The sequence below is a fragment of the Marasmitruncus massiliensis genome (genome assembly GCF_900186535.1).
GTDB classification, from domain to species: Bacteria; Bacillota; Clostridia; order Oscillospirales; family Ruminococcaceae; genus Anaerotruncus; species Anaerotruncus massiliensis_A.
The window spans coordinates 403,701-461,371 of the sequence record NZ_FYDE01000004.1; the positions used below are offsets into that span (position 1 = coordinate 403,701).

At 47.1% G+C, this 57,671-nt stretch carries 54 protein-coding genes (2 of these 54 cut by a window edge); 47 read left to right on the forward strand and 7 right to left on the reverse strand.

Features of this window, described 5'->3' with window-relative positions; genetic code table 11:
• On the forward strand, nt 1-233 hold the 3' portion of the coding sequence (gene fliW, locus C1A10_RS05855) for a flagellar assembly protein FliW (protein ID WP_101909360.1). Its footprint begins 196 nt before the window's first position; the window shows 233 of its 429 coding nt (coding positions 197-429); its start codon lies off the left edge, out of view; the stop codon is at nt 231-233.
• Nucleotide 234: 1 nt separating this feature from the next.
• Complete coding sequence (gene csrA / locus C1A10_RS05860) at nt 235-459, forward strand: carbon storage regulator CsrA (RefSeq protein WP_101909361.1); 225 nt, start codon at nt 235-237, stop codon at nt 457-459.
• Nucleotides 460-471: 12 nt separating this feature from the next.
• Here csrA and C1A10_RS05865 read toward each other — a convergent pair whose 3' ends face one another.
• Complete coding sequence (locus tag C1A10_RS05865) at nt 472-1,134, reverse strand: hypothetical protein (protein WP_101909362.1); 663 nt, start codon at nt 1,132-1,134, stop codon at nt 472-474.
• Between the two features lie 121 nt (nt 1,135-1,255).
• Here C1A10_RS05865 and C1A10_RS05870 point away from each other — a divergent pair, with 121 nt between their 5' ends.
• The 35 genes from C1A10_RS05870 (at nt 1,256) to C1A10_RS06040 (ending at nt 37,228) form a co-directional block, all read left to right on the forward strand.
• On the forward strand, nt 1,256-1,741 hold the full coding sequence (locus tag C1A10_RS05870; RefSeq protein WP_101909363.1) for a hypothetical protein: 486 nt from the start codon (nt 1,256-1,258) through the stop codon (nt 1,739-1,741).
• Between the two features lie 113 nt (nt 1,742-1,854).
• Nucleotides 1,855-4,737: a flagellar filament capping protein FliD gene (gene fliD, locus C1A10_RS05875; protein ID WP_101909364.1), complete on the forward strand. Its 2,883-nt coding sequence runs from the start codon at nt 1,855-1,857 to the stop codon at nt 4,735-4,737.
• Nucleotides 4,738-4,758: 21 nt separating this feature from the next.
• Nucleotides 4,759-5,133: a flagellar export chaperone FliS gene (gene fliS, locus C1A10_RS05880; protein WP_101909365.1), complete on the forward strand. Its 375-nt coding sequence runs from the start codon at nt 4,759-4,761 to the stop codon at nt 5,131-5,133.
• 136 nt (nt 5,134-5,269) lie between these two features.
• The gene (locus tag C1A10_RS05885; RefSeq protein WP_101909366.1) at nt 5,270-9,670 is read left to right on the forward strand and encodes a cadherin-like beta sandwich domain-containing protein; all 4,401 of its coding nucleotides are present in this window, start codon (nt 5,270-5,272) and stop codon (nt 9,668-9,670) included.
• Nucleotides 9,667-10,572, forward strand: coding sequence for a class B sortase (locus C1A10_RS05890; protein WP_101909367.1), 906 nt, complete (start codon nt 9,667-9,669; stop codon nt 10,570-10,572). The genes C1A10_RS05885 and C1A10_RS05890 overlap by 4 nt, the downstream gene beginning before the upstream one ends.
• Before the next feature lie 46 nt (nt 10,573-10,618).
• Entirely contained in the window at nt 10,619-10,981 is a 363-nt protein-coding gene (gene flgB / locus C1A10_RS05895) for a flagellar basal body rod protein FlgB (RefSeq protein ID WP_101909368.1), read from the forward strand.
• A 62-nt stretch (nt 10,982-11,043) separates the two neighbouring features.
• A complete protein-coding gene (gene flgC, locus C1A10_RS05900) occupies nt 11,044-11,478 on the forward strand; it encodes a flagellar basal body rod protein FlgC (protein WP_101909369.1) in 435 nt (144 codons plus the stop codon).
• Nucleotides 11,479-11,917: 439 nt separating this feature from the next.
• The gene (gene fliE, locus C1A10_RS05905) at nt 11,918-12,223 is read left to right on the forward strand and encodes a flagellar hook-basal body complex protein FliE (protein WP_101909370.1); all 306 of its coding nucleotides are present in this window, start codon (nt 11,918-11,920) and stop codon (nt 12,221-12,223) included.
• 37 nt (nt 12,224-12,260) lie between these two features.
• Nucleotides 12,261-13,838 carry a flagellar basal-body MS-ring/collar protein FliF gene (gene fliF / locus C1A10_RS05910; protein WP_101909371.1) on the forward strand — a complete coding sequence of 526 codons (1,578 nt, stop codon included), beginning with the start codon at nt 12,261-12,263 and terminating at the stop codon, nt 13,836-13,838.
• A gap of 2 nt (nt 13,839-13,840) precedes the next feature.
• Complete coding sequence (gene fliG, locus C1A10_RS05915) at nt 13,841-14,851, forward strand: flagellar motor switch protein FliG (protein ID WP_101909372.1); 1,011 nt, start codon at nt 13,841-13,843, stop codon at nt 14,849-14,851.
• Between the two features lies 1 nt (nt 14,852).
• Nucleotides 14,853-15,569, forward strand: coding sequence for a FliH/SctL family protein (locus C1A10_RS05920; RefSeq protein WP_242968877.1), 717 nt, complete (start codon nt 14,853-14,855; stop codon nt 15,567-15,569).
• A gap of 15 nt (nt 15,570-15,584) precedes the next feature.
• Nucleotides 15,585-16,907: a flagellar protein export ATPase FliI gene (gene fliI / locus C1A10_RS05925; protein ID WP_101909374.1), complete on the forward strand. Its 1,323-nt coding sequence runs from the start codon at nt 15,585-15,587 to the stop codon at nt 16,905-16,907.
• 11 nt (nt 16,908-16,918) lie between these two features.
• A complete protein-coding gene (locus C1A10_RS05930) occupies nt 16,919-17,383 on the forward strand; it encodes a flagellar export protein FliJ (RefSeq protein ID WP_101909375.1) in 465 nt (154 codons plus the stop codon).
• A 77-nt stretch (nt 17,384-17,460) separates the two neighbouring features.
• Nucleotides 17,461-18,591 (forward strand): flagellar hook-length control protein FliK, encoded by a 1,131-nt coding sequence (locus tag C1A10_RS05935; RefSeq protein WP_101909376.1) that lies wholly within the window; start codon nt 17,461-17,463, stop codon nt 18,589-18,591.
• 18 nt (nt 18,592-18,609) lie between these two features.
• Complete coding sequence (locus C1A10_RS05940; RefSeq protein ID WP_101909377.1) at nt 18,610-19,293, forward strand: flagellar hook assembly protein FlgD; 684 nt, start codon at nt 18,610-18,612, stop codon at nt 19,291-19,293.
• Nucleotides 19,290-19,691 (forward strand): TIGR02530 family flagellar biosynthesis protein, encoded by a 402-nt coding sequence (locus C1A10_RS05945; RefSeq protein ID WP_101909378.1) that lies wholly within the window; start codon nt 19,290-19,292, stop codon nt 19,689-19,691. Before C1A10_RS05940 ends, C1A10_RS05945 begins: the two co-directional genes overlap by 4 nt.
• A gap of 79 nt (nt 19,692-19,770) precedes the next feature.
• Nucleotides 19,771-21,432 (forward strand): flagellar hook protein FlgE, encoded by a 1,662-nt coding sequence (locus C1A10_RS05950; protein ID WP_101909379.1) that lies wholly within the window; start codon nt 19,771-19,773, stop codon nt 21,430-21,432.
• A gap of 115 nt (nt 21,433-21,547) precedes the next feature.
• Nucleotides 21,548-21,751, forward strand: coding sequence for a flagellar FlbD family protein (locus tag C1A10_RS05955; protein WP_101909380.1), 204 nt, complete (start codon nt 21,548-21,550; stop codon nt 21,749-21,751).
• Between the two features lie 46 nt (nt 21,752-21,797).
• Entirely contained in the window at nt 21,798-22,664 is an 867-nt protein-coding gene (locus C1A10_RS05960) for a motility protein A (RefSeq protein ID WP_101909381.1), read from the forward strand.
• Nucleotides 22,665-22,690: 26 nt separating this feature from the next.
• Nucleotides 22,691-23,692, forward strand: a complete 1,002-nt coding sequence (locus tag C1A10_RS05965; protein WP_101909382.1) for an OmpA/MotB family protein — start codon at nt 22,691-22,693, stop codon at nt 23,690-23,692.
• A 50-nt stretch (nt 23,693-23,742) separates the two neighbouring features.
• On the forward strand, nt 23,743-24,726 hold the full coding sequence (gene fliM / locus C1A10_RS05970; protein ID WP_101909383.1) for a flagellar motor switch protein FliM: 984 nt from the start codon (nt 23,743-23,745) through the stop codon (nt 24,724-24,726).
• A 15-nt stretch (nt 24,727-24,741) separates the two neighbouring features.
• Nucleotides 24,742-26,079, forward strand: a complete 1,338-nt coding sequence (gene fliN / locus C1A10_RS05975) for a flagellar motor switch protein FliN (protein ID WP_242968845.1) — start codon at nt 24,742-24,744, stop codon at nt 26,077-26,079.
• 43 nt (nt 26,080-26,122) lie between these two features.
• Nucleotides 26,123-26,485 (forward strand): response regulator, encoded by a 363-nt coding sequence (locus C1A10_RS05980; RefSeq protein ID WP_101909384.1) that lies wholly within the window; start codon nt 26,123-26,125, stop codon nt 26,483-26,485.
• A gap of 30 nt (nt 26,486-26,515) precedes the next feature.
• Entirely contained in the window at nt 26,516-26,896 is a 381-nt protein-coding gene (gene fliO / locus C1A10_RS05985) for a flagellar biosynthetic protein FliO (RefSeq protein ID WP_101909385.1), read from the forward strand.
• Nucleotides 26,893-27,720: a flagellar type III secretion system pore protein FliP gene (fliP, locus tag C1A10_RS05990; RefSeq protein WP_101909386.1), complete on the forward strand. Its 828-nt coding sequence runs from the start codon at nt 26,893-26,895 to the stop codon at nt 27,718-27,720. Before fliO ends, fliP begins: the two co-directional genes overlap by 4 nt.
• A 42-nt stretch (nt 27,721-27,762) precedes the next feature.
• Nucleotides 27,763-28,026 carry a flagellar biosynthesis protein FliQ gene (fliQ, locus tag C1A10_RS05995; RefSeq protein ID WP_101909387.1) on the forward strand — a complete coding sequence of 88 codons (264 nt, stop codon included), beginning with the start codon at nt 27,763-27,765 and terminating at the stop codon, nt 28,024-28,026.
• 6 nt (nt 28,027-28,032) lie between these two features.
• Nucleotides 28,033-28,806 (forward strand): flagellar biosynthetic protein FliR, encoded by a 774-nt coding sequence (locus tag C1A10_RS06000; RefSeq protein WP_101909388.1) that lies wholly within the window; start codon nt 28,033-28,035, stop codon nt 28,804-28,806.
• A gap of 37 nt (nt 28,807-28,843) precedes the next feature.
• Nucleotides 28,844-29,908: a flagellar biosynthesis protein FlhB gene (flhB, locus tag C1A10_RS06005; protein WP_101909389.1), complete on the forward strand. Its 1,065-nt coding sequence runs from the start codon at nt 28,844-28,846 to the stop codon at nt 29,906-29,908.
• Nucleotides 29,905-31,950, forward strand: coding sequence for a flagellar biosynthesis protein FlhA (flhA, locus tag C1A10_RS06010; RefSeq protein WP_101909390.1), 2,046 nt, complete (start codon nt 29,905-29,907; stop codon nt 31,948-31,950). The genes flhB and flhA overlap by 4 nt, the downstream gene beginning before the upstream one ends.
• Nucleotides 31,951-31,974: 24 nt before the next feature.
• Complete coding sequence (locus C1A10_RS06015; RefSeq protein WP_101909391.1) at nt 31,975-32,763, forward strand: sigma-70 family RNA polymerase sigma factor; 789 nt, start codon at nt 31,975-31,977, stop codon at nt 32,761-32,763.
• Nucleotides 32,764-32,769: 6 nt separating this feature from the next.
• Nucleotides 32,770-33,522: a flagellar hook-basal body protein gene (locus C1A10_RS06020; protein WP_101909392.1), complete on the forward strand. Its 753-nt coding sequence runs from the start codon at nt 32,770-32,772 to the stop codon at nt 33,520-33,522.
• Nucleotides 33,523-33,543: 21 nt separating this feature from the next.
• Nucleotides 33,544-34,287, forward strand: coding sequence for a flagellar hook-basal body protein (locus tag C1A10_RS06025; RefSeq protein ID WP_101909393.1), 744 nt, complete (start codon nt 33,544-33,546; stop codon nt 34,285-34,287).
• Between the two features lie 18 nt (nt 34,288-34,305).
• A complete protein-coding gene (locus C1A10_RS06030) occupies nt 34,306-34,929 on the forward strand; it encodes a chemotaxis protein CheC (protein ID WP_101909394.1) in 624 nt (207 codons plus the stop codon).
• Nucleotides 34,926-35,408, forward strand: a complete 483-nt coding sequence (locus C1A10_RS06035) for a chemotaxis protein CheD (RefSeq protein WP_101909395.1) — start codon at nt 34,926-34,928, stop codon at nt 35,406-35,408. Before C1A10_RS06030 ends, C1A10_RS06035 begins: the two co-directional genes overlap by 4 nt.
• A gap of 83 nt (nt 35,409-35,491) precedes the next feature.
• Nucleotides 35,492-37,228: a DUF342 domain-containing protein gene (locus C1A10_RS06040; protein ID WP_101909396.1), complete on the forward strand. Its 1,737-nt coding sequence runs from the start codon at nt 35,492-35,494 to the stop codon at nt 37,226-37,228.
• A 100-nt stretch (nt 37,229-37,328) separates the two neighbouring features.
• On the opposite strand, the gene C1A10_RS06045 is transcribed toward C1A10_RS06040, so the two are convergent.
• From C1A10_RS06045 to C1A10_RS06060, 4 genes are read right to left on the reverse strand one after another with little or no spacing between them, the layout of a single operon-like run.
• A complete protein-coding gene (locus C1A10_RS06045) occupies nt 37,329-38,366 on the reverse strand; it encodes a protein-glutamate methylesterase/protein-glutamine glutaminase (protein ID WP_101909397.1) in 1,038 nt (345 codons plus the stop codon).
• A complete protein-coding gene (locus C1A10_RS06050; protein WP_101909398.1) occupies nt 38,363-39,208 on the reverse strand; it encodes a CheR family methyltransferase in 846 nt (281 codons plus the stop codon). The genes C1A10_RS06045 and C1A10_RS06050 overlap by 4 nt, the downstream gene beginning before the upstream one ends.
• Before the next feature lie 13 nt (nt 39,209-39,221).
• Entirely contained in the window at nt 39,222-39,698 is a 477-nt protein-coding gene (locus tag C1A10_RS06055; protein ID WP_101909769.1) for a chemotaxis protein CheW, read from the reverse strand.
• A gap of 5 nt (nt 39,699-39,703) precedes the next feature.
• The gene (locus C1A10_RS06060) at nt 39,704-41,794 is read right to left on the reverse strand and encodes a chemotaxis protein CheA (RefSeq protein WP_101909399.1); all 2,091 of its coding nucleotides are present in this window, start codon (nt 41,792-41,794) and stop codon (nt 39,704-39,706) included.
• Nucleotides 41,795-41,975: 181 nt separating this feature from the next.
• Between C1A10_RS06060 and C1A10_RS06065 the strand changes: the two genes are divergently transcribed.
• The 5 genes from C1A10_RS06065 (at nt 41,976) to C1A10_RS06085 (ending at nt 47,992) form a co-directional block, all read left to right on the forward strand.
• Nucleotides 41,976-43,388 (forward strand): antitoxin, encoded by a 1,413-nt coding sequence (locus tag C1A10_RS06065; protein WP_101909400.1) that lies wholly within the window; start codon nt 41,976-41,978, stop codon nt 43,386-43,388.
• Nucleotides 43,375-43,782 carry an EscU/YscU/HrcU family type III secretion system export apparatus switch protein gene (locus tag C1A10_RS06070; protein WP_101909401.1) on the forward strand — a complete coding sequence of 136 codons (408 nt, stop codon included), beginning with the start codon at nt 43,375-43,377 and terminating at the stop codon, nt 43,780-43,782. Before C1A10_RS06065 ends, C1A10_RS06070 begins: the two co-directional genes overlap by 14 nt.
• An 87-nt stretch (nt 43,783-43,869) precedes the next feature.
• Nucleotides 43,870-44,556, forward strand: coding sequence for a flagellar brake protein (locus C1A10_RS06075; protein ID WP_180951017.1), 687 nt, complete (start codon nt 43,870-43,872; stop codon nt 44,554-44,556).
• Nucleotides 44,557-44,570: 14 nt separating this feature from the next.
• Nucleotides 44,571-46,703: a cell division FtsA domain-containing protein gene (locus C1A10_RS06080; protein WP_101909403.1), complete on the forward strand. Its 2,133-nt coding sequence runs from the start codon at nt 44,571-44,573 to the stop codon at nt 46,701-46,703.
• 17 nt (nt 46,704-46,720) lie between these two features.
• Nucleotides 46,721-47,992, forward strand: a complete 1,272-nt coding sequence (locus C1A10_RS06085) for an EAL and HDOD domain-containing protein (protein WP_101909404.1) — start codon at nt 46,721-46,723, stop codon at nt 47,990-47,992.
• Between the two features lie 52 nt (nt 47,993-48,044).
• Here the strand turns inward: C1A10_RS06085 and C1A10_RS06090 are convergent, their stop codons facing one another.
• Nucleotides 48,045-48,527: a MotA/TolQ/ExbB proton channel family protein gene (locus tag C1A10_RS06090; RefSeq protein ID WP_101909405.1), complete on the reverse strand. Its 483-nt coding sequence runs from the start codon at nt 48,525-48,527 to the stop codon at nt 48,045-48,047.
• A gap of 244 nt (nt 48,528-48,771) precedes the next feature.
• Between C1A10_RS06090 and C1A10_RS06095 the strand changes: the two genes are divergently transcribed.
• A complete protein-coding gene (locus tag C1A10_RS06095; protein WP_101909406.1) occupies nt 48,772-50,793 on the forward strand; it encodes a methyl-accepting chemotaxis protein in 2,022 nt (673 codons plus the stop codon).
• A gap of 43 nt (nt 50,794-50,836) precedes the next feature.
• Here C1A10_RS06095 and C1A10_RS06100 read toward each other — a convergent pair whose 3' ends face one another.
• A complete protein-coding gene (locus tag C1A10_RS06100) occupies nt 50,837-51,754 on the reverse strand; it encodes a chemotaxis protein (RefSeq protein ID WP_101909407.1) in 918 nt (305 codons plus the stop codon).
• Between the two features lie 325 nt (nt 51,755-52,079).
• On the opposite strand from C1A10_RS06100, the gene C1A10_RS06105 reads away from it, so the two are divergent.
• The 4 genes from C1A10_RS06105 to C1A10_RS06120 all read left to right on the forward strand — a co-directional run.
• Entirely contained in the window at nt 52,080-52,613 is a 534-nt protein-coding gene (locus C1A10_RS06105) for a chemotaxis protein CheW (protein ID WP_101909408.1), read from the forward strand.
• The gene (locus C1A10_RS06110) at nt 52,610-54,367 is read left to right on the forward strand and encodes a methyl-accepting chemotaxis protein (protein WP_101909409.1); all 1,758 of its coding nucleotides are present in this window, start codon (nt 52,610-52,612) and stop codon (nt 54,365-54,367) included. Before C1A10_RS06105 ends, C1A10_RS06110 begins: the two co-directional genes overlap by 4 nt.
• A 166-nt stretch (nt 54,368-54,533) precedes the next feature.
• Nucleotides 54,534-56,243: a putative bifunctional diguanylate cyclase/phosphodiesterase gene (locus tag C1A10_RS06115; RefSeq protein ID WP_101909410.1), complete on the forward strand. Its 1,710-nt coding sequence runs from the start codon at nt 54,534-54,536 to the stop codon at nt 56,241-56,243.
• A gap of 104 nt (nt 56,244-56,347) precedes the next feature.
• Nucleotides 56,348-57,671, forward strand: partial view of a thioredoxin domain-containing protein gene (locus tag C1A10_RS06120; RefSeq protein ID WP_101909770.1) — the 5' portion only. 725 nt of this gene lie beyond the right edge of the window; 1,324 of the gene's 2,049 nt are visible here — the first part of the coding sequence; it begins with the start codon at nt 56,348-56,350; its stop codon lies off the right edge, out of view.

Here is a 57,671-nt window from a genome sequence, read left to right on the forward strand (position 1 = left end):
TAGACCCGGGATATAAACCTGACCTGCCTCCATCTGTTGAAAATCAGCTGGGCAAAGGCGGCTTTATGCTGTGGCTTGTAACAGTGATCGCTGCGGAATTTCTGAACTCCACTGTAAACATGAAAAGCCCTATCGTCGTGAACCCTGCTACGAAAAGGGCTATGCAGCTGATTCTGGAGGAGGATCTTCCCATACGCGGCCCGCTGTTGAAAAACAGAAGGGAGAGTCGCTGAAATGCTGATATTATCCAGAAAGTGCGGAGAGTCCCTTCTCATAAATGGACAGATCGAAGTGAAAATCACAGAAATTTCCGGCGATAAGGTGAAAATCGGAATAGACGCACCGAAAGATTTTGTAATACTCAGAAAGGAACTTTGCCAGACCGTGGAAAGCAATAAAGAGGCAGCCAGCGGAACGGTTACCCCTGATATGCTGAAATTTATCTCAGAGTTAAAATAAAGGAAGACAGAATCAAATTCTATCTTCCTCGGCGTCTTCTTCATCAACCTCAATGATCGGAAATATTTGGTTTAACTTTTCCAAATATTCAGACAAATTTGTATTTGACGACTCGGACAGGGATAAGATCTTGCATCGGTATCCGGCTTTCTCCTCCCCGAAATCGATTGTCTGAAAGACTTCAACCAGTACCTTTTTCAGATGGACGGGATCTTCCGTACTGATGAAAAGCTGAGTACCGACTGCAAATTTTTCATTGGAAGTAAATTTAATGGTGGTCATCGAGATGGAGTAAATCTCCGCGTCAAATTTTATCAGCTTGCCGATGGGAAGATGAAATGTCTCAGCCTGCGACAGAACCGGACTCAGCTTTGCATGAATAGAGGTCTCCACCGACAAGGCAAGTTCCGCTTCCGCCAAAAGTTTGTCGTTCACATTGACGATTCGCAGCAGCTTCGGGGAAGACAGATAGACCTGCCCCGTAAAACAATGCGTTTCCTGGTCCTCTATCACACGCACAATATGAGCAGTGGTTCCAAATTTCATCAGAGGAACAAATCCGCTGCGAAACTCTACGGCACGGTCCTGATGCAGAATACAGGCGTATCCTTCTTCCAGAACGGCTCCGTCTTCTGTTTTTAAAAGTGCTTTGAAATACCGCCTTTGACGGCTCATTGAAGATATCCCCCTTTAGACTATTCCGGTCACAGCAATTCGTTAGAAAAATAGAACAATATATTATTATGATTATAATATATATTCGGCAATTTGCAAATAAATTTAAGGAGAATGTGTCATGGACACGATCACTGAATTGTGTGAAATGCTTGCAAAAAAGAAAGACATTTTTCTGCAATATGAGAAGGATACGCAGGCTTTGCTTTCCTGTGAAGTTGACGACATTGAAACGTATATGAAAAGCCGGGAAAGGCTGTCCGGAGAGGTGGACCATATCGATGCGGCTTTGGACAGGCTTGCGGCAGATAACGCAGAAAACCAGACGGCTATCCGTCAGGCCTTGAAAAACCATTGCGGCCGCAATCAGATTCCCGCTGAGCTTTGGCCGGTTTTTGATTCTGCCCAACAGATTTTTGCAGTTGTTCATCGTATCCGGCAGATAGAATCACGGGCGGAAGAACGGATCAAATTTGAACAGGGAATCCTGTTGGAAAAGATCAAAAAACTGAATCGCAGCACCACTGCACAGGCGTCCAAATTTTATGGCACCGCGGGTATCTCGTCACAGACCAGTTTTTTCCCCCTTTCCTATAAAAAAGCGTAGATAAATTGTAAATTTTATAAAGATGCAGTTGAATTTGGCTGTTTTTGGACGATAACATAATTAGACGTAAATGATGCGGCTCAAATTTTTGAAGCCGGGCAGGAGGTTGTTTTATGAATACAGTGAGTTCATCCAATAGCTACAGCACCAGTGCTGCAACCAGTAAGGGCATGTCCGGTCTTGTATCGAACATGGATACAGAGAGCATGGTCGAGAGCCTGCTGTCCGGCACACAAACTAAAATTGATAAGCAGAATCAACTGAAACAGACGACTACCTGGAAACAGGAGTTTTACAGGCAGATCATTACAGATATCAATACATTCCAAAGCACCTTTTTTAATTCTTCATCCAGCACCAATCTGATGTCCGCAAGCTTTTTCAATGCCATGTCCGCAGTTACCAAATCCGAGGCGGTTTCTGTAACGGCGACATCCAGTGCGGCGGCCGGCAAAACTGAGATTCAGGTAGGCCAGCTGGCAACGGCTACGAAATTGCAGTCCGGGGGAACAGTAAGCGGTACGTTGACCAGTGCGCTCGATTTGTCCGCGCTGGACCGGACGGTTGTTTTCACAGTGGCTTCAGAAGATGATGGCACTCATGAATATTCTATTGATCTCAGCAAATGCAGTACAACGCAGGAGTTGGCGGATCAGATCAAAGAAGAATTAAAGGATATGGGCAGCGGTATTTCCGCGTCTGTTGATGAGAAAACCGGGAAGCTTGTGATCAGCGGTGAGGGTGTCAGCGTTTCCAGCAAGTCTTCGCGCCTTGGCATGCAGATGCTCGGTGTCTCCGCCGGTTCCAAAACAACCGATGGCAAACTGACCACGACCGCCGACCCGGATGCCGACGCTACTATCACGGTCGCACTCGACGGCGTGTCCCATGTGATTACGCTGGACGACATAGATAAAATGGAAGCTGATCTTCTTAAAGACGATCCGGATAGAACTTTTGACAATAATGAAGAAATTTTAACTGGATATTTGCAGAAACAGTTGGATTTTGAGTTTGGTGCGAATGCGATCAAAGTTGGGCTAAGCGGCAAGAATATGACATTGAGCACTCCCACGGCTGGCCGTCAGATTACTGTTGGCGGTAATAAAATTACATACCAGTTGTTCGGAATTCAGGAAGGCCAGTCGAATAAAATTGCTTTGGGCCAGCAGCTCCAGAACGTAGGGTTCTCAACAGCGCTTCAGGGCAGTTCTTATACATTCACGATCAATGGAGAGCGTTTTGAGATTGACAATACAATGACAGTCAATCAGGTCATTAATAAAATCAACAGTAGCAAGGCGAATGTTCGCATTACCTACAGCGAGCTGGAGGATAAATTTACCATCCAATCCGCTTCCACGGGCTCGGGATATAACATTACGATGACACAGGAACAGGGCAATCTGCTGAATGTGATGTTCGGCGATGTTGTTATTGACGGTGATGCCGTCAAGACCGGCACAACTGTTTTGAGCAATGCGCTTACCACAAATACGGTTGCGAACAGTTTAACGGCAGAGGTAAAAGCGCAAGTGGATGCCGTCACCACTTTTACAAGTGGAACTTTTAAGCTGACGGTGGACGGAACAGCTTACAGTATTTCAGTACCTGCTAAGTCCAGTGGCACGTATGATCGTGAAGAATTATTTACGCTGATTAATCAGGGGCTTGCTGATCGTTTTGGCTATGCTCAAAGCGGCGAGCAAAATATTGCACTGGCGTCGGACGGTACTGGTTATAAACTCGAAGTGAATAACGGCTCCAATGTGTCCTTCGCGAAAACCGATGATATTTATACGGGTGACGACATTGATCCGTCAAAAGTTGCTGATGCCGCGAAGACGAATTTACAACTGGCATTTGGCTTTGAGAATACCGATAATGTTGCGAAAAGCATTGAAGACCCAGCAATATCAGATTTGCTTACAAAAATACATCTAGCGGGTCTATCAACGTCTTTTGATGCGGATACAGGAAAAATTTCTATTACAGGAACTGGAACCTTTACTGGTATTGATGACGACGCTGAACTCATGAAAAAGCTGTTCGGTACAACTACGCTCCAGTTGGGATATGATGACCCAGAAACTCCCAATGTGGCTGCTGTAGCCGGTCAAAATGCGATTGTAACCATTAACGGCGTTGATACTGAGCGCAGTTCCAACACTTTTACTTCCGGAGGATTGTCAATCACACTTTTGGAAACAACGGGTTCTTATCAAAAGAATAGCGATGGAAGCTTTGAACTGGATGAAAATGGTAATAAAATCTTTACAGGGGAAACAGCAACGGCCACCACTACCAAGGATACCGACAAGATTTATGAAGGGCTGAAATCATTTGTCGAAGCCTATAACAAGCTGATCGGAGATTTGAATTCCAGAATAGATGAGGAAGCAACCTACCGCGATTATGCTCCGCTTACTTCTGCTCAGAAAAAGGATATGTCCGAATCGGAGATCAAACTGTGGGAAGAAAAGTCGAAAACCGGCCTTCTGCGCAATGATACAAATATCAGCTCTTTTCTGAGCAGCATGCGCTCAGCGCTATACACGAAACCGGATGGCAGTGATTTTGCGCTCTATCAGATCGGCATCGAAACCAGCAGCGAGTGGGAAGATAAAGGAAAACTGGTGATTGACGAGTCCAAACTGAAGAGCATGATCGAGACCAACTCGCAGGATATTCAGGATCTGTTTGCGAATGCGACGGATGGCCTTGCCATAAAGCTCAATTCTGCTATCAAAGCAACCGCCAATACAAATTCTTCTACTCCGGGAACGCTTGTCGGTCTTGCCGGTGTTGTGGGAAAAGCAACGGAAATCACCAATACGCTCACGAAACAGCTTCGCTCGATCAATTCTAAAATTGAAGAGTTGCAGGATAAATACGAAACTGAAAAAAACAGGTATTGGAAGATGTTTGACAGCATGGAATCAGCGTTGTCCAGCTTAAATTCCCAGTCTTCCTGGCTGGCTCAGCAATTCTCGTAATGTAAAAATGAGGTGACCCTGATGGCAAATAGCCCCTATGAGCAGTATCAGAAACAGTCGGTTATGACGATGACACAAGGCGAAATGCTGACGAAACTGTATGAAGAAATTATTAAACAGTTGAGCGGGGCGGTCCTGTTCATTGATTCGAAGGATTTTTCCAAAGCGAATCAGGCGCTGCAGAAGGCTCAGAAAATATTCAATCATTTAAAAGCCACGCTGGATCACAAGTACCGTATCTCCCAGAACCTGGATTCCTTGTATGATTTTTTCATACAGCAGATCATACTGGCCAATATCAGAAAAGAGGTCAAGCCAGTTCAGGATATCATCCCAATGGTTGAGGAATTGAGGGACACCTTTGTTCAGGCTGACCGAATCGCCAGAAAGCAATAGTTTTTTACAAAAAAGTCCTATTTTGGGACTTTTTTATTTTTTTACTTTCGTTTATTTTCTTTTAGCCGATACGTTTTATAGTGATGATCTATTACGTTGAAAAAAAATTACAGATAAATTATGGAAGTGTGATTGGATGAGAAAAAAACGCTTTTCTGCCTTTTGTCTTGCTTGCTTGATGCTGCTGAACAGCGGCGCAGGCCTTTTCGATACAGTGGTGAAAGCCGCGGATAATAATCGAGTGACTTTGTCGTTTGTAAACAGCAATTTGGGAGAAAGTGCGACAGCAGAAATTATCAGAGGAAATTCCATCGGCATCAATATAGTAAAGCCCAGCAATGTGCTTCAGGAGTCAGGCGCGAAGGCATGGACCATTGTTCGCAGTGATAGTACGGAAATAAAAGATGGAGACGTTACTATTACCGGAACCACCCCTACCAGCCAAAGGGTAACTGTTAACGACGGCATGACAATTAATGGCGATGTCACATTGACGATTAAAGGAAATTATTATTCGCAGCCGTCGAGTGGAACCTGTGTTGAAACGGCTGGAGGCGAACCGTCCCCGATTTATTCCGATTTTGCTTTAGATCCGCCATTGTCGGTATTTCAGTACAGTACAGCGACCCTGACATGCACCAGTTCTGAAAGTGATGGAATACCGCCGAGTTTTTCGTTTTTGGTCGGAGATTCAGACCCTCAAAACGCTTTTTCGGAGTTTGCGGAAAATGTTAGCGTTTCTGTTGCTGCAAGAAAAAACACTTCCGAAAACCTAATCGTCCATCTCAGCAATGGGAAAAATGCAAGTCTGGATATTACCCTCAAGCCCAAACAGCCGCATAAGATCAAAGATGAGTTTGGCAATGTGATTAAAACGGATTATTATGTACAGGCGGGAACTAAATTTTTACTGTCCCTTGCCGGTCCGCAGTCGAATGAATTGATGCTGAGAGTACTTACTCCGGATAAAGCGTGCCAAGAGATTGCAACAGAAATTGCCCAGCAAAAAGGAGAACCGGAGGGCGGAGGGTCGATCTCTGAGCTGTCCTACATCCGTTTAGCAGCAGATAACTCGCTCAATTTCATTGACACTCCGTTTGAACTTCAGCCTCAGGTTAACCGGTATGGCGCCGACTTTAAGATAGATTGGGTATGGACGCCGACCATTTCGGATGATGCGAGCGTGATATCAATTCCCACAAGCGTGAATCCTAAAAACTGGCTTTTGGTTGGGCTGAACCGGAAATATGAAGATGCGGAAGGAAAGCTGCAAGCTACTGTTACTTATGGCAGTGTAACAAACCCGTCGGCCGCTTTGCCTATTAAGATTCATGGTACGGGACAACCCGCATCGGTTTCCCGTGTTAGTCAATGGGTCAAGGGAAGCCCGGAGGATGTGGGCGACCTGTTTGCCGATCCTGTTATGCCCTCTCAAGTCGCAATGGATGTTTATGATGGCCATATCAATGGGATTCAGCCGCCGACAGATCCGTATAAATATCAGATACAATTAAATATGGGCAAAGACAACGCTGCATCCCAGTATGCGATTGTCTCGCTAGCAAGCGGTAATGCACAAGCAGTTTCCATGCAGACAATAGACAGCGGCAATAAGCTGAATGATTATTCCTTTGGGGCGCAGATCGCAAATCCTAACATAAACAGTTCGAATGAAGGCACAATGGGCTTGATCTTTACCGCTCGGCCTACTGGCGAAGAAAGGCAGATTCTATCGCTGAAAGTCACTTTTTATGTGAAAGGGAACAACAACAAACTGGTCGAGGCCTCCTCCAAATCATTTCAGCTGATCATCAACGACAGTTCCCCCAGCGATGATGCCACGCTGAAATCGCTCACGCTGAAAGGGAAGCTGAAGGATACTTTGTTTTTTGCGTGGAAAGATATCGATTATGGATTTGCCTCCGACAAAACGGTTTATGATATCAGCCTGACAAATGACTATGAAAGTATTACATTAAACCCCACCAGAAACGACCCGAACGCTGACAAGAATATCCAGATCAAGGTGACCACAGCTGGCGGTACGCCCGATTACCAATCGGTTACAAGCGGTTCAACCAGTGCGGAAATACCGCTTGCGGAAAATGTACCGGTTAAGGTGGAAGTTACGGTAACGGCGGAAAACCTGATTACCAAAACCTACACGCTCAATATCATGCGGATGCCTCCAAGTGCGGATTCCACGCTGAAATCGTTGACGCTTTATGACGAAAGCGATAAAGAGCTGTTTAACGGCATCCAAAAGAATGTGTTTGAGTACGATGTGGAAATTCCCTTCAAGGTGCAGAAAGCGCGCGTAGCCTATGTGCCGAATCATGAAAAGGCGACAGCGGAGTTTTTGCCTGCGCTCGTTGACAATGGGCTTTTTACGAAAACGGAATGGCTTGATATCGCCACAGAAACGAAAAAAAGCGACAGCGGGCGGGAAATGACACTTACGGTTACGATGACGCCGGAAAACAAGAATGAAAGCGATAAATCAATCTATACGCTGAACATTACACGGACACCGCCGAGTGATGTCAATACGCTTTCGGAACTGACGGTGATGGACAGCAATAATAAAACGCTTCCCTATACCCCTGCGTTTCATGCAAACATGGACGAAGAAGATTATTATGAGTTGAAAATTCCTTATTCGACTGGTAAAATAAGGGTACAGGCAAAACCGACCGACAGCGGTGCAACAATGATCCTGAAAGGGAAAGGGATAGGCGGCCTGCTGGGCGGAGACGAGCAGACGCTGGGGGCCAATACACCGTCCAAACCTTTCGAAGTTTCGCCGTATGACGAATCCATCCCGGATGATTATTTCAACCTGGTGCTGGAGGTCTGGCCGGAAAGCGTGCCTGTGGGCAGTGTGGCGGAGGACAGCCCCGAATATCAGAATAAGGTTCTGAAATATCCCATCCATGTCTACAGGGATCCGCCGAGTAAGGATGCAACCCTGAAATCTCTGGTGATTGCGGATCAGGACGGGAAAGAAATTGCTTATGATTTTGACCCGGAAGTCACCAAATACACCGTTGAGGTTCCGTATGAAGTACAAAAGGTGAAGTTTACCCCGACTGCGGCCTATGATTATGTGAGTAAAATCATGATCAATAACCGCAAAGTGAATAACGGGGAAACCTCTTCGCTGTTTACACTGAATTCGGATACCACGACGAACACGGAGTTTAGCATTACGGTCACTCCGGAAGACGCTGAGGCAACGCAGAAAGTCTATACGGTGATTATTAAGCGGCTGCCGCCCAGTTCGGATGCGCGGTTAATTAAACTGGAAGCCGGAAACGCGACAGATTTCCAACCGGTATTCATGCCCAGCAAGACCGCCTATACTGCAAAGGTGGCAGCCGGTGCGGAAGGCGTAACGATTACGGCAACTGCTAACGATCCCAACGCAAAAATTAAGATTGACGGCAAATCGGTAGAAAGCGGGAAAGCTTCCGAACTGATCCGTATCCTGGAAGAAACACAAAAGGTATCCATCGTCGTAACTGCTCAGGATGGCAAGACGCAGATGACCTATACGATTACGTTTACCAATGAGAACTACATAGAGAAAAACAGCAACGCGGATCTGAAGCGTCTTGAAGTGCAGTATGGTGAGATGCGCCCGGAAAAATTCAAGCCGTCTGTGACGGACTATGAGGTCTCAGTGGATGAAGAGACCTATTCCGTTGAACTGCTCCCCAAGACGGATGATAAATACGCAACGATGAAAGTTTATTCCGGCACCAAGGAGATCGGTGACTATGACGGAAATTACGCTTCCGCGATTCAGGACGGGGAAAATGAATTTACGATTGAAGTGACCTCCTCCGACGGGACCAAAAAGAAAGACTATGTCGTCACGGTATACCGCGGCGATGAAGACAAGATGGGTACGCTGACGCCGATTACGACGGACGATATTGACTTTGAAATGGAAGACGACTTGATTTTGGTCGATATCTCCAAATACTCCAGGGTAGGCAGAGACGTATTCGAAAAGCTCAAGGAATATCCGGAAAAGACGATTATTTTCCAGGGAAATGATTACTCGCTGCAATTCAACAGCAAAGATCTGGATGAAGTGATTCCGCATGTGGATTATTTTGACTTTGGTATGAGTTTTGATTCGCCGCTTCAGGATGAAATCATGGATGAAATTGATTCCCATGGCGATAACGAAAAGGCACGGGTTGTTTTGATCTACTTTAAATATCACGGCGACCTGCCTGCTCCGGCGACTTTGACCATGAATCTGGGCAGACGGTACAGTGACGAGAAGATGTACTGGTATTATTACAATGAGGACTACCAGCGCATGGATTACTACGGCTCTTTTACGACAAATTCGCGGGGCGCGTTTTCAGTGACGCTGGACCATATGTCGACCTACGCGGCTTCTGACCGGAAGCTTTCCGGTGCAGAAAATAGGACGCAGGGGCAGACCGACGTCAACCTCTCCTCGAAGTCGCAGCAGGAAAAGATCAATCCGAACACAGGCGGGAGGCAGTATGGCTTATGAAAAAATTGATTGCGGCCGTGCTGGTTCTTGCCGCGGCGGCAGGCGGGCTGCTGTATTATGCGCTGCACAATGCTTTACTGAAAACCCCGGGGGAGGCGTCCCAGGTGAATGCACAGCCGGAAAGCTCGCAGTCGGACGCCGCTCAGCCGGGCGGCCAGACGAGTTCGGGCCAGATGCAGGACCAGCAGGGGCAGACTGAAAAAGCGAAGCCGTCTGTGGGAGTCATGAAGCCACTCAAGACCCCCGCAGATGTGATGGACGCAATCGGGTACGAGATCACTCAAAACCCGGATACGGTCGGATGGCTGTATATCCCGGACACCACGATCAATAACAGTGTGGTGCAGTCACACAACAACACGGTTTACCTCCGCCAGACGGAACGGAAAAAGCCGGATATTTACGGCTGCTATTATGCGGACTATACCTGCAATTTCGGACCAAGGGAAAAACTTTCCGCCAATACAGTCATTTACGGGCACAGCGATTTAAAGGATGACCCGGACGGGCTGCGCTTTTCCCAGTTGTTTAAATTTACGGATGAGACCTTTGCGAAAAAGCATCCGGTCATCTATTTTTCCACACCGGAAGAGTACATGGTTTGGCAGATTTTTGCGGTTTATTATACCGACACAGGCCTTGATTATATCAGTACCGATTTGGACGGACCTTCGCGCGCGGCGCTCGCACAGCAGGCAAAAGACCGCTCCATCTACCAATACGATGTTGCAGCCGGGGAATCCGACCAATTTCTTACCCTCTCCACCTGCAGCATCAAATATGGCGCCCAGGAAAAAGACCAGCGTTTTGTTGTTATGGCAAAACTGCTTCCGGCCGGAGAAATACCGCAAACAGTTTCTTTGACTGTCAATCAAAACCCGGTTCAGCCAAAATTTGGATGAGCCGGGCATCAGACTATCTATACAAAAATAAACGGGAGGAATCACAATGCTTTTTGACGGATTGGAATTTAAAGCGATGCAGAGCAGCCTTGATGCCCTTTGGCTGAAGCAAAAGGTGATCTCAAACAATTTGGCTAACATTGAAACACCGGGATTCAAAGCAAGCAAGGTGTCTTTTGAGGATGCGCTTGAAAATGCCCGCAAGGAAAAGGGCGCCGAGGATTACAGCTTTCAGGCGACTGTTACCAAAGACGAAACAACCTCTTCCCGACCGGACGGAAACAATGTCGTAACGGATAAGGAAGAGCTGGAGCTTTACAATACCTATCTGCAGTCGGTTTACCTCTATCAGAAAATAAGCGGACAGCTGACAGATATGCAGTATGTAATCGGACAGGCGTTTAAATAGTCTGTCCTCTAATTTCATGATTTTGTGAAAAAATAAATCATCGTAAAGCGGAGGTAAATAGAATGTCATTTTTAAATTCATTAAACATCGCGGGATCTGCTTTGACGGCGGAACGGTTTCGTACAGACATTATTCTTCAGAATATTGCGAATGCACAAACCACCAGAACGGCAGAAGGCGAACCATACCGGAGAAAGCAAGTCGTTTTTGAAGAACGTGCGGCTGATTTTGGCCAGGCGTTGAAGAATGAAGAAAACAAGTTGACGCAGGGGGGCGTGCGGGCTACACAGGTAGTGGAAAGCCAGCAGGATTTTGTCCCTGTTTATGACCCGTCGCATCCGGATGCGGACGAAAACGGGTATGTCATGTATCCCAATGTGAATACATCTGAAGAAATGGTTGATTTAATGGCAGCCAGCAGAGCATATGACGCGAACCTGACGGCACTTAATGTTGTAAAGGCAATGGCAATGAAAGCTTTGGAAATTGGAAAATAATTTTTATAAACATACAAACAATGAAAAAATGTTTTGTTAATGACAATCAATTTAGTCCAATTTAACAAGGCGGGAGATTTAAATTTTCAAATATTTATCAGGATATTTCTTTAGCATGATTGACAACCATTAAAATTATAGTTATAATGTTATTGGAATAAATGGTAATCTTTTGTTGATAATCAGTAAATCATTTACTATTTAAGCAAATTATGGTCCCTTTCGTTGAAATTTTATTACACAATATTTTCTGTAAGCTTGTTGTATTCGATTCATATGATATCAGTGGTTTTTTATTCGGATGTGTTTTTCATAAAAAGGCATTTTGATGTGGATGGAAAGTCAGAGTGCTTATTTTTTTAAAAACATAAATGTCGAATTCTAGAGTATTTTGCTGAAACAAGTGAGAATTCATTCTTTTGAGGGGAGAAACGAACCTATGTTTATCGTACCAATCGGCCAGATGAGCCCTCTATCCGAGCTGCAAAACGAGTCTTTTGCAACACAGCAGGCCACGGATTCCAAAATTCCCTTTTCCGATGTGCTGCAAGATGCGGTGAAGACGATGCAGGAAACGCAGGAAGTCTCCAAACAAGATGCTTATGACCTTGCGATGGGGCGTTCGGATGATTTGCATTCTGTTATGATCCATTCCACTCAGGCAAGTACGGCTTTAAAGATGACAGTAGAGCTGACTTCGAGAGTGGTAAATGCTTACAAGGAAATCATGCAGACCCAAATCTAAGCACGACCCAATCAAAATAAGGTAAAGCTGGTATAGAATGAAAGATCAACTGATGAAAGCGTGGGGCAGCCTCAAAGCGTTTTGGAACAAGCTGACCCCTAAAGTGAAGAAAATATCACTCATATCTGCAGGACTGGTTTTTGCTGCGGCGATTGCTGTTACCGCCTTGTTACATTCTGTGGGGGATAAGTATCAGCTGCTTTATCCTGAAAATCTTTCCGGAACGGAAACCTCTCAGGTTTATGCTGCTTTGCAGGACATGAACGCCAATCCACAAATCAATGCGCAGGGACAGATTATGGTGCCCAAGGAACAGTGGGGGGAGCTGATTGTGGCTCTTTCCGGAAAGGGTTATCCAAAATCTGCGCCTGTGTATGATATTTTTTTAGACAATACCGGATTTACAAAGACTGATTTTGAAAAACGGCAGATTCTGCAGTTCCAATTGCAGAACAGAATTCAGGATACGCTTGTGCAGATTGACGGGGTCAAATCAGCCACTGTGACGATTACTATGCCCGAAAATACAGAATATGTTGTCTGGGATAAATCGAAAGAGGAAGGCTCGGCCAGCGTCATGATTACTATGGAATCGGGATATGAGCTTTCTCCAGAAATGGTGTCAGCTATCCGGAACCATGTTGCTGCAAGCGTATCTTCTTTAATGAAGCCGGAAAATGTCAAAGTAATTGACGCTGCGACAGGCGTGGAAATGACACCGGAAAATGAAAAGACCGGGACAAATGGGGTCGACTTTGAGCGTCTGGAATTTGAAAAGCAGATGCAGAAGGATATCGAGGACAACGTTAAGCGCTTGCTTGCTCCTATTTATGGCGCGGACGGCGTGACTGCCGTGGCAAAAGTGAAGCTTGATTATGATAAAATGCTGACCGAGCAGAAAGAGCTGGTTCCCCAGGATGACGGCAACGGGGTTAAAACGCATTTAGATGAAAATTATTCCCTGAACGGAAATGTTCCCGCCGCCGGGATTGTCGGTGAGGAAAACAATACGGACACGCCGGAATATCTGAACCAGACGGGCGACCAGGAAAACCAGGCAACGGATTACAGCCGCAGCGTCGATTGGGAAACCAGCTATATCAAAACTCAAATCGAAAAGGGGCAGGCAATTCTCAAGGAAGCGTCTGTTGCTGTTGTGGTAAAGGATTCCCAGTTTGATCAGGAACGGCATGATAATCTGGTGGATCTGATTTCCAAAAGCGTCGCAATTGATCCCGACTCAATTTCTGTTAAGAATCTGGACTTCACCGGAGTCGACGCGGAACCAGCCAGCACCGAGCCTGAGAAATTGAGCACGCCTGTGCTGATTGCAATTGCCGGAGCGGCGGCAAGCCTGCTGATTCTGATCATCATCCTGATTGTTGTGGCTATGCGCCGCAGAGCAAAGAAAGCACTTGAACAGGAAGAACAGGAATCTGATAATAAGATTCGCAATCTGGAAGAAGAAATTGAGCAACATAAAAAGCAATTATTGGAAAATGCTCAGGTTAATTCTAAAGAAAATGCGATTACAAATGAAATTCGTACATTTGCGAATGAAAATCCCGAAATTACTGCATCGCTCATTAGGTCTATGCTAAAGGAGGATGAGTAACGATGGCTGTGAGGCAGAAAATGACGGCTGCGGAGAGAGCCGCTGCGATCGTCATCGCTTTGGGTGCGGAGAATGCTTCGAAAGTCTATAAGCACCTGCGGGATGAAGAAGTAGAGCAGCTTTCCTTGGAAGTTGCCAAGCTTGACAACCTTTCAGCAGAAGACATGAAGGAAATCGTTGATGATTTCTATGGCCTGTGTGTTACGCAGAAGGTTATCACCGAAGGCGGCGTCGCGTATGCCAAAGACGTTCTGGAAAAAGCGTTCGGGCCGCAGCAGGCAATTTCCCTTATGGAACGTGTGACCAAATCTCTGCGTACCAAGGCGTTTGACTTTATGCGCAAGGCAGATTATAAAAACCTTCTGATGATGCTTCAAAACGAGCATCCGCAGACAATTGCGCTGGTATTGTCTTACGCGCGTTCCGATCAGGCGTCACAGGTAATTGAGGAACTGCCTAAGGATCTTCAGATCGATGTCATTGAGCGCATCGCCAATTTGGACAGGGCTTCTCCGGAAATCATCAATATTGTAGAGAAAACACTGGAAAGAAAATTCTCGTCTATTATCTCGGTCGACCTTATGGAGCTTGGCGGCGTAAATTATGTGGCCGATATCATGAACCATGTGGACAGAGGGACCGAAAAGTATATCTTCGACGAACTCAACAACAGCGATCCCTCTCTGTCCGAGGAAATCAGAAAGCTCATGTTCGTGTTCGAGGATATTGTTTATCTGGACAGCCTTGCTATTCAGCGCTTTATCCGCGAGGTGGATTCCAAAGACCTTGCCGTTGCGCTTAAGGTGGCGAATGAAAGCGTTTCCGAAGTTATCTTTCAGAATATGTCCCAGAGAATGCGCGAGACCATACAGAGCGACATGCAGTATCTGCATAATGTCCGTATGCGTGATGTGGAAGAGGCGCAGCAGCGTATTGTTGGTGCTATCCGCCATTTGGAAGAGCAAGGAGAGATTGTGATCTCGAAGGGCGGAAAGGATGAGATCATTGCCTAGTGTGATCAAGCAGGGCCAGGTGGCCAAATCAGACCAAGTGGTTTTAATACCGGATATCCAGATTCAGAAGCCGAAGGCGCAGGAACAGGCCGAAGAGCCGTCTGAACCGCAGATTTCGTTTGAAGAGCTCTATGAGCAGACAGTCAGCGAAGCCAGACAGGAAGCCGAGCGGGTTTCAAAAGAAATCCTGAAGCTCGCTCATTCGGAACATGATGTTCTGATCAAACAGGCGGAAGAGGACGCGGAAAGAATTCGGGCTGAGGCTTATCGGGAGGGGCTGGAGCGGGGCCGACAGGAAAAACGGGAAGAACTGCGTACAGCGATTGAAAATACCAATCGTGCAATTCAGCAAATTGAACTGGAAAATGTGCAGTATATGCATTTGTACGAAGAAGAGCTGAAAAACCTCGCGGTTGACGTCGCCTCCCGGATTCTCCGCAAAAGGATTACACCCGACGGGCATGAACTGGCGGAGCTTGTAAAGGCGGCCATTAACTCGGTCAAGGATGCCGACTGGATTACTGTGGAACTATCCGAACGAATGCCCGGGCTGTTGTCTTTTCTGGAAAGTGAACTCAAGGAGAGCCGGACAAATGCGGAGATCGTGGCAAAAGATCTGCCGGAGGACACCTGTATTGTTAAAACTTCTGATGGCAACATTGACGCGTCCGTAACAACACAGCTTAGGAACGTCAAGGAATATTTCGATCAGGTCTAAAAGTGGAGGAAGCCGATGCAACAGCAACTTGCGACCAATACAACGAAATATCGGCAGATCCTTCGTATGGGCGATTTTTATACGCGGGAAGGCAGAATACACCAGATTGTAGGCATGACGGTGGAGGCGACAGGGATCGTCTGCAACGTCGGCGATGTCTGCAACATCGTATTGGGAAACGGCAAGCAAAGCATCCTTTCCGAGGTTGTGGGATTTCGGGGCAATAAAGTGCTTCTGATGCCCTATCAGGATATTGACGGCATCGGTTACGGGAGTACGGTACATAACACCGGCTCCAAGCTCATGATCAAAATGAGCGATCAGCTCATTGGCCGTACCGTGGACGCGCTTGGAAATCCAATTGACGAAGGCGAACCAATTCCTGCCACAGATTATTATCCGATCAACGGCGTTCCTTCCAACCCGATGGGCCGCCCGAGAATCAGCACCCCGATTGAACTGGGCGTGAAAGCGATTGACGGCCTGATTACCATTGGCAAAGGGCAGAGGATGGGAATCTTCGCGGGAAGCGGCGTCGGGAAAAGCACCCTTATGGGTATGATTGCCCGCAATATCAAAGCGGATATCAATGTGATCGCGCTGGTTGGAGAAAGAGGACGCGAAGTTGTGGAGTTTATCAACCGGGACCTTGGCCCGGAAGGCGTTAAAAGGTCGGTGCTTGTGGTGGCGACATCCGATCAGCCGGCCATGATGCGTTCAAAATGTGCGCTTACCGCGACCACGATCGCGGAGTATTTCTGCGATCAGGGAAAAGATGTCCTGCTGATGATGGATTCCCTGACACGTTTTGCGATGGCGCAAAGGGAAATCGGGCTGAGCGTCGGGGAACCGCCGGTTGCCCGCGGCTATACACCCTCGATTTACACAGCGCTGCCGAAACTGCTGGAACGGTCCGGTAATTTTGAGCGGGGTTCTATTACCGGGATTTATACGGTGCTTGTGGAAGGCGACGACGATAATGAACCGATTTCCGATACAGTTCGCGGTATCATCGACGGGCATATCATGCTGTCCCGTAAAATCGCAATGAAAAACCATTATCCGGCAATTGATGTTCTGGCAAGCGTGAGCCGTTTGATGACCGACATTGTGGAGCCGGAACATTCGGAAGCGGCGGGCAAGATACGGAATATGCTTTCTATATACCGCGAAAATCAGGATCTGATCTCAATCGGCGCCTATAAAAGCGGTACAAACCCGGAACTGGATAGCGCAATCAGCCATATGGAAGCGATCAATGCATTTTTGCAGCAGAAGGTCGATCATAAGGTTGATTATGCGGACACAGTCAGAATGTTGAAAGAAATTGTGAAGTAGGGAGTTGCAAAATGAAAAAGTTTCAATTTTCGCTGAGCAAGGTTCTTGATTATAAAGGCCAGGTACTGGAAAAGGAAAAGAATTATCTCGCTCACCTTCATGCGCTCAAAAAACAAATTGAGGACAAGATAGACGCGCTTCAGGAAGAATTTCAGCGGGTGAACCAGAGGCTGGCGGAAAAGTCGGCGGAGGGGATCAGCGTGATTCAGATCAAATCTTTTGAATATCAGCTGCAAAGCATCCGTTACCAGATCAGGCAGTTACAGAGTGAAAATAATGCGATTTCCGCTTCGATAGAAAAACAGATCAAGGTAGTAGTTTCGATCTCTCAGGAGATTTCCGGGCTGGACAAGCTGGAGGAAAAGCAGCGGACCGAGTATAACCTGTTGGAAGCAAAGGGAAGCGAACTTCAGATTGCCGAATTTGTTTCCTCCAGCCTGATTCGAAAAAGGATGGTTGAAACAAATTCATATTAACCGGCATTTATGATCAATGTGTCACTTTCAGATGAAATAAAGCTGAAGTTTTTGTGAATTGAAAGGAGGTGAAAGAGATGGAAACAGTAACAATTCCCCAGACAATGGCAGCAATGATTCAGGCGGCGGGCCAGCTGGCACAGCCCGGAGCCGCGCAAACCCTGCAGGGGATGTTCGGCGGGGACGCATTTGCGCAGCTTCTGCAGCAGCTGCTGGGTCAAACAATCAGTGCGCAGTCGCAGAGCGAAGACTCTGAAAAGCAGGGCTCGCTGATGGCCGCGGACATGTTTGCCCAGCTTTTCTCAGGGATTCTGTCTGATTCTGCTGAGCTGACTTCTGCGCTCAGTGAGATGCAGGCAGGCGGGCAAATTGACGCTGTTACAGCCGAAAACGGACAGCCTCTTATGCAGACATTATTAGAAGCGATACAGACGCAGGGCGACGCAAAGTCTGCAAAAGCCGGAGATCTGTTTTTGACGCAGCTCACGAAACCCAATTCCGATGCCGGGCCGGAAATGCAGGTCGTATCCGCCTTGCAGGCACAGGGGCAAACCTCGGAAAAAAACACAAATGATCTTTTGGGTGGAGAAAACGAGTTCCGGAATTCTATTATGGCGGCGCAGAAATTGCTCCGTGGAGAGAATACCGGCAAAACGCAGAAACAGGAAAAGACCTCGGTCAATGTGGAACAGTTGCAGAACGCTGTGAACAGCGGTAAATTCAAACCAACGGTGCAAGTGGAGAAGACGGACAGCAGAACTTTTGACGTGCAGGATATCATGACGCAGGTCAAAACAGGAATCAAAGAGAATTTGTCTCAGGGAAAAAATGAATTTATTGTCAGACTGAAACCGGACGGCTTGGGAGAAATTACCGTCAAATTGGTGGAAGCGGACAGCAAAATCGCCCTGAGCATCGTCACATCCAGCCCTCAGGTTGCCAAGTTGATCAACGGCGAACTCGCAGGCCTTCGCGAAACACTGCGCCCGTTTAACGCGGATGTACATGAAGTAGTCAGTCAGGCGGATGCCTCTTACTCAGCGGCCCAAAACGGACAGTTTACGCAGCAGGATATGGGCCGGCAGTTCCAACAGTTCCACCAGAATCATGCCCAGCCGCTGCCACTTAGTCCTGAAGAGGATGAGTTTGACCAGGAAATTCTGGCGCAGGGCATGGCTCCTGTTTCAGAGCTGGACACCTACATTTGAGGAAAGGAGGAAAAACGCTTGAGTTCAGTCAGCACAGACACAAGCTACCGGGACTGGCTTTCCAATCAAACCAGCAGTACCAGTTCGTCAAGCGGAACAGGAACTACCTATAATGCTGTTTTCGTTGATGAAGAAGATACCGGCCTGAAAGTCAGTGATTTTCTGAATTTGATGGTCACTCAGCTGAAAAATCAGGACTTTTTAAATCCGGTGGATGATACCCAGTATGTTGCCCAGATGGCGCAGTTTGCAAGTTTGCAGCAGATGCAGGAAATGGCGGAATATTCCAAGACCAGTTACGCGATGTCGCTGGTTGGTAAAAACGTCACGGCGGCCAAATATACTGTGAGCGGCAATCTGGATAAGGTTACCGGGGTGATTACCAAAGTTTCATTGGTGGATAACGAGTATAAAATCTTCATTGGAGATAAGTCGTTTTCGCTTTCACAGATTATGGAAGTTAATTATTCGAAAGATTCCGACGCTCCCGAAGATCCCGACGCTCCTGAAGACCCAGATGCTCCTGAAGACCCAGATGCTCCTGAAGACCCAGATGCCCCTGAAGATCCTGACAGTCCTGAAGATCCCGACGGCCCGGATAATCCCGATGAAGTGATCGATCCTGATAGCACCACAGACCCGGACAACGCTGGGGGCACTGAAAATACAGAAAATCAGACGGGAGATGATACGGAAATATGAGTCCGGTCGATTTTAACCGTTTTTCAGTTCCAATAGTAACCGGGACGCCCCGGCCTATAGTCGGAAATCAGGAACAGCAGCAAAATACGGTATCCGGTGCAAATTCATTTCAGGAAATTTTTCAGCGGGAACTGGATACAAACAAAGAAGTCACTTTTTCCAAGCACGCTGCACAGCGGGTGGCGCAAAGGCAGGTCGATCTGTCGGAAGACAGCATTGAGCGTCTGAATCAGGGCGTTCAGCTTGCGAAGGAAAAAGGATTGAACGAAACATTGATCTTGGTGGACAAAACCGCTTTCATTGTAAATGTTAAAAACAATATGGTGGTGACCACTGTCAACAGCGGAGAATCCGTGGGAAATGTTTTTACAAATATTGACGGAACTGTTATTATATAGCCGGACCTTTTCAGGAAGCTATTGCCGGATTTCGAACGACAGAGAAACCCGGGCGGTTCCATAAGAAAGGATTGATTCCATGGTTAGATCACTTTACGCGGGCGTAACGGGCATGAAAGCCCACCAGATCAGGATGGACGTGATTGGTAACAATATTGCCAACGTCAACACCTATGGCTTTAAGAGCTCCCGCGCGACTTTCCGCGACGTATACTATCAGTCGCTGCGCGGCGCTGCCGCAGGTTCCAACAACAAAGGCGGCTTAAACCCCTCTGAGGTTGGCTACGGTTCTACGATCGGAAGTATCGATGTCCTTCAGACGCAGTCGACGATGTCCACAACCGGTAATCCGCTGGATATTGCGATTACCGGAGAGGGATTCCTTCAGGTTCAGGACGCGGACGGCAATATTTACTACACAAAGGCAGGCATGCTGGACATCGACTCCAATGGCAACTTGATTGATTCCAACGGTAACTTTGTTTTGGGAACCAGCGGAAACCCGGTTGGCAAAGCTGCCGGCAGCAGCAAAATTACATTTAATATCCCGTCGGTGGACCCGGCGGCGGGAAGCGCGACCAATACCATCAACGGCATTAAATATACCGTAAAGTCAACCAACCAGACGTCGGATGCAAACGTGACGCTTTCTCTCATGTCCGGTTCCCTGCCTCTTAACCAGAAAGCTAAGGCAACGGTAAGCAGTACCGGAATCAGCGTTACAATCAATAAAGATGAGACGTTCGCGAATCTGGGCGAGCTGCAGAGCGCTGTAAATGCGGCGATTAAAGAGGCAAACGGCGGTGTGGCGCATCCGGCGGGCGATTTTATCTTCCAAATGGATCCCGCTGATTCTTTCGTAGATTTGACCGGCGCGCAGATCACCAGTTCCGATACTTCGAATACGCCGGGTAAGGTTCCGGTTCCGACTGAGCTGGAAAATCTTTTTGAGGTTGTCGGAACGGGAGATTCTTTCTCTGGTACCGGTAAAGCTACATGGTCAATTGAAGATACCACAACTGCTTCTCCAATTAATGAAAACACGGTCCATACATACCATCTTTCGATCAAAATAGGGACAAAAACATATGAATCCGACCTGACTTCAGATCAAATGAAATCTTCCGGACAGATCATGCTGGGAAGCAACGGCGATACGATCACGGTCGGATATCCGAGCGAGTCTTCGATGCTTGCGGGACTTGCCTCAAATGCGCCGGATCCGGTTACCGGAGAACTTCCCACTGATACACTGTATACGTTTGACCCAATTCCCGAAACCACGGAGGAAGCGACGGCAACGGAGCCTTCCAAGAATCTGGGGCTCGGCAGCCAGCCGTTCAAACTGGAAAACGGAACGGTGGGCGGCGCACAGACTGTAAAGGATCTGACGGGTATCTCCATCGGTGCGGACGGCGTTGTGCGTGCGACACATCCAAATATTGAAGGAGACCTGGAAATCGGCCGGATTGATCTTGTCACGTTTGATAATCCGCAGGGCCTGGCACAGGTTGGCAATACCTATTTTGCGGCGACCGCAAACTCCGGTGACCCCAACCCCGTGAAGCCGGGTGAGGAAGGTTCGGGAGCGATTGCGTCAAGCGCGCTCGAAATGTCCAATGTCGACCTGTCACAGGAATTTGCCGATATGATCACTACCCAGAGAGGGTTCCAGGCAAATTCGCGGCTGATCACCGTTTCGGACACTATGCTGGAAGAGCTGATTAATCTGAAACGTTAACCAATCACAAAAGCAGTCCGTGGCGGCGACCGGAGAGGGTCGCTGCCATAGGCAATCAGGAACTACGGTTCCTGATTGCCTATGGCAGAACGAAAAGGATTGGATGGAGGCAGCTATGATTGTTTTATCGAAATTAAACGGGACGGAATTTGTTTTGAACTGTGAGCTGATTGAGACCATTTACGAAAATCCTGACACCACAATCCATTTAACGGATGGACGTATTTATATTGTGAAAGAAACCAGAGAAGAAGTTGTTCAGAAGTCTATTGCATATAAGCGGGAGATTTACCGGGATCTGCTGAACTGCAATTTTTGACATTTATTAAACGGGTGAGCTCGTAAAGCAAAGGGTGGCAATAGTTATGGACTTTATGTCAATTTTGGGTTGGGTATCAGGTGCGGCATTGGTCGTATTCGGCATCATTGTGCAGATGCCTGATGCCGAAAAGGGAATAGAGTTTGGACTAAACTGGATCAGCCTGGCAAATTTTTTTGATGTAAACAGTATCATTATTGTTTTTGGTGGAACATTTGCCGCTTTGATGGTGTCCTATCCGTTAAAGTATTTTACAAAGGTATTTAAGCATCTGAAAATCATCCTTTTTCCGACCCAGTATAATCCGCACGATTATATTGCACAAATCGTGGAATTTGCAAAGGAAGCAAGAATCAACGGTCTGTTGGCTTTGGAAGACAAGCTGAACGACACGCAGGACACTTTTTTGCGTAACAGCCTGATGCTTGTGATCGACTCGGTTGAGGCGGAAAAAGTGAAGGTTTTGCTGGAAACAGAGCTGGACTATATGGAAGAACGGCATGCGCAGGACAGGGCATTTTACGCAAAAGGTTCCGCTTATGCGCCGGCGTTCGGTATGATCGGTACATTAATAGGCCTGATTAACCTGCTTCAGAACCTGAAAGACGCGGATGCAATTGCGCCGGCGATGTCGGTGGCGCTGGTCACAACTTTTTATGGAAGCCTGCTTTCCAATCTGGTGTTTGCCCCGATTTCCAATAAACTTAAAGTACGGCATGACGAGGAATATCTCTGCAAAATGATTGTCAGCGAAGGCGTTCAGGCAATTCAGGCGGGCGACAATCCGAAGTTCATTGAGGAGAAACTGACGCAGCTGCTTCCCGGGAATCTGGCTGCTACAACAGGGGTGGATACCGATGATGACAGCAGGGGAAAAAAGAGCCGGAGAGAAAAAAAGGCCAGAAAAAAGTGAATCCTTTGACGAGAGGGTGATAAAGAATGGCGCGAAAAAAAATAGAGGAAGAACCATGCGGAAACTGGATGGATACTTATGGGGATATGGTGACCCTTCTGCTGACATTCTTTGTCATGCTGTTTAGTATGTCCAGTGTTGATCAGGAAAAGTTTGACGTAATTGTAAAGGCGTTTTCAAAAATGAATGCCGAGACACAGCAGATTGTAATGGCGCCTGTGGGCGATGGCACTGAGATGGCGACCAACCAGGGCGATTTTCCGCCTCCGGGTGAGCAACTGGATCTGCAAAAAGATCTGCCGAAAAATTTTGATGAGCTTTATCAATATTTAAAAGAATATGTGAAGCAAAATGGCATGGAAGGCTCGGTTGAAGTCAAAAAAGGGGACGGCGCGGTTTTCATACGCTTTGAAGACAGCATCTTCTTCAATCCCGACAGCTTTGATCTGAAGCCTACCGGAACAGATATACTGGATTTTCTGGGCAACTGTTTGAAAAATGTAGAAGAACAAATTTTAACTATTAATATCAACGGGCATACTGCCGCTGTTCCCAATGTGGAACATTACCGCGTTTCGGACTGGCGGCTGTCCAGTGAACGCGCTTCCAGTGTTGCGATCTATCTGGAAGAACAAAAAGGGATTCCGCCAAAAAAAATGATCCCGATCGGTTATGGGAAGAACTTTCCGACTGCTACCAATGATACGTCAGAAGGAAGAAAGAAAAACCGTCGTGTTGATATGATGATTATCAGTACGGAGAGTAATATGACCGATGAGGAAATTTTGAAAACCCTGCTTGCCGGAACATTTGATGAAAGCAAATACCCGGAGGTGGGGAGCAGCAAGGATATTCTGGTACCGCCGGATGGGGCGTCATCTGAGGACATGCAGGAAGCAAGCACCCCGCCGCCCCAGGATACTGCATCCAGTGAGGCGGGTCCATACGACGCACTGACTCCGGTGGACAGCAAGGAACCTTATAGTTCCGAAGGGAATGAAATCATTGTACCCTTTGAAGATACATAGCCGCGCATCTGCCACAAATTCAGCGGTGAAAAAGGAGTGAATTTAGAAGAATGGCAGAGAAACTATCACAGGGACAGATAGATGCGCTGCTAAAACGCATAAACTCTGGCGATGAGACTATTGAAGCCGAAGCACAAAAACAGGTTAAAGAATATGACTTTAAGTCTCCCAAAAAGTTTACAAAAGAGCAGCTAAAGACACTCGACGGTTTGCACGAAAATTTTTCCCGGTTGCTTTCCTCATATTTCTCCGGCCTGCTTCGTGTTTTTTGTGAAGTCAGTGTTCTGCAGATTGAAGAGCAGCGTTATTTCGAATACAGTAATGCACTGCCAGATAATGCGTTAATCGGAATGATCGATTTGAGACCTGAAAACAAGCAATATAACGACGCCACGCTGATTATGGACATGTCGACGACGATTGGCTATTTTATGGTGGATCGGCTGTTGGGAGGCTCCGGGGAAGGCTACAATCTGAACCGGGATTATACGGATATTGAGATTGAGATATTAAAAAATGTGTTTCAGAAGATATCCAGGCATCTTCAGGAAGCATGGTGCAATTATATCGAGGTTGAAACAAGCCTCTCCAGTATCGAAACAAACTCCCGGCTGCTTCAGGCATTAGCTCCTGAAGATATTGTGGTAATTGTTGCGCTGAATATGAAGATCAAGAACCTGAACGGCGGAATCAGCCTATGTATTCCAGCTGCGAATCTTGAGGAAATGATTAATAATTTCAGCGTCAAATATGCGCGAATATCGAAACGGCAGAAACCTGAACACGAAGAGGCCAAGCGGACGATGATTTTCGAAAGGCTTACAGATACAGATTTGGAAATCAAAGCGGTATTGGATAATTTCCAGCTAAATCTGAGCGATGTGCTGCACTTGCAGCCGTCGGATGTAATTCCTTTGAATAAAAGTATTAACAGCGATATCAGCATTATTGTTGATGAGGTTCCCTGGTATAGCGCCAAGCTTGGAGAAGTGAAAATGAAGAAAGCGGTCAAGCTCAATGAGTTGATCAGTTGATCTGGAGGAGTGATTATGGGGATGGATTATGAGCAGCGGGTAGTTGATCCTGCGGTGGCCCTTTCGAGCGAAGAGATCGATGCAATTGGAGAAATCCTGAATATCAGCATGGGCTCCGCAGCAACTGCCATATCCACAATGCTGGACAGACAGGTAATTATCACCACGCCAAATGTAAAAGAGCAGAAGTTTCAGGAAGTCGACTATAAGGCTTTGGAACCGGCGCTTCTTGTCAAGATCGAATACATAGAGGGTATTACCGGTTCGAACATCATGATGTTTCACCAGGAGGACATGCAGGTCATTCTGAATCTCCTTATGGGGAATGAAGATTCGCCTGAAAATTTCGCGTTTGACGAGTTGAGCATGAGCGCCGCCTGCGAGGTCATGAACCAGATGATGGGGGCATCGGCGACAGCTCTTTCGGAGTTTTTGGGGAAAACCATCAATATATCTACGCCAACTGCTTCTGTGTCGGACAGCGAACATGCACTGGAATTGAATATTCAGGAAGACGAAAGAATTGTTACGGTTTCGTTTAACTTGAATATCAAAGACGTCATGAACAGCGATTTTATCAGCATCATGCCGATTGACCTGGTAAAAATGATCGTCAGCCAGGTGATGGGGGATGCCGCTGAGGATCAGGCTCCGGTGCAGCAGGAAACTGAGAGCAGTGCGGCCCCGGAACAGCAGAATCAGCAGGCACCAAATATGCAGCAGACGCCGAACATGCAGCAGGCACCGAACATGCAGCAGGCACCGAACATGCAGCAAACGCCGAACATGCAGCAGATGCCTAATATGCAGCAGGCACCAAACATGCAGCAGGCGCCGAACATGCAGCAGATGCCATCATATATATCTCCCGAATGGCAGCAGCAATATATGATGATGGGACAGCAGATGCCATATCCACCTTATGCATATTCCTATCCCCCGATGATGCCACCGCAGAATGCTTCTTCTCCTGCCGGCCAGCAAAGCAATGTGATCAAGCAGACGCAGGCCGTACATGTGCAGTCCGCACAATTTCCGAATTTTACAAACCAGGCTATGCCGGGATTTTCGGCGCCTATTAACAATGCCAATATGGGACTGATGATGAATGTACCGCTCAGCGTTACAGTCGAAATCGGGAAAACCAAGCGTAAAATTCGCGATATCATGGAGTTTTCACAAGGCACAGTGATTGAGTTGGAAAAGCAGGCAGGCGCTCCGGTCGACATTGTTGTAAACGGGCAATTGATTGCACGCGGAGACGTAGTGGTCATTGACGACAATTTTGGTGTCAGAGTAACAGAGATTGTGGGCACCAAAGAACTCATGGATGCAATTGACAGCAATGCATAATCGCTTTATTATAATAACTTTTGCTATATGAAGGAGAATTTCAATGGATAAGAAAATCATGATTGTGGACGACGCTGCTTTTATGAGAATGACGATCAAAAACTGCCTTTCCAAAGCCGGGTATGCAAATCTGATTGAAGCCGGGGACGGACAGCAGGCAGTGGATGCTTATCAGAATGAAAAGCCTGATCTGGTCATTATGGATATCACCATGCCGAATTTAGACGGTATTCAGGCATTGCAGGCAATTAAAGCAACAGACCCGAACGCGAGAGTAGTGATGTGTTCGGCGATGGGACAGGAATCCATGGTCGTGGACGCAATCCATCTTGGCGCTTTGGACTTTATTGTGAAACCTTTTAAGCCGGACCGGATTTTGCAGACAGTTGGCAAAATTCTTGGATAATCAACTGATCGCAGGGGGGAGGGTAGACGTTTGAAAGAATGGCTGGATGCGGCGGGTTGGATTGTCGCGCTGTTGATTACATTTGCGCTTGTGGTGATTTGTGCCTATTATGCAACCCGGTTGCTGGGCAAACGATATGGCGTTCAAAGCTCCGGCAGCGGCCTCATCTCGGTTCTTGACCGTTCCTATGTGGGGCAGGACCGCCAGCTTCTGCTGATAAAGGTTGCCGATAAAATCATTTTAATTGGCGTTACAGCGAGCCATATTGAAAAACTGTGTGAGTTAGATCCGGAAAAACTGCCCTCTTTGCCCGTAAAAACACAGGAGGTAAATTTTGCGGAGTTGCTGAAAGGCTTTATAACAAAGGGCCGGAACAGTGAAAAAAGAGAGGAAGACGAGGCAAACCAATGAGAAATGCGGATGTTCGAAGAACCTCATTAAAAAAATATCTGCTGATTTTTATCATCTCAGGAATTGTCACAATTTTATTATTTGGATTTTGCTTTTCACTGCGGGCACAGGCTGCTCCGGCAATTACCATTGATCTGGATTCCGGTACAACAGGGGAAGGCTCGTTCGGGCCGCTGGAAATGCTCTTCCTGATGGCAATTTTAGCACTGGCGCCGTCAATCCTGATTATGATGACCAGCTTTACGCGGATTGTCATTGTGCTGTCCTTCCTGCGCAGTGCGCTGGGAACGCAGCAGTCTCCCCCAAACCAGGTCCTGATTGGCTTAGCACTATTTTTAACCTTGTTCATCATGCAGCCGGTTCTGCAACAGATCAACGAAGACGCTTATACCCCGTATAAGCAGGGCCTGATCGACCAACAGACTGCCGTGGAAAATGCTGTGAAACCAATGAAACAGTTTATGCTCCGCCAGACAAAGCAGAAAGACCTCAGCCTGTTTTTGTCCATATCCGGTGAGGAAGAGGATCTCGAGCAAATGGAGGCTCAGTCAGAAGATCAGACGATGGAAAATCTTGAAAAGCTGAGTTTAAGTGTGATTGTGCCTGCTTTTGTCACCAGCGAGCTGACACGCGCTTTTACCATCGGCTTTTTACTGTTTATTCCGTTCCTGATCATCGACATGGTCGTTTCCAGCACATTGATGTCAATGGGAATGGTAATGCTGCCGCCGTCTATGATCGCGCTGCCCTTTAAGATTATGATGTTTGTTTTGGTGGATGGCTGGAATCTCCTGCTGGGGACACTGGCACAGGGATTTCGATGATGTTGGTCTGCATGGTCCGGCGATAAGAAAGGGAGAAATGTTATGACGCAGGGTGAAGTGCTGGGGGTTTTTCAGGAAGCAATGCTGGTTGCGATTAAATTAGCATCTCCTTTATTGGTTGTCAGCATCGTAGTTGGATTGATCATCGCAATTTTTCAAGCCGCTACACAAATTCACGAGCAGACGCTTACGTTTGTTCCTAAGATTTTGGTGATTGCGCTGATGCTGATTGGATTAGGCTCGTGGATGATTGCAATTCTGACTGATTTTGTCAATCAGCTGTTTACCATGATGGCAACGATATAACGCGCTATGTGGGTTCTTTCATTTGAAAATTTCACGGCATACATATTGGTCTTTGTCCGAATGGCGGGGATGATTGCGCTGAACCCGCTGCTTTCCCGCAGAAATATTACCACTCAGGTACGTATGGGCCTTGTCCTGGGGATGACGCTTCTGATAGCGCCCGGTGTGGATAAAACGGCTTTGGCGGTGACAAATACATTTGGTCTGGTTATGTCCATGGGGCGAGAACTATTCGTTGGCTTCGTTTTATCCTATGTTTTTGGCATTTTCTATTATCTCTTGTTTTTTGCCGGAGACCTGATGGATGTTCAGTTTGGACTTTCCATGGCGAAGGTATTTGACCCTGGTACGAATATTCAGGTGTCTGTGTCCGGCAATATCCTCAGTTTGTTTTTCATTTTTTATGTTTTTGCAACCGACAGCCACTTATTGCTGATTAAATTGTTTGCGTCGTCCTATGAAATCCTGCCGGTTGGTATACAGAGCATCAATCCCGATATCTCCGGTTTTGCGATTACGCTGTTTGCCACGGCTATGTCACTGGTTATCAGACTGACGCTTCCCTTTATTGCTGTGGAGTTCATCATTGAAATGGCGATGGGGATTCTGATGAAGCTGATTCCTCAGATTCATGTGTTTGTCCTGAATATCCAGCTAAAGCTTTTAATTGCTCTTTTCATGCTGCTCGTTTTTGCGCAGCCTGTCGCTGATTTTATGGACCGCTATGTATCCATTATGTTCAAAAATATGCAGCAGGCGCTGACTGCGCTGGCCGGGTGACAGCAAATGATTCTTTGAGGAAAAGGGGGGATGATGCTTGGCCGGTGAAAAGACAGAAAAGGCAACGCCCAAACGAAAGCAGGACGAACGTAAAAAGGGCAATATTTTTCTAAGCCATGAGGTTGTCAGCGTTTTTTCCCTGCTGATTATGTTTTATTCGTTTAAACTGTTTGCCCCTCATTTTATTCAAACGATTGAACTGAACATCAGCGACTTTATTACCCTGGCGGCGACTATGGATACCGTAACGGCTTCCGATATGCAGAAATTTTTTATTGACGGCTGCATCGCGTTCGGAGTTACCGCGCTGCCCCTGCTGCTTGTCGGTTCGCTCGCAACGATTATTTTTACGGGTGCACAGACAAGGTTTCTGTTTTCCTCCAAGCTGCTTGAATTCAAGGGCAGCCGCATGAACCCCCTCAATGGGCTGAAAAAAATGTTCTCCCTGCGCGGCTTGATTGAATTGACAAAATCGGTTATCAAAATTGTTGTACTGAGTGTTATCCTCTATCAGGAGTTTAAAAAGCAGATTCCGCTCATTCCTCGTTTGATGGATATGTCGGTGCAGCAGTCAGTCGTACAGGTCGGCATTATCATTCTGAGCATTGTAAAATCGGCGGCAATCATGTTTATCTTCCTCGCGCTTTTCGATTATTTTTATCAGTGGTGGGACTATGAAAAAAATCTTCGCATGAGCAAGCAGGAAATCAAGGAGGAATATAAGCAAACAGAAGGCGACCCACAGATTAAGGGCAAAATCAAGGAGCGTCAGCAGCAGCAAGCGCGCAGGCGCATGATGCAGGCGGTTCCCAGCGCGGATGTGGTAATCAGAAACCCAACGCATTTCGCGGTTGCAATCCGCTATGACGCCCAGAAGAACCGTGCTCCGATCGTGGTTGCAAAAGGCGCAGACCTGATCGCACTTAAAATTGTCGAAATAGCAGAGCAAAACGGCGTGACTGTGATGGAAAACAGGCCGCTTGCAAGAGGCCTTTATGAAACGGTGGACCTGGATCAGGAGATACCGGATCAGTTTTATCAGCCGGTTGCCGAAGTGCTCGCTTTTGTATACAGCCTGAAGAAAAAGGATTTGAAACAGTGAAAGTATTTAATAATACCGTGTCGGCGTTTGTGGTCGGAATTATATTCCTGCTGATCATACCGCTTCCCACATGGGCTTTGGACCTGATGTTCATATTGAATCTATCGGTTTCGTTTATCATCCTGCTTACGACCATGTATATCAAGGAGTCGCTGGAATTTTCAATTTTCCCTTCCCTGCTTCTGATTACAACGTTGTTCAGGCTGGGCCTCAATGTATCTTCTACAAGAAAAATTCTTACGAACCACGGTGATGCAGGACAGGTTATCCGCACATTCGGCGCGTTTGTGATTCAGGGCAACGTCATCGTAGGGCTTGTAATCTTTCTGATCATTGTTCTGGTGCAGTTCATCGTTATTACAAAAGGCTCTGAACGTGTGGCTGAGGTATCCGCCCGCTTCACACTGGATGCGATGCCCGGCAAGCAGATGGCTATTGACGCGGATTTAAGTTCCGGCCTGATTGATGAGCAGCAGGCAAGAGACCGCCGCTCTAAGATTCAGCGGGAAGCCGATTTCTTCGGTTCCATGGACGGTGCCTCCAAGTTTGTAAAAGGCGACGCCATCATGTCCATCATTGTCACTTTTATCAACCTCATCGGCGGCGTGATTGTGGGATTTATCAACGGCGACGGTACATTTCAGGAAATCATGAACATTTATTCCACCGCTACGGTTGGAGACGGCCTGATGTCCCAGATTCCGGCACTGCTGATCTCGGTGGCAACCGGTATGATTGTGACCAGATCCGCTTCGGAGTCCAACCTGAACAACGATGTCGCCAAACAGTTTCTGTCCCAGCCAATTGTGCTGATCATGGCTTCTCTGGCGCTTGCTTCTCTGACCCTGATCGGATTTCCCCCAGTGCAGGTGCTGTCTGTTTCCATCAGCTTGTTTGCCCTTGGCGTCATTCTTCTCCGGCAGACAAAGCCGCAGCTCCAGACTGAGGAGGGGCTTGCACCTACGGAGGAAATTACCAGCGAGGCATCTTTTTATAAAAATATTGACAACGTTTATGGGCTCCTCAACGTTGAGCAGATTGAAATGGAATTCGGATACAGTCTGATTCCGCTGGTTGATGAGGGGAGCGGCGGAAGCTTTATCGACCGCGTTGTGATGTTCCGCAAGCAGTTTGCATTGGAAATGGGTATGGTTGTGCCGTCCGTCCGCCTCAAAGACAGCGGTCAGCTGAATCCGAACCAGTATGCAATCAAATTTAAGGGGGAACAGGTTGCGCAGGGTGATATTCTGGTGGATCACTACCTTGCGCTTGCGCCCTCCGACCTTGAGGATACCGTGGACGGAATTGAAACCGTAGAGCCTGCGTTTGGTATTCCGGCAAAATGGATCAGCGAAGATAAAAAGATCAAAGCTGAGCTTGCGGGCTACACGCTCATAGACCCGACTTCCGTAATCATTACACATCTTTCCGAGGTCATCAAAAAACACGCGTATGAACTGCTTACCCGTCAGGAGGTCAACAACATGCTGGCCAACCTGAAGAAGACCAACGAAATGATCGTCAATGATACCATCCCGTCAATCGTTTCAGTGGGCGAACTGCAGAAGGTGCTCTGCAACCTGCTGCGGGAAAGTATTCCTGTGCGTGATCTGGAGACTATTCTGGAGACGCTGGCCGATTACGGCACGACCGTGAAAGACAGCGACATGCTCACCGAGTATGTGCGCCAGTCGCTGAAACGCACCATTTCTCACCGGTTTGCAGAGGCAGGCCAGCTCAAGGTGATCAGTCTGGACGCGAATGTGGAAAACACCATTATGGCTTCCGTAAAGAAGGTGGAAAACGGGTCCTATCTGGCGCTTGATCCGAAGACCATTCAAAGTATCATTTCTGTAACCAGCAAGGAAATCGATAAAATCAAGGATTTGGTTCAGGTCCCGATCATTTTGACCTCCCCCATTGTGCGCATTTATTTTAAAAAGCTGGTAGATCAGTTTTATCCGGATACGGTGGTTCTGTCCTTTAATGAAATAGATACCAATATACAAATTCAGGCACTGGGCAGTATTGCAATCTCATAAGGTTTCGGGTGGAAAGGAGGGCTTATGGAGTTGAACACGATGACCGAGGAAAGCGTGACAATTGAAAATCCTGAAGCCCTGATGCTTCGTTATAAGGAAACGAGGGATGTTCAGACCCGCAATCAGCTGGTGATGCACTACAGTTTTATTGCAAAAACTGTAGCAATACAAATGCGGGGGATATCTGCGAATTATGCGCAGATCGAAGATATCGTCAACCAAGGCATCATCACGTTAATCGATTGTGTGGAGAAATTTGATCCGTCCAAGGGGATTCAGTTTAAAAGCTATGCGTTTATGCGGGTGCGGGGAGCGGTTATTGATTTCGTGCGAAAGCAGGACTGGTTCCCGCGCAGGGTGCGCATGGCGGCAAAGAATGTTTCCGCCGCTCATGACAAGCTCTGCAACGAACTGATGCGGGAACCTACGATGCAGGAAATGGCGGACTATCTGGAAGTCCCTCTGGAGGTGCTGAACAGAAATTTCGGAGAAATTTCCAATTCCGTCATGCTTTCCTTTGAAGGAATTATTCAGAATATTTATCAGGGCGGAAATGTGCTCAGCGACTATCTGGATGAAAATTTTGTCCCTGAAAACAGCATTTTCAAGCAAGAGCTGCATGATACGCTGCAGGCGGAAATTGAAGCGCTTTCCGAGCGGGAACGCCTGGTGATCACGCTCTATTACTACGAACATTTGAAGCTCTCAGACATTGCAAAGATTCTGAAGGTCAGCGACCAGAGGGTATCGCAGATCAATTCTAAAGCGGTGATGAAGCTCAAAAATAAAATGGAAAGATATATGAAAGGATGATTTGCAATGCTGGAAGGTTTTTATACGGCGGCATCCGGGATGATGATGCAGCAGAGAACCCTGAATACGATCACCAATAATATTACCAATGTCAGAACACCCGGGTTCCGGGCGGAACGTGTCGTTGCGACTACCTTTGAACATGAACTTCTTACACGTATGGAGGCAGGTGACACGGGAGTTGTCGGCGCAGGGACGCCGATTCGGATTGTGGACGATGTTTTTACCATTGCCGACGCGTCATTGCTGGAAGAGACCGGACGGCCATTTGATATAGCAATCAATGGGGAAGGCTATTTCAATATTCAGGGAACAGAAGAGGGACAGACCTTTTTAACACGCAACGGGCATTTTGATGTGGATGAAGAAGGATTTCTGGTTCTTAAGGGCGCTGGTCGAGTCCTTGGCGAGGACGGCGAAATTGAGGTTGGCGGCTCCAACTTTGCTGTCAATGAAGATGGGGAAGTTTATGATGAAAGGAACCGGCTGATCGACCGCCTGCTGATTACCGTTCCAGGGCAGGATGTGCAGCTGGAAAAATTCACGAACGGGCTTTATACCGTCGCTGACGGCGGAGAGATGGTTCCTGCCGAAAATATGACAGTCAGGCAGGGAATATTGGAACGGTCCAATGTGGATATGAACCGGGAGTATACGCTTGCTATGGAGGCGCAGAGGGCTTTCCAGTCATGCAGCCAGGCAATTAAAATCGTAGATCAGATGAATCAGAAAAGTGTTACGCAGATTGCGAGCTTATAATACAGGGGGAGGCAGACAGTTATGAATATTGCGTTTTACAGCGGGGTTTCCGGATTGGTGGCATTTCAACAGGATTTGGATAATCTTTCGCATAATATGGCCAACGTCAATACGAACGGTTATAAAGCAAGCAGAACAAATTTCAGTGACCTGCTCTATACCCAGATGGATGTAAATGAAGACGATAAGCCCTTGACAGGCCATGGCGTCAAGGCCGCTGACCAGGATCTCATGTACTCTCAGGGCACACCTGTTTCTACGAATAACCAGTTGGACTTTGCCCTGGTTGGGGATGGATTTTTTGCTGTTGAGCGCGGCGATCATACGGAATATACACGCAATGGGGCGTTTCGCATCAGTGTGGAAGGAAAAAACGGTTATCTTGTCTCGTCGGACGGCGGATACATACTGGACGCAAAGGGGAAACGAATTAAACTGGATCGCGAAGATAAGAACAGCCCTCTAAATTTGGACGATATTAACGAAAAAATCGGCGTATACCAGTTTGAAAATCCATACGGGCTGCAGCAGACTGAAAACAGCTGTTTTCTGGAGACAGCGACTTCCGGGGAAGCAACGGCGTTAAACGCGAAAAAGAATGCCGAACTGCCTTATAACCTGGTACAGAATGCGCTGGAAAGTTCCAATGTGGATATTGCGCAGGAGATGGTAGATGTTATGATCACCCAGAAAGCGTTCCAGTTCAGCGCCAAAATGGTGCAGACTGCCGATTCGGTGGAAGAGATTGTCAATAACTTAAGATAATGAAGGGAAGATGTGTTTATGCCCTTAAACTCATATAACGACTTGAATGACATTCAAATGGATGTCCTGCGTGAAATCGGAAATATCGGCTCCGGGAACGCGGCAACGTCCCTTTCCAACATGCTTATGCGGCCGGTGGGGATCAATGTGCCGCAGATCAGGATATTGGATTACAATCAGGTCGTTACAGCTTTGGGCGGCCCTGAAACAATGATTGTCGGGCTTTTGCTGTCTCTGAGCGGGGATGTCACGGGCATGATGATGTTTCTGCTGCAAAAGGATTTTGCGCATATGACTCTGAACGCGCTGCTTGGGCAGGCGTTTAATGACTTTAGTGAAGTTGATGAGATGGGATACTCCGCTATGACAGAGGTTGCCAATATTATGGCCGCCTCCTATGTCAATGCGGTTTCCACATTGACGGGATTGAATATCAATATTTCGGTTCCCGATATCTGTATCGATATGGCTGGGGCAATCCTGAGCGTTCCCGCGATTCATTACGCCAACATCAGTGATAAGATTATTTTCATTGAAGATGAATTCAGCAGCCAGGAGGAAAACGCAATCAGCCATATCCTGATGATTCCAGACGTGGAGTCTCTGCAAAAAATAATGACAAATCTGGGGATAGAAATATGAACACCGTAACCGTCGGAATTTCGGATTTAAACATTGTGAAAGCACCGGACGTGTTGGTAACCTATGCGTTGGGTTCTTGCGTGGGGATTTGTTTATACGATCCGGTTGCGAAGATTGCCGGGCTTTCCCACATTATGCTACCGTCTGTTTCCCAAATGCCAGGGGCGCGGGATTCCTATAAATTTGCAGATACTGCGATTGTGATATTGGTAAAGAAAATGACTGAGTTGGGGGCACGCAGTGCCAGGATGAAAGCTAAAATTGCCGGGGGCGCCCAAATGTTTGCGGCATTGTCCAATTCGTCCATTGCGAATATCGGACAGAGAAATGTAACGGCGGTGAAAAATACACTTGCTCAGTTGAATATTCCAATTATAGCGGAAGACACCGGAAAAAATTATGGCCGGACACTCTATTTTAACGCGGATACGGGCTTGATGCAGATCAAATCAGGCATACACGGGGAATGGGTCTGGTAGCTGCGGATTTGGCCAGCTGATATCTTTTTAATTTATGGCACGTAATTTGAGACATAAAATTATTGGCGGAGAGGAGCGGTATTATGGAAAAGAAGCCTTTGGAAAACCAGCAGCAGGACCCGGCGCCAGACTCGGTATTGTTTCGCTTGTGGAGTCATTTTAAAGACAAAAAACCTGAAACTGATCAGGCAGTATCCCCGGAAGATGGTCAAACGTCTGCTCAGGATTCCGAACAGGATTTGACGCCGGACGTCAGCGATACCGCTCTTCAGGATGAAAGAGCAGGTCCTGGCTCCGTCCTGTCGGAACAGGCCAATCCTGTTCAAACGCCGCCGGCGGAGGAAGAAGTCGGTCCGCAGAAAGCCCCCGAAAGCGGGCAGGAATCGGATGATGTGCTTCCTGAAGGGGAGAAGCAGGGCCAGGAAGAAGCGGAGGAGCCGCTTCCGGCGATTGATGCAAGCCTTCAGCTGAATATTTCAAAAGATGCCATGACAGCAACCGGAGTGGCATTTCCTCCTGAAAACGGCGGTAAAGACATCACGGAGGAGTTTATTCATCAGGCCCTGCTGGAAAAAGGAATTAAGGAAGAATTTTTCGCTTCGGGGATTAAGATGCTGTGTACCTTTAAGCTTTATCAAAAATCGGCTGTGCTTGCCAATGGTGTGTCGGCGGTAAATGGTAAAGACGGCTACATCGAAGAGCTATTCAGCAGGGACACTGATATTCATCTTGAAGCGGATGAAAACGATTCTGTCAATTATAAAAACCTGAATAAACTGCGTATCGTAAAAAAAGGGACTGTTGTATGCAAAATAATCCCCCCCGAACCGCCGGTTGATGGGAAGAATCTGTATGGGGAAGTCGTTGAGGGGCATCCCGGGAAGCCAATGAAAATCCATGTGGGAAAGAATATGGCGCTGTCAGAAGATGAAACGGAACTGATTGCTGCGTGCGATGGAAACCTTCGCTTTGCAGATGAAAAATTCTTTATCGAAGACGTCCTGCGTATTCCCGCCGATGTGGATAATGCTGTCGGCAATCTTAGCTTCTGTGGGGATATTGTCATAGATGGCGGTGTCAGGGAAGGCTTTACCGTACAATCCGATAAGAATATTACAATCAAGGGAGCAGTCGAAGGGGCTTTTATCAACGCAAAAGGCGATATCCTTCTGAATAAGGGAATGAACGGAATGGGCAGGGGATATCTGCGTGCGGGCGGGGATGTAAAGTGCCGGTTTTTAGAAAACTGCGCGGTCAATGCGGGAGGAACCATTAAAGCCGAATCCATTATGAACTGCCGCATAACGTCTGATAATGAAGTGCTGGTAGAGGGCGGCAAAGGCGTGATTGTTGGAGGAATCTGTACAGCGCGCAATACAATCAAAGCAAAAAATATCGGTTCATCCGCTTATGTCGCAACTACCATTGTTTTAGGCGTATCCCCTGAAGTATTGTACCAGAAGAAGCAGCTTACAAAAAAGATCGAGGAAGCGAAAAAGCAAGTAGATAATTTGGAAAAAGATTGCAGGTATCTGGAACTGGCAGCCCAGAAGAAACCGCTTCCGCCGGAACGAGCAAGCCAGCTTGCCCAAATGAAAAAGCAGAGGATGCTCTCCTCTGTGCAGATCAGTATTGATACCAAACAGCTTTTGGACATTGATGAATTGATCGAGAGCCTTGAAAGCTGCAAATTGAGCTGTTTCCAGCTTTATCCTCCGGTAAAAATTATGATGGCAAACGAATCCCTGCAGATCAAGGAAAGAGAAACTCATAAAATGTATTATTATGAAAACGGCGAAATTAAAGCCGGAAGTCTTTAATGCACGGATGTTTTGTCTTTCGTTTGCTCCTTCATGCAACTTTATAAAACCGTGGAAAAAAGGAGCAGATTCATCATCTGCTCCTTTTTTCTTCATTGACTTATTTTAGGGCATTTAAATAGCGAATAATTTCTCCGGCTATTTTGTCTAAGGGAAGCTGTCTTACAACGCCTCCCTTGTTAAACGCAACCATAGGCATCCCATAAACGACGCAGCTCTCTTTATCCTGCCCGATTGTGTAAGCTCCGGCCTGTTTCATTTTCAGCAGCCCGGAAGCCCCGTCGGATCCCATTCCTGTTAAAATGACGCCGATAGCATTTTTACCCGCCGTCGCGGCGACCGACTCAAACATGACGTCAACGGATGGGCAATGGCCGCTTACTTTGGCCCCCTGTTCGCTTTTGACATAATACCCTTTTCTGTCTTTTGCCAGTCGTAAATGGTATTCTCCGGCAGCGATCAGGACGGACCCCGGTACTACGCGATCGTTATTTTTTGCTTCACGGACATTCATCCGGCAAATTTTGTCAAGACGCTGTGCATACATATTGGTAAATACAGGCGGCATATGCTGTACAATGATGACCCCCGGCGTGGTAGGCGGCAGATCACGAATGATGGAGAGGATCGCCTCTGTCCCGCCTGTGGAAGCCCCGATAGCGATCACCGGATGATCGTTTTGCTTTTTCAAAGACAAAATGTCGGCAGAATGGACACAGGCGGCATGCTTGTTTACAATTCTGGCGGCGGAGGCAATTTTAATTTTAATGGTTAATTCACTGATGAAGCCATTCAGGTCTGCCGATGACTGGACTTCGGGCTTTTTTACAAAATCCAGAGCGCCGGCATCAAGTGCGTTTAAAGCGTTGGATGGCAGAGAACTCACTACAACGACCGGAAGGGGATTTGTAAACATCAGCTTTTTCAGGAAGTCGGTACCGCTTTTATGGGGCATTTCAACGTCCAGAGTGACTACATCGGGGTGAAGCGACTGAATTTTTTCCGCCGCATCATCAGCGTCCACTGCCGTGCCGACAATTTCGATATTCAAATCATTTGTGAGCTCCCGTTCAAGCATCTGACGGAACACGACAGAATCATCCACAATCAGAACTTTAATTTTTGAGAGCTCTTTCAACCGGGTTTGCCTCCTTTTTGATAGACTGCCGGTTTGATATAGCGATAATTGATTGTCTCCCGATTGATCACTTCGGAATGCCCGATAAAAAGGAACCCTCCGTTTGCTGTCGCATTATAGAACTTTTTAATCAGAGAGTCCTTTGTGGGGCCGTCAAAGTAAATCATAACGTTCCGACAAAAAATCAAGTCAAATGGCTTCTTAAAGGTAAAAGGATCCATCAGATTGAACGGACGGAAAATTACCTGCTTCTGTATCTTTTCGCATACCTGATAGGTTCCATCGGTCAAGCGGTTCATATAAATTTTTTTCCACTTTTCAGGCATGTCCTTCAAATTATCTTCTGTGTAAATCGCTTTTTTCGCTTTATCCAAAACATTCATGGAGATATCGGTGGCCAAAATCGTGGTATCCCACAAAGGTTTCTGAGCACCGAAATACTCGTCAATCGCCATGGCCATTGTATAAGCTTCCTGGCCGGCAGAGCAGCCGGCACTCCAAATGCGCAGGTCATGGCCAGGGTGGATATGCTCTAAAAAAGGAAGTACATGCGATTGCAGAAAATCAAAATGTTCCCGTTCCCTCATGAAATAAGAATGGTTTGTCGTCAGTTTATTCAATAAGGTCGTTACTTCACTGCCGGTATTATCCTGAAACAAAACATCTAAATATTGCTCAAAATTGGAAAAGCCACGTTCCCGCAGCATGTTGGACATTCTGCCCTCGATGAGGACCCGCTTTTTTTCCAGATTAATACCATATTTTTGCTTGACAAAAGTAATTAACGACAAAAATTCTTTATCCGTAATGCTAATTAAACCGGAAGGGGCGGCAATCGGCATTTAAACAACTCCCTTAGATCTTTGTATAATTTAAATCACTGTGAAAGAATTTATGGCAGTCAATATTCAAAACAACTTTTTCGCCGACTGTCGCAATCGACTGCAGGTATTTTTCGTTGCTGGTGGTTCCCAGTTCCGGCGGATTTGCCAGCTCCGCCTGATCCACTGTAACCACTTCAGACACACGGTCAACGATCAGGCCTACCTGCATGTCCTCAATCACCACCACAATAATACATGTTTTTTCATCATAGACGCGCTCAGACTGCTTAAATTTCAGACGGACATCGATCACAGGAACGATTTTTCCTCTGAGATTGATAATCCCCTTGATGTAGGTGGGAACATTTGGAATCCGGGTGGCGTTCTGGATACTGATAATTTCAATTACGTGCAAAAGCTCTATTCCATAGATGGTGTCTTCAATATGAAATGTCAAAAATTTTCCCTGAAGATCGTCCATTACAGTGCTAACAATGTTCTCTTCCATGACCATCACTGCCTTTCAAATATGCTCAGGAGGTTGTTGGCGTCCAGAATCAGGCTGATGCTTCCGTCACCCAAAATGGTACATCCGGAAAGCCCGCATTGCTTAATGTTGTAGCGGTTGAGAAAAGCGGGGAAAGGTTTGACAACCACCTGCTGCTCGCCGATCAGTTCGTCGGCGAAGATGCAGGCGACCTGGCTGGCGTTTTCAATCTGAATGACAATGCCTTCGGTCAAGTCCTTAATTGCGTTATCAATGGAAAACACATCGTGCAAACGAATGATTGGGAAGCATTCGCCGCGCAGCATAATCATTTCCGACCCGTCTGTATTATAGATGACCTGTTTCGGATCAAAGATTTTAAAGGACTGCTTGATGGAAGTAATCGGGAGGGTAAAGATACTGCCGCCAACCGAGATTTCCATGCCGTCCACGATTGCAAGCGTCAGCGGAATTTTAATTGTGAAAGTGGTACCGACATTTCGGGTGCTTTCCACGCTGATTGTACCGCCGACTTTTTCAAGATTTTTGCGGACAACATCCATGCCGACACCGCGCCCCGAATACTCAGTGACCGCCTCATTGGTGGAAAACCCGGGAAGCATGATCATGCTGAAAATCTCTTTTTCCGAATATTCGGATTCGGGTTTTGTCAGCAGCCCGTTTTTCTTTGCCTTGCTCATGATTTTTGCCGAGTCAAGGCCGCACCCGTCGTCAGAAATGGTGATCACAATTTCTCCGCCGATATTCTGAGCCGCCAGAGTAATTTTTCCCGTTTCCGGTTTACCAAGCGCCCGGCGTTCTTCTGCGGATTCAATCGCGTGGTCCATCGAGTTGCGGATCATGTGCATAAACGGATCGGTAATCGTATCGTTGATTGTTTTATCGACCTCGGTGTCTCCTCCGATGGTTTCAAGTTCCACTGCTTTATTCAGCTTTTTCCCCATATCGCGAACGATGCGGTTCATCTTCTGAAAGACGCCGGAGAGCGGGACCATACGGATGGACATCACGACGTCCTGCAGTTCATCGGTAAGCTTGCGCAGTTCGCGGGTCGATTTGTTGAAGTTATCCAACACAAGGCCTTTTAAGTCGGGATTGCTCGCCACCATGGATTCTGCTGTAACAAGCTCTCCTACCAAATCCATCAACTGGTCCAGCTTTGTCTGATTTACGCTGATCAGGCTCTGCTTGCTGCCTGCTTTTGCTGCGATCGCCGAGGTCTGTCCCTGATCGTCTTTTACCTGCACGGTTACAGTAGAAGCGGAGGAAGCAGCGGTGGCGTTTTGCGAAACATTTTCTTCCTTTGTTTCGAGAATCTCATAGGACTTTACATTAATCGAGTTTTCGATTATCTTATAAATATCTTCAGGGTTGGCCGTGGTTTTGAATTTAACGATAAATCCCTTATCAATGATTACCGAGGACAGTGAGGAGTCGGCTTCGGGATGGGGCGGAACGGAATCCAGCTCATCGCACCAGTCCTTCATTTGGGTAAGCAGCATAAACGCACGAATATTCTCCATCTGGCAGCCGTCCTCAAAAAAGACGCGCACCTGATGGTATCCGTCCCCTGTGGAAATGCCTGCGTCTGCCGGCGCGCGTTTGGGAACCGACTGCTGTTTTGGCGTCTGAGCAGTGGCAGTCGGAGCAACAGTGACCGGGACAGCCGCCCGCGGAGCAGCCCCTTTCATGATTGCGGCTTGCTCTTCCAGCAGGCCGATAATGGAGCTGGAGTCCTTGGGGGTATAGTCATCCGTCTGCAGGCCGTCAATTTCAGCTTTGATAAAATCAGAGGCCTGGAACAATAAATCATAGATCGAATCACTGATCTCTTTCAGCTTTGCCGGATTTTCGCGGACGATGAAAAACACATCTTCCACAGAATGAGCAAGGCTGGAAATGCTTTCCAATCCCATCATGGCAGAGGACCCTTTGATAGTATGCATGATACGAAAGATTTCGTTGATATTCTTTTCGCTGATATCTTTGGATTTTTCCGATTCCAGCATTATTTCATCGAGCTCTTCCAAAAGCGTGGTGCTTTCATAGATAAACATTTCCAACATGGATTCCATACCCGGATCGATAGAACTCATTGATACTCACCTACTAAATATGAATTAGAGCGGCAAAGCCTTCCTATATAGAAAGTCGACACTTTTTAAGATAACTTAATGTTTGTTATTAATTTTTAAAAAGAAAGTACGATATAGATTATAAGGGATTTATCAATCTCATTATAGCGCAATCTAAGGCGGTAAGCAAGGTGGTGCCTGAATGGCAGATATATTGAAAATCACGACTCCGCTGGTGAATAAAAACCAGATACAGCCGAATAAACAGGCAACCGACCCTTCTGTGCCGTTTAATTTGCAGGATGTAACCAAGGTAATTAAACCGGCGTCCAACGGGGAACTGCTCAAACAGAATAACGGGATGATTCAGAAGGAAGAAGCGTCCACGATCTTGTCAAATCTTCTGAAAGATCCGTCTGTTACGGTTAATTTCCTGAAAAATATTTTTATTTTGCAGGAAATTATCAAACTTCTGCCGGTGAATAACTCCACTGTGACACAGGAGATTGAACAGCTGTTCAATTCCCTGCTGATTAAGCCGGAGGATATCGTGGTAGAAATGATGCGGCAGGAGAACACCTCTACTGTGTTTAAAGGGGAGTTGTTCAATTTTCTGCGCGGTTTGATTGCCGGAAACCCCACACCGGAAATCCGTGCGGGAGTGGCAAACCTGTTAAAATCAATTAACGGGCTGCTGGGCAAGCAGGATGTGCTCAACGCAATTTCCAACAGCCTTCAGTTTCTCTCCGAAAATCTGGAGGCGAGCAAACTACTGTCCGGGCGGCTGCAGACATTGTCCGACCAGTTTCGCGCGCAGGATGCCGCTCAAAAATTCGGCGAGCTGAAGACGCAGGTTCTGGAGATTTTTAAAGAGGTTGAGGGAAGTATTCTGTATTCCCCGCGAATGGCAAAGGTGATTGCGATTTCGCTTTACAACCTGTCCAGGTTTAATAACAATCCGGACTTTTTCCAGGAATCTGTGTCCAATTTAATGCTTTTGCTGGACGGCAAACAGCAGCGCGGCGAACTGGCGGCGGGAATCGATCATTTTCTTGCCCAGATGACAAATGCCGGGGAACAAAACGAAAACTCCAAGATTATGGATATCCTTGCGCAGATCATCGGAAAGCAGGCAGACAATGCAGATTTTACGTTATTAAATTCGGAAAAGATTGAAAAAATTATTCACAGTTTGCTGTCGTCTCCCTGCAATTTCACCCCGCTGCTGCATTTTGTTATTCCGGTGCAGTACGACCAAATGAAGTCTTTTGCTGAAATCTGGATTAATCCAAATGGGTCGGAGGATGAGCGCAACTCTTCGGAACGTTCGGGCAAGCGAAACATTCATATGCTGATTGTCTTTGATATTGAAGGAATTGGACAATTTGAAGCGGAACTGAATGTTTTAGACCAGACAATCGATTTTTCTCTGTTTTGTCCGCCCGCCTATGTTTCTGAATTTTCCGGAATGAAAGACCGGTTTGTAAAGTGCATTTCTGCGTCCTCCTACCAGTTTGGAACGATTGCAATTGATAAGCTGGAACGTCCCCGCTCGCTCATGGATGTATTTAAATCGCTGCCATATAAAAGGACGGGTGTGAATGTCAAAATCTAAACAAAAAGCGGTTGCCTTAAAATATAATGCGGATGAGGACATGGCCCCTGTTGTGATCGCTTCCGGCTACGGCAGCATTGCAGAGCGCATTATCGGTATTGCGGAGCAAAAAGGAATCCCCGTATTCCGGGATGACAGCGCGTCCTCGCTGCTGTGTATGCTTGAGGTCGGCAGCAATATTCCGGTGGAATTGTATGAGGTAATTGCGGCAATCTATTGCCAGCTTTTGCAGACTTCTTCTGAAATTAAAAACAGGGAACCGGGGCAGACTTCTCAACCCCTTTCGGAACGTTCCGCGCAATTTGCGCGCCGTACGGCGGGCGCCCCTATGGGGGTACGCAGGAGAAAGGCGGCAGGGGAAGGAACAAAAACTGTGCGGGAAAAGAATGACTAGTCATTTTTGCTGAAAGCTTTTTTTCTCTTTTTATCTTGTTGATCCTGTGATAATATAATGATATCCGATGCCGGGGGAGGAATGGGCATGCTGCCTTTGCCAACAGAGTATATATCCTCAGTCTGTGAAATCAAGACATTGTCAAATGAACTGGTTGCCACAGGCACAATCCGAAAAATTACAGAGGAGTACATTGAAGTTTCCGACAAGACCGGACTCATGCCGATTGCAGCCTATGGGACAGAGGTAAAAATGAATGTGTTCAATTCAAAAAGCGGATTCCGGGTACTTGCAGGGAAGGTTTATACATCCAGCCTGAAGTCGATCCGTATTATGGAGGTTGTCAGCCTTCTTGATTTGGAAAGGCGGCACTTTTTCCGCGTGGAAGTAAATATGTCGGCTTATGTCGTCTTGCTGAAAAAGAAAAATGAAGAAGCTGAGAAAGAAAAAACAAAGGAAGAGCCGGATAAACAAAAAGAAACACCTGCGGCCCATGTGACGATCCGTAACCTCAGCCTTGGCGGCACTCTGTTTTCTTCAACGGAAAATTATGAGTCGGGCGACATCATTTCAATCAGGCTTAAATTCGACCGGAATGTTTTTCAGTTCAAAGGCGCCGTAAGAAGAACGGGGGATACCATTCACGGCCAGATGCTCTACGGATGTGAATTTATGGATGTCCCGAAAGCTGCGGCAAACGCACTTTGTGCATATATTTTCCAATGCCAGCGTCAGCAGATACATAAAAAACGGATGGAGCATCAGCAACTATAGATTCGGAGGATAATATGGAGGAAAACAAGGTGGAAAACAAAGGAGCGCCTGAGGAAGAACAGGTACAGACCCCGGAGCCTGTTTTTGCTTTGGACATCGGTACGCGCAGTATCATCGGCATTGTGGGTGCGCAGGAAAAAGACCTGTTCAGCGTATGGGCTGTCGCACAGGAAGAGCATACGCAGAGGTCTATGATTGACGGACAGATTGAAAACGTGGACCAGGTTGCCGCAACCGCCGACATTGTCAGAAAACGGCTGGAGAAAAAACTTGGCTTTCCACTCAAGAATGTCTGCGTCGCGGCGGCAGGACGGGCGTTGAAAACGCAGAAGGCTTCTTTTGAGATGGAGCTGGACCCAAAAGCGCTGATTACCCGCCGGCAGGTGTTTGAGCTTGAGATGGGCGCTATCCAGCAGGCAAGCAGCGATGTCGGCACCGGGGAGCAGGCGGGTGAACAGCCGCTTTACTGCGTGGGTCATTCGGTTATGAGATACTATCTGGATGACTACCCCATTTCCACTCTGATCAACCACCGCGGCCGAAAGGCGAAGGTTGAGATCATAGCCACCTTCCTGCCTACCGAGGTGGTGGAAAGCCTCTATACGGCGATGTCTAAAATCGGACTGAGCGTCGCCAGCATTACGCTGGAGCCGATTGCGGCGATGAATGCCATTATCCCGCAGGAACTGCGTATGCTGAACCTGGCGCTGGTAGATATCGGGGCGGGTACCTCGGATATCGCGATTTCCGACGGGGGCTGTGTGACTGCTTACACAATGGCTACGGTGGCCGGAGATGAGATTTCCGAGGCAGTTGTAAAAGAATATCTGGTGGATTTTGAAACAGCGGAAAAGATGAAGCTTGCTCTGAGCAACCATGTTGAAAAAATTTCCTACACAGATATTCTCGGGTTTTCCTATACGGTTTCGCCCGCGGAAATTATGGAAAAGCTTGCACCTGCGTCTGAAAACCTTGGAACGGTCATTGCCAGCAAAATTTTGGAGGTCAACGGCAAGCCGCCTGCCGCGGTATTTATGGTGGGCGGAGGAAGCCAGCTTCCACAGCTTTGCAGGCTGGTGGCCCAGAAATTATCGATTGATGAAAACAAGGTGGCTATCGGCGGGAACAACTACATGAAGCGGATGGTGACCGGAGAACAGGAAGTTTCCGGTCCTGAATACGCCACCCCGATGGGAATTGCGATTACAGCCATGTTATCCCAGGAAAGCAGCAGTTTCTCAGTATCTCTGAACGGGAGAAAGGTCATGCTGTTCAAAGGCAGTTCCGCAACTGTGATGGATTTGCTGATTATGTGCGGATATCGCCAGAATCAGATTATTGGGCGCTCGGGCAAAAGCATTAATTATGAGCTGGACGGCAAAAAGATGACTGCAAGAGGAGGGCATCCGACCGCTGCGGTCATTACAGTAAATGGCCAGTCCGCCAACATCTCAACGCCTCTACATATGAATGATCAGGTTTTGGTGGCCGAAGCTGTGCAGGGGGCGGATGCCGCCCCGGTTTTGTCGGAACTGGTGCCCGGATGGAAGCAGTTTTATGTCAGCCTGAACGGCTCCCAGATGTTTGCGGGGGCAATCGCCTTTGTGAACGGGGTACCGGCGGACGGAGACAGGCGGATTGGAAATCTCGACAGTGTGCAGACGCACCGGGTCGAAACACTTGCGGATCTTTGCATGGAGGCAGGGCTGAAGACTGGACAATACAGTTTTGTGGTGAACGGCAAGGCACAAAGCGATGATTATAGATTGGCCCCCGGAGACGAAATCCGTTATTTCCCTCTGGTTGAAGTGCGGCCGGTACCACAGCAGCAGGCAGCACTCATACCGGAGCCGGATGATTTGGAACAGAAGCCCGCGGAAGAGCAAAATGACCGGACGATCAGGATTATCCTCAATGGCCGCAGCGCGGAACTTGTGCCGAAAGAAGATCATACCCCGTATTTATTTGTGGACATGCTTAACTTTGTGGATATTGACCCGACAAAACCCCAGGGGGACATTATCCTTCGGCTGAACGGGCGTGATGCCTCTTATTTGGAAGTGGTACACGACGGGGATTCGGTGGACATTTATTGGGATAAGACGCAAAGAAAGCCAATGGATACCGCAAGCGGACTATTCAGGTAAAGAAAGGTGGGATTTATGTGCAGACTTATATTGTTCGTCAGCCGATCGTAGATGAAACCAATACTGTACAAGGATATGAAATATTATACCAGGAGGATGTCGACGGCCTTTTCAGCAAAGAAGACGTCAATGCCGCGAATGCGATTGAGAGTTTTCTGAATCAGCTCGGCAGCGAGAAATTTTTGGACGGAAAAACCGCCTACCTGACATTTACTCCTAATTTATTGCTGAAAAACATTCCTAAAATGTTTTCCGAATCAAAACTGGTGATTCAGATTGAGGACAACTCGATTATTCATCCGCTTGCTCAGAAGATTATTTACCGCTATAAAAAGCAGGGCTACCGGGTAGCTTTGAAAGGGTTTGAGTTCACGCCGCGCTATTTTGGAATTCTTGACGCGGTGGATATTATCAAAGTAGACTTTTGTGATACCCGGAATCCTTCCTTGAAAAACATTGTGAGCATCGCAAAAAGCTTTCATAAGGAAGTTGTAGCCTATAATGTAAACTCTGTAAAATCCTATGAGTATGCGAAGGAATGCGGCTGCAGATATATGCAGGGAGCGTGCGTTGCAATCCAGTATGCTTCCAAAGTGCATCGCATGGACCATATGCAGAGCAACTTCTTCCAGCTGATGGTCGCCATTACAAAGGACGAGCCCAATATTGACGAGATCGGCGCCATCATTTCCCGCGATGTAACTTTGGCGTTCTCGCTGATTAAACTGGTAAATTCCGCCTATTTTGCGTTGCGTAACCGGGCCAAGTCGGTAAAGCAGGCGCTGATTATTCTGGGATTGGGACAGCTCAAGCAATGGATTTATCTGCTAAGCTTCCGTCAGGAAAACGGCCAGATTCCGGAGGAGCTGGTGCGCATCTCTTTCCTGCGCGGCAACTTTTGCGCGGAGCTTTCTCAGTATGTCTCCAATCTGAATATTTCGAAGGCAGAAGCTTATCTTTTAGGGATGTTCTCCACACTGGGACTGTTGATGGAAGTGCCGCTGGCCGCAGCGCTTGGCGAGCTTTCGATTTCGGATGAAATCAAAGACGCTTTGCTAAACGGAACAGGAAGATGCGGCGATCTGTTCAATCTTGTGCTGTGCTATGAAAATGCGGATTGGGCCGGCATCACCAAATATGCTGAGTCGTTGGGAATCCCACTGAGCATTATCACTCAAAAATATTTTGAATGTGTTGAAACCGTCAATACCACATGGAGAAACCTGATGATGCCATACCCTGAGCAGGGAACAAAAGAAGACGAAGCGCATGTAGCGACACAGGAATAAAAATCCGCCGCATACATGATAAAAACCGTCCGGAATTATCCGGACGGTTTTTCTAGTTTATTTCTTTTTTAGGCTCTGTTTCCGCCGCAGGAACGGCAACTCCGCGGAACTGTTTATATTCCTTATAGAGCTCGGCAACATTGGATTCAAAATCAAGACCGAAAAGGGAAGGAACCAAAAAAGAAAAAATATGGTCGTGGTCTTCATCGCGCTGAATTGCCAGAACAGTCTCGGCGATCACGACGTTTTTTAAAAACTGCGCACCCGTATAGTTGCCGGAGGCAATATAATTATAAAGCACTTGCCTGACCAAATCGCTGCTGTTTATATCAACGATGCAGGAGACAGCTTTGCGCAAAAAAGGATCACTGAACTTAATGGAATCTTTATGAATGCGCTTATCCAGATCTAAAAGCCCAAAGTCATGGGCGTTGGTTGCCAGTTCCATGAGCTGGCGTACAATCGGGAGGCACTCCATCCGGTCTGTCCTGCTGCATTGAAGCCGCTGAGAGAGAAATTCTAAATCCATTTTCATTTACCTCTATCTCCACAAATTAGTTTTATGATAACATAACAGCAAGCCATTTCATGGTTTGCTTTGCGAGCGCATCGCCCTGGCCATAATTCGGTATAATAGCCACTTTATGGCTATTATACCATATTTGGCGCAAAATGCCTAATCAATCCGGATTAATATATTTTAACAGTAAAAATGTATTAATTTTTTATTTTTTGTGACGATTATATAAATAATAACACGCGAGAGAGGATGAAATCTATTGAAAAGTATCAGAAAAAAAATTACAGTAATCTTGATTTCGGTGATTGTGACTCTGAGCTGTATTTTTGGATTATTGAGCTGTTTTCTAACCTACACGTCCTCCGCAAACGTCTTGCAGCAGACGATGACTGAAACCGCAGAAATCGCTGCAAAACAGATTTCCAACAAGCTTCAGTCCTATGAAAGCGTTGCATACGAGGCTGGATGCTTGGAAACTCTCTCCAGAAGCTCGGTAACAAAAAATGAAAAACTGGCAATCATCAATCAAAAGTGTAAGGCATATCAGTTTGTCAGGGGCAATATCCTGGACACAACCGGGAACAGCCTTTTTGACGGCAAAAATTATGCCGACAGAGATTATTTTAAAGCCGCGATGAATGGACAGGCCGTGTGTTCCGACCCTATCATCAGCAAAATAACAGGTGAGCTGACGTTTATTGTGGCGGCTCCCCTTTGGGAAAATGGCGTTCCGGATTCCGAAACGGTCGGTGTGGTTTATTTTGTTCCGCAGGAGACCTTTCTGAGCGAAGCAGTGAGCGAAATGAAAATCGCCAGCGCCGGTTCCACCTCTATACTCAACAGGGACGGGATTACCATTGCCGACGAAATCCCGGAAAAGGTTGGTGTGGAAAATGTGATCGAAGCGGCGGAATCAGACGCCTCCCTGCGTGCAAAAGCAGAAATTTATCAGAAAATGATTGCCGGGGAAACCGGATTCGGGCAGTTTTCTGAAAATGGAAAAGCATTATTCAGTGCATATGCGCCAATTGAAAATACAAACGGCTGGAGTATTAGCGTAACAGCCAGTAAAACTGAATTTTTAGGCGGAGCAATTCTGTCGATTTGGATTACGGCGATCCTAGTTGCAGTCTTTATAGCTCTCGGCACACTGATTGCATTCCTTTTTGGCAATTCGATTGCACGCCCGATCAGGTCATCTGCGGAAAGGCTGAAACTGCTGGCGCACGGTGACCTTACTTCGCCGGTGCCTGAAGTTTCAACAAAGGATGAGACCGGTGAACTCCTGCGCGATCTGAAGATTACTGTTGAAACCCTGAACGGTACAGTTTTTGACATCTCAAACCATCTGGCAAAAATCTCCCAAGGGGATTTTACCGCAGAATTTTCGATGGAATACCCCGGAGACTTCAGCAGGCTGAAAGAATCCATCACCGTTATTCTGGATTCACTGAACAGGTCTATGGGACAAATTGGGATTAGTGCTGATCTGGTGGCGGATAGTTCCGGCCAGGTATCTGCGGGATCGCAGGCGCTTTCCCAGGGCGCGACCGAGCAGGCGGACGCCATAGAGTCTTTAGCGAAAACCGTAAATGATGTGTCGGGGCAGGTACATGACAACGCACAGAACGCGACCGATGCAGATTCGAAAGCGCGTGCGATGGGAGAAGAGCTGGCGGAAGGAAACCATCAGATTCAGAAAATGATGGCCGCGATAGAGGAGATCAGCAAATCTTCCGGCCAAATCGCGAAAATTATTAAAACCATTGAAGACATTGCATTTCAAACCAATATACTGGCTTTGAATGCCGCAGTGGAAGCAGCGCGCGCGGGCGAGGCAGGAAAAGGGTTTGCCGTGGTGGCAGACGAGGTACGCAATCTTGCCTCAAAGAGCGCGCAAGCGGCTAAAAATACCACTGCGCTGATAGAAGGATCTATCAAGGCGGTAAAGAACGGTTCTAATCTGGCGAATGAAGCCGCACAGACGATGTCAACCGTAGTGGAGAACGCAGATGTGGTGGTGCGGGTAATTGATCAAATTTCTCGTGCCAGCGAGCAGCAGACTGCTTTGATCGAACAAATTACAAGAAATATGGACCAGATAGCGTCTGTGGTACAGATGAATTCTGCAACCGCGGAACAAAGTGCGGCCGCGGCTGAGGAGCTCTCCAGCCAGTCCCAGATTATGAAGGATATGGTAAAAATATTTAAACTGAAGAAGAAACTGCCGGAATCCCCAAATACGCTGCAAAAGTCAAAAGAGCCTGCTAAAGTTCGCTGAGTACCGAAAAATCCTCGCCTCGAAAACGTGGCGAGGATTTTTTCTATTGTTTTGTCAGGCGGTCGATCACAGCAACCAGATTTGCAATTTCCGGCTTTGAGATCTGTTCGTCAGCGCCGACTTCTTTCCCTTTCAGTTTCATTTCTTCATTAATCAGTGAAGAGAACAACACAACAGGAATGCTTTTGAACACAGGATCGCTTTTCACCAGTTTGGTAAGCCGGTGGCCATCCATCAGCGGCATTTCAATGTCACTGACGATGCAGGAAACATGGTTGGCAATCGGGTCGCCGGAGGTTTTCGCCTCCTGCAAATAATTCCAGGCTTCCTGACCGTTGTCGGTTTTCACAGTATTGTTATATCCGGAACGATGCAGCGATTCCACAATCATTTTTGACAACAGCATCGAGTCTTCCGCGACCAGAATGCATTTTTCACTGCGCCCACGGGAGCCGAGCTTTTTCAGATCCTCATACTGAATGCTGGATTCAGGGCTGATTTCAGCAACAATCTTTTCGAAATCAAGAATGGTGATCAGCCTGTCTTCGAATTCGGCAATACCGGTTGCGACGCCTTCGTCTCCGCCGTAAATAATACGATCGGGTTTTTGCATTTTTGTCCAGGAGATGCGGTCAATTCCTACGACGGAATGGACATGAAAAGCGAAATTCTGATTGTTGAAATGGGTGACTATAAAAATATCACGGTCTTTGTTTTCGGAAGGAGCAAGATTCAGGTACTTTGCCAAGTCAATCACTGTAATGACTTCATCGCGGGGCTTAAAAATCCCTTCAATGACAGGATGCGCTTTCTGCATAGGTTTTACGGGGCTAAGCATCATGATTTCACGCACTTTTGCCACATTGATGCCAAAAAGCTCTCCCGCAATGGTAAACTCCATGATTTCCAGTTCATTGGTACCGGATTCGAGGAGAATTTCCGTCTGATTTAACTGTTTCATAAACCGAACACTCCATTCCAAAGCTGTAAATTTACCGGCAAAGCGGACAGTTCCCAGCCATCCGGGCCAATAAATTATCCTCTTTATTTATAATTATTAATTCGTCAAATAAACAGTTAAATAAAGAGCTCAGGTAAAAAAATAGAGTAGTTTTAACAAATTGTTGGTAAAATCGGGAAAAAATAAGAAATTTGATGAATACAATAAGTTTCGTTTGTATTATTTGTGCAAGGATGACAAGATTTGATAAATAATATAGTTTTGAATTTAGTTGATTAACAAACTGTCGAATTAATATTTAGATATTATATATGGGGGGCTAAAAATGTTTACAGACACTCGTACTGACGAGGCAGGCAATTCCGTGGAACAGAATCTGTCAGAGCATCAATATTTGACTTTTTGGATTGATGGACAGTTGTTTGCAATTCCGGCATCCGACGTCGCACAGATTGTAGGAATGCAGCGGATCACCCCAGTCCCGGAGTATCCGCAGTACGCCAAGGGGATCATCAACCTGCGCGGGGAAATTATCCCCGTGATTGATGTCCGGCTTCGGTTCCACAGAGAAGAAGCCGAATATGGCGAGCGAACCTGCATCATTATTGTATCAATCATGGAGCAGCTTGTCGGCTTTATTGTGGATACGGTAGAGGAAGTATCAGATATAGATGACGCGCAGATTTCCCCTCCGCCCAAGGTTTCAGGGGATATTACAAACGTTTATCTGAGTGGGATTGCGCAGCTTGAAGGGAAAATAATCCTGTTGGTTGATACGGAAAGAATCCTGAACGAGAATGAATTATCTGTTCTGAAAACAGACGGGGAAGAAAATGACGAGGGAGACAATATAGAATGACAGAGCGTATGAAAATTGGTAAAAAATTGACACTTGCTTTTGTGGGGGTAGCATTGGTTTCAAGTGTCGCCGGAATCATCGGTGCGGCTACAATGTATAACATGGATTCGCGTTATCGCTTTGCTCTCAGCAATTATGGATTTTCTCAGGGTGACGTGGGAATGCTGATTTCCGAGATGCAGGGAGTTCGCGTTTCAGCAAGTGAAGCGATTGTGCAGGACGCCAATCAGCAGGCGGTTGATACTTCCATCCAAACCATTGAAAGCGCACCCGATACCATCCAGAGTTTATTGGATAAAATTAAGCCGACCCTTATTTCTTCTCAGGAACAAGCCGCCTTTAACACGATTGAGCAATCGATTCCCCAATGGCTGGGGGCTATTCAAAAAGCGGTCGATATGGGTAAGGACTCGGAGAAGCTCAAAAATGACGCGGCATTGGAGATCATCAACGCAGAGGTAATGCCGGTATACGATCAGATTTATCAGGCCGCCAATACGCTGATGGCGCTGAAAATGACCGACGGCAACACAGTTTCCGGCAGTTTAAATGCGTTGTCGAGGATCATGCTGTTGGCGGTAATCGTGCTCGTTGCCGTATCACTGGTTTTGGGCCTTCTGTTGGGAACAAGCAGCGCGCGCAAACTGACGAAACCAATCCTTATGATCGAATCTGCCTCCCGGCAGCTTGCGGAAGGAAATCTGGATGTCGAAATCGCATATCACTCCAAAACAGAATTGGGAAGCCTGGCTGACAGTATGCGTGAGACGATTCAGTCGTTAAGAAATTATGTAAACGAAATTGAACGCAGCCTTGGAGAACTGGCAAAAGGAAATCTGAATGTGCAGTCACAGGCGGTGTTTAAGGGAAGCTTTATCGCTTTGGAACAATCGATTCAGTCCATTGCCGTGGCGCTGAACAAAGATATTGCGCAGCTCAGCCGGAGCGCGGAACAGGTGGCGTCCGGCTCCAATCAGGTCTCTTCGGGCTCACAGGCTTTGGCGCAGGGTGCAACCGAGCAGGCAAGTTCGGTTGAAGAGCTTGCCGCGACGATCAATGAAATTTCCGCACAGGTTAAAAATACTGCGGAACATGCGAATCAGGCCGGCAAAAAAATGGATGAAACCAGCGCCGAGGTGGATGTCTGCAACCGCCAGATGCAGCAGATGGTGGAAGCAATGGCAGAGATCACGGAAAGTTCCAACGAGATCGGCAAGATCATCAAGACGATTGAAGATATTGCTTTCCAGACCAATATTCTCGCGCTGAATGCAGCTGTTGAGGCGGCGCGCGCGGGTGCGGCCGGAAAAGGCTTCGCCGTTGTTGCCGACGAAGTCCGTAATCTTGCTTCCAAAAGCGCTGAAGCCGCGAAAAATACGACAGCTTTGATTGAAGGCTCTATCAAAGCTGTGGAACATGGAACCCAGATTGTTGGAAGCACCGCAGAGTCGTTGAACAAGGTGATTGAAAGCACGCAGTATGTCGACGAGCTTGTGGAGAAAATTTCGCACGCCGCGAACGAGCAGGCCAACTCTGTCACACAGGTTACACAGGGCGTCGATCAGATTTCGGGTGTGGTGCAGACCAATTCCGCCACTGCGGAGCAGAGCGCGGCTGCCGCACAGGAACTTTCCTCACACGCGCAGCTGCTCAAACAGCTTGTCAGCCATTTCCAATTGAAAGATGAATCCGTGCAGGAAGAAGCAGTTCCGGAGAGTATTCTCACTTACACTGCTGACAATGATAAATACTGATTTTTTAAAGTTTCGCTGGCTGCCCGTTTTTGTTACAAAAACTGGCAGCCAGCGGAAAAGCTTTCGGTAAGTGGACAAACCCGGTGCGAATGTGTTCCATATGGTATGATGACATTTACCTTATAGAATCAATAATGTTTAATTTTATCCGACAGGCGGTGCTTGGATGCAATTACCGAGAGAAAAGTTGCAGCTTCTCTATGAAAATCTATTTCAGCTCGTAGATTGCGGTGTTGGAGAGTGGGATCCGCAGACGCATAAATTCAGCGCGAACATTTATTGGGAAATCCTTTACGGTGGAAAGCCCCCTCAAACGCTTGACTTCGGCGGGCTGATCAATTTATTGTTCCAGTGGCATCCCGCAACAGATAGGCAGCGCTTTGTTCGTGCTTATGAAAGTAGGGAAACCTGCTACCGCACAAGCGGTTCTGTTGTAGATGAACGGCAGGGTGTCAAAGAGGTCTCCGAAACATTTTATTTTTTGCGCGGCGATGATGGAACTCCGCTGAGAGTTCTTTGCTGCGTTTCTGACAGTGATCATTTTTATCTGAAAGACCGCCCGGATATGGGTCATTCCTACGACGCGCTTACCATGCTGCCCGACCGCAATTCCATGCTTGCGACACTAAGTGAAGTCGCTTTTCAGCCGGGCAGTATTTTTCAGCAAAATGCGCTTTTGGTGATTGATGTGAACCAGTTTGCCCGTGTGAATAACCACTACGGGTATTCTACGGGCGATTATGTCATTCAGGAGATTGCACAGCGGCTTGCGGCTCTAAAATCGTCGAGAGTCTGTGTTTACCGAGGGGAAAGCAATAACTTTACGATCATTTCCCGCAGCATCAGCCATGTAGATGAATTGGACTGGCTGGTAAAGCAGGTATATTCCTGTTTTGAGACGCCCTTTCCTGTCAATGCCGGAAAGCGTAAGCTCATGCTGACTGTCAGCGTGGGGGCGACCACCTTTTATTCGGACGGCGAAGAACCGGATACCATTATCAGCTGTGCTTTTGCCGCGCTGAAACGGGCAAAGCAAAATGGGAATTTCGGTAACAATTTTGCACTTTTTAATCAATCCCTGCTGGTGGGTATCCAGCAAAGGGAACGGATTATATCCGTTCTGGAGAAGCATCGGGAAAATCATTGTCTGAAGCTGTTTTTTCAGCCGCAGATCAACAGCGCCAATAATCGGCTGCATGCGCTGGAGGCGCTGCTGCGTATGGATAGCCCCCAGACGGGATTTGTGCTGCCATCGGACTTTATACCGATTGCGGAAGAAACCGGCTTGATTATTGATGTAGGATACTGGGTGCTGGAGGAATGCTGCCGGGCAGCGAAACGATTCCACTGGCAGGGGCTTCAGTTTCATACATTGGCAGTCAACATTTCGCTTGTACAGCTGATGTCGCCCAACTTTGTGGAAAAAGTAAAGAAAATTGTGACGGCGGCAGATCTGGACCCGAGTTGGCTGGAGTTTGAAATCACAGAATCAGTGCTGATGAATTCTGTGGAGTATGGAGCTCATCTGCTGATGGAGCTGAAAAAGTTTGGAATCAATATTACGCTGGATGACTTTGGTTTAGAATATTCTTCCCTGAATTATATCAGGGCGCTTTCGATTGATACGCTTAAAATTGATAAAGTGTTTGTGGATACGATTTGTAACGATTCAAAATCGAAATCAATTGTTGAAATGATTTTGAATATGGCCCGCCAGATTGGTATGGAGGTCGTGGCGGAGGGTGTGGAAACTTATGAGCAGCTTGAAGAACTGCGCAGGATGCTTTGCCCGATTATCCAGGGATATTATTTCTGCCGGCCGCTTCCTGAGTCTGAAATTACAGAAAAATATAAAATTGAAATACCCGTGCGCTGAAGCACGGGTATTTTTTGCGTGTTTGCAGATTTAAAAATAAAGTGAGGTTTTATTGGAAAATCTAATATCGTATGTTTATTATGGACAGCAGCTTACCGGAAAGGATGGTTCGCTTGAAAACACAGGAAAAACCAAATGCTCTGATCAATGAAACTTCACCTTATCTTCTGCAACACGCTTATAATCCCGTAAACTGGTACCCTTGGGGAGAAAAAGCATTCCAAAAAGCAAAATCCGAAGGAAAACCGATTTTCCTTTCGATAGGATACAGCACCTGCCACTGGTGCCATGTTATGGCGCATGAATCCTTCGAAGACCGGGAGGTGGCCGATTATCTCAATGCTCATTTTGTTTCCATCAAGGTGGACAGGGAAGAACGGCCGGATATCGACGCGGTCTATATGGGTGTTTGTCAGGCGCTGACCGGCAGCGGTGGATGGCCGATGACGATTTTTATGACCCCGGATCAAAAACCGTTTTACGCGGGCACCTATTTTCCGAAACGGAAACGTTATGGGCACCCGGGACTGTTGGAATTGCTGGAGGCCATTCGGCAGAGCTGGGAGACTGAAAAAGACCGGCTGTATGCCGCCGGTGAGGAAATCACCGCGCTGTTTCAGCCGGGGGAGGGAGCTGACGGAGAGGAGCGGCTGCCGGATGGTACGTCCGCGGAACGCGCCGCCGCATACTTTGAGAAGATATTTGACCGGAAAAACGGCGGGTTTGGCGCGGCGCCTAAATTTCCGACCCCGCACAATCTTATGTTTCTTTTGCGCTATTATCTGATCGGAAAAAATCCGCAGACTCTGCAAATGGTCGAGAAGACGTTACAGCAGATCTATCGCGGCGGTATTTTCGACCATATCGGTTTTGGCTTTTCCCGTTATTCCACCGACGAAAAGTGGTTGGTGCCGCACTTTGAAAAAATGCTGTACGACAATGCATTGCTTACAATTGCGCTGGCGGAAACCTATGGCGTAACAAAGAATCCGCTGTACCGGACAGCTGCGGAACAGACACTGACCTATATTGAACGGGAAATGACATCCCCTGAGGGGGGATTTTATTCTGCGCAGGATGCCGACAGCGAGGGGGAGGAAGGAAAGTACTATACGTTTACCCCCCGCGAAGTGGAGTCCATACTTGGAAAAGAGGAAGGTACGCATGTCTGCCGTTTTCTCGATATTACGCCGAAGGGAAACTTTGAAGGAAAAAGCATCCCAAATTTGCTGCAAAATCCTGATTACCAAACTGCGGATTCGATTCTCGAACGCGCAAGGCCGCGGCTGAGGGAGTACCGCGGCAAACGAACGGTTCTGCACAAAGACGATAAAATTCTGACTGCATGGAATGCGCTGATGATAGTGGCATATACAAAGGCTTACCGAACTTTTGGAGAAACGCCGTATCTTTCCTGTGCGATGCGGG

Excerpts from the sequence above, each read along its gene's own strand:
- csrA (WP_101909361.1), top strand. The coding sequence starts at position 235 with ATGCTGATATTATCCAGAAAGTGCGGAGAGTCCCTTCTCATAAATGGA.
- C1A10_RS05865 (WP_101909362.1), bottom strand. The coding sequence starts at position 1,134 with ATGAGCCGTCAAAGGCGGTATTTCAAAGCACTTTTAAAAACAGAAGAC.
- C1A10_RS05870 (WP_101909363.1), top strand. The coding sequence starts at position 1,256 with ATGGACACGATCACTGAATTGTGTGAAATGCTTGCAAAAAAGAAAGAC.
- fliD (WP_101909364.1), top strand. The coding sequence starts at position 1,855 with ATGAATACAGTGAGTTCATCCAATAGCTACAGCACCAGTGCTGCAACC.
- fliS (WP_101909365.1), top strand. The coding sequence starts at position 4,759 with ATGGCAAATAGCCCCTATGAGCAGTATCAGAAACAGTCGGTTATGACG.
- C1A10_RS05885 (WP_101909366.1), top strand. The coding sequence starts at position 5,270 with ATGAGAAAAAAACGCTTTTCTGCCTTTTGTCTTGCTTGCTTGATGCTG.
- C1A10_RS05890 (WP_101909367.1), top strand. The coding sequence starts at position 9,667 with ATGAAAAAATTGATTGCGGCCGTGCTGGTTCTTGCCGCGGCGGCAGGC.
- flgB (WP_101909368.1), top strand. The coding sequence starts at position 10,619 with ATGCTTTTTGACGGATTGGAATTTAAAGCGATGCAGAGCAGCCTTGAT.
- flgC (WP_101909369.1), top strand. The coding sequence starts at position 11,044 with ATGTCATTTTTAAATTCATTAAACATCGCGGGATCTGCTTTGACGGCG.
- fliE (WP_101909370.1), top strand. The coding sequence starts at position 11,918 with ATGTTTATCGTACCAATCGGCCAGATGAGCCCTCTATCCGAGCTGCAA.
- fliF (WP_101909371.1), top strand. The coding sequence starts at position 12,261 with ATGAAAGATCAACTGATGAAAGCGTGGGGCAGCCTCAAAGCGTTTTGG.
- fliG (WP_101909372.1), top strand. The coding sequence starts at position 13,841 with ATGGCTGTGAGGCAGAAAATGACGGCTGCGGAGAGAGCCGCTGCGATC.
- fliI (WP_101909374.1), top strand. The coding sequence starts at position 15,585 with ATGCAACAGCAACTTGCGACCAATACAACGAAATATCGGCAGATCCTT.
- C1A10_RS05930 (WP_101909375.1), top strand. The coding sequence starts at position 16,919 with ATGAAAAAGTTTCAATTTTCGCTGAGCAAGGTTCTTGATTATAAAGGC.
- C1A10_RS05935 (WP_101909376.1), top strand. The coding sequence starts at position 17,461 with ATGGAAACAGTAACAATTCCCCAGACAATGGCAGCAATGATTCAGGCG.
- C1A10_RS05945 (WP_101909378.1), top strand. The coding sequence starts at position 19,290 with ATGAGTCCGGTCGATTTTAACCGTTTTTCAGTTCCAATAGTAACCGGG.
- C1A10_RS05950 (WP_101909379.1), top strand. The coding sequence starts at position 19,771 with ATGGTTAGATCACTTTACGCGGGCGTAACGGGCATGAAAGCCCACCAG.
- C1A10_RS05955 (WP_101909380.1), top strand. The coding sequence starts at position 21,548 with ATGATTGTTTTATCGAAATTAAACGGGACGGAATTTGTTTTGAACTGT.
- C1A10_RS05960 (WP_101909381.1), top strand. The coding sequence starts at position 21,798 with ATGGACTTTATGTCAATTTTGGGTTGGGTATCAGGTGCGGCATTGGTC.
- C1A10_RS05965 (WP_101909382.1), top strand. The coding sequence starts at position 22,691 with ATGGCGCGAAAAAAAATAGAGGAAGAACCATGCGGAAACTGGATGGAT.
- fliM (WP_101909383.1), top strand. The coding sequence starts at position 23,743 with ATGGCAGAGAAACTATCACAGGGACAGATAGATGCGCTGCTAAAACGC.
- fliN (WP_242968845.1), top strand. The coding sequence starts at position 24,742 with ATGGGGATGGATTATGAGCAGCGGGTAGTTGATCCTGCGGTGGCCCTT.
- C1A10_RS05980 (WP_101909384.1), top strand. The coding sequence starts at position 26,123 with ATGGATAAGAAAATCATGATTGTGGACGACGCTGCTTTTATGAGAATG.
- fliP (WP_101909386.1), top strand. The coding sequence starts at position 26,893 with ATGAGAAATGCGGATGTTCGAAGAACCTCATTAAAAAAATATCTGCTG.
- fliQ (WP_101909387.1), top strand. The coding sequence starts at position 27,763 with ATGACGCAGGGTGAAGTGCTGGGGGTTTTTCAGGAAGCAATGCTGGTT.
- C1A10_RS06000 (WP_101909388.1), top strand. The coding sequence starts at position 28,033 with ATGTGGGTTCTTTCATTTGAAAATTTCACGGCATACATATTGGTCTTT.
- C1A10_RS06015 (WP_101909391.1), top strand. The coding sequence starts at position 31,975 with ATGGAGTTGAACACGATGACCGAGGAAAGCGTGACAATTGAAAATCCT.
- C1A10_RS06020 (WP_101909392.1), top strand. The coding sequence starts at position 32,770 with ATGCTGGAAGGTTTTTATACGGCGGCATCCGGGATGATGATGCAGCAG.
- C1A10_RS06025 (WP_101909393.1), top strand. The coding sequence starts at position 33,544 with ATGAATATTGCGTTTTACAGCGGGGTTTCCGGATTGGTGGCATTTCAA.
- C1A10_RS06030 (WP_101909394.1), top strand. The coding sequence starts at position 34,306 with ATGCCCTTAAACTCATATAACGACTTGAATGACATTCAAATGGATGTC.
- C1A10_RS06035 (WP_101909395.1), top strand. The coding sequence starts at position 34,926 with ATGAACACCGTAACCGTCGGAATTTCGGATTTAAACATTGTGAAAGCA.
- C1A10_RS06040 (WP_101909396.1), top strand. The coding sequence starts at position 35,492 with ATGGAAAAGAAGCCTTTGGAAAACCAGCAGCAGGACCCGGCGCCAGAC.
- C1A10_RS06050 (WP_101909398.1), bottom strand. The coding sequence starts at position 39,208 with ATGCCGATTGCCGCCCCTTCCGGTTTAATTAGCATTACGGATAAAGAA.
- C1A10_RS06055 (WP_101909769.1), bottom strand. The coding sequence starts at position 39,698 with ATGGAAGAGAACATTGTTAGCACTGTAATGGACGATCTTCAGGGAAAA.
- C1A10_RS06060 (WP_101909399.1), bottom strand. The coding sequence starts at position 41,794 with ATGAGTTCTATCGATCCGGGTATGGAATCCATGTTGGAAATGTTTATC.
- C1A10_RS06065 (WP_101909400.1), top strand. The coding sequence starts at position 41,976 with ATGGCAGATATATTGAAAATCACGACTCCGCTGGTGAATAAAAACCAG.
- C1A10_RS06070 (WP_101909401.1), top strand. The coding sequence starts at position 43,375 with ATGTCAAAATCTAAACAAAAAGCGGTTGCCTTAAAATATAATGCGGAT.
- C1A10_RS06075 (WP_180951017.1), top strand. The coding sequence starts at position 43,870 with ATGCTGCCTTTGCCAACAGAGTATATATCCTCAGTCTGTGAAATCAAG.
- C1A10_RS06080 (WP_101909403.1), top strand. The coding sequence starts at position 44,571 with ATGGAGGAAAACAAGGTGGAAAACAAAGGAGCGCCTGAGGAAGAACAG.
- C1A10_RS06090 (WP_101909405.1), bottom strand. The coding sequence starts at position 48,527 with ATGAAAATGGATTTAGAATTTCTCTCTCAGCGGCTTCAATGCAGCAGG.
- C1A10_RS06100 (WP_101909407.1), bottom strand. The coding sequence starts at position 51,754 with ATGAAACAGTTAAATCAGACGGAAATTCTCCTCGAATCCGGTACCAAT.
- C1A10_RS06105 (WP_101909408.1), top strand. The coding sequence starts at position 52,080 with ATGTTTACAGACACTCGTACTGACGAGGCAGGCAATTCCGTGGAACAG.
- C1A10_RS06110 (WP_101909409.1), top strand. The coding sequence starts at position 52,610 with ATGACAGAGCGTATGAAAATTGGTAAAAAATTGACACTTGCTTTTGTG.
- C1A10_RS06115 (WP_101909410.1), top strand. The coding sequence starts at position 54,534 with ATGCAATTACCGAGAGAAAAGTTGCAGCTTCTCTATGAAAATCTATTT.